Below are 57,671 nucleotides of genomic sequence, written 5' to 3' on the forward strand. Positions count from 1 at the left end.
GAGCACGCCCATCGCAATCGTCGAGAGCGGCCCGACCATGCCAGTCTGTGCGGTGAGTGTGGCGCCGATGCGCTCGATGGCCATCATGACCATCAGCACCGGCACGAAGGTGCAGAACACGGCGTTGATGACCGACAGGCCAATGACCTCGGGCGCGACGAGCGCCGCCGACATCGGCCGCAGCAGCACGAACTGCAGCAGGCACAGCAGGCAGGCCACGCTGGTCGCCAACCCGGTGAGGCGCAGCGAACCGAGCCGTTGCACCACCTGGCCGCTGTACGACAGGTAGACCGCGTAGCTCACCGCGCTGGCGAACACCAGCCCGGCGCCCAGCGCGGTGTGGGCACCGGCCAGCGTGACCTCGTGGCCGAACACCAGCAGCACGCCGCCGTAGCTCACCGCCAGGGCGATGAGCTGCGCACGCGTGACCTTCTTCTTGAAGAGCAGCACGCCGAGCGCCAGCACGAGGGTCGGGTTGAGGTACAGGATCAGCCGTTCGAGCCCGGCGCTCACGTACTGCAAGCCCGCAAAGTCGAGAAAGCTCGACAGGTAATAGCCGCTGAAGCCCAGACCCAGCACGGCCAGCCAGTCGCCGCGCGTCAGCGCCGGCCGGCCCCGCCCCGCCCACCACGACAAGAGCGCAAACATCGGCAGCGCGAACAGCATGCGGTACATGATCAGCGTGACCGCATCGACGCCGTAGCGGTAGGCCAGCTTCACGATGATGGCCTTGCCCGAGAAGGCGATGGCCCCGAGCATCGCCAAGGCCAGCCCGCGCCCATAGGCCGGTGATGCAACCGAAGCCCCGGCCACGACGGCCCCCATCAGAAGCCCCCCGCCTGCCCGTCGCGGCGCGGGTCGCTGGCGGCCACGTAGCCTTCGGCCGAGGGGTCGCCGAGCCGCCAGATGAACTGGCCGGCGCCGAAGTCCTGGTAGCTGTCGTTGATGACTTCCATGCGGTGGCCGCGTTCGGCCAGGCCCTGCACGGCGACCGGGTCCATGCTCGACTCGACGTTGATCTCAAGGCCCGCGTTGAAGCGCCAGCGCGGCGCGTCGCACGCGGCCTGCGGGTGCTGGTGAAAGTCGAGCATGCGCACGAGGGTCTGCAAGTGGCCTTGGGGCTGCATGTTCGCGCCCATCACGCCGAAGCTCATCTGCGCTTGCCCGTCTTTGGTGAGAAACGCCGGGATGATCGTGTGGAAGGGCCGCTTGCCCGGCGCCACGCAGTTGGCGCTGCTGGGGTCGAAGTTGAAGCCGTGGCCGCGGTTCTGCATCGACAGACCATAGCCCGGCACGACCACGCCCGAGCCAAAGCCCATGTAGTTGCTCTGGATGAAGCTGACCATCATGCCGCGCTCGTCGGCCACGGTGAGGTAGATGGTGCCGCCCTTCACCGGGTTGCCGGCACCGAAGTCTTGCGCGCGCTTCAGGTCGATCAGCTTCGCGCGCGAGGCGAGGTAGGCCGGGTCGAGCAACTGCTCGGCCGTGACCTCCATGCTGGCCGGCTCGGCCACGTAGCGGTACACGTCGGCGAAGGCGAGCTTCATCGCCTCGATCTGCACGTGCATGGCCTCGGCGCTGTCGGGCTTCATCGAGGCCAGGTCGAAGTGCGACACGATGCCCAGCGCAATGAGCGCGGCGATGCCCTGGCCGTTGGGCGGGATCTCATGCAGCACGTGGCCGCGGTAGGCCTGGCCGATGGGCGCGACCCACTCGGGCCGGTAGGCCGCGAAGTCGCTCGCGGTGATGACGGCGCCGTGCTCACGCGCATGGCGTGCGGCGGCCTCGGCGATCTCTCCGCCGTAGTAGGCCGCGCCGTGGCTCTCGGCAATCAGCCGCAGCGAACGCGCCGCCGCTTCGAAGCGAAACAGCTCGCCCACCTCGGGCGCACGGCCGCGCGGCATGAAGGTGTCGGCAAAGCCCGGCTGCTGGTGCAGCACCGGCACCGCCGCAGCCCACTTCTGCTGCACGACGAAGGGCACGGCGTAGCCACGTTCGGCAATCTCGATGGCCGGTTGCAGCAGGTCGGCAAACGGCAGTTGGCCGAAGCGTTCGCTCAGGGCCACCCAGCCGGCCACGGCGCCCGGCACGGTGACGCTGTCCCAGCCGCGCACGGGCGGCGCGTTGCGCTCGGTGCCGTACTTGGCCTTGAAGTACGCGGGCGACCAGCCCTGGGGCGCACGGCCCGAGGCATTGAGGCCATGCAGTTGCTGCCCGTCCCAGACGATGCAGAAGGCGTCGGACCCGAGGCCGTTGCTCACGGGTTCGACCAGCGTCATCACGGCAGCCGCCGCCACCGCCGCATCGACCGCATTGCCGCCCTGCCACAGCATGCGCAGGCCGGCTTGCACGGCCAGTGGGTGCGAGGTGGCGACCACGTTGCGTGCGAACACCGGCAGGCGCTGGCTGGCATAGCCGGCGGTCCAATCGAAGGTGGATGAAGGCGAGTTCATGGCGGCACCGCAAGCAGGGATGGCGACGATTATGGGCAAGCCCCCAGCGTGCCGCAGGCCATCGCACACGGCCTGCGAGTGAAAGGCACGCCCGCGTGGACTCGTGCCGCATGCGGCCTTGTCGCCCAATGGCGGGCACGCGGTTTTCCCCTCGTCCTACAGGCCTGATCTGCCTGTACCGACAAGGGTCTTGCGCCCGTTTGGGTAACTTTGCACCGTGCTCGCAGAGGGCACCGTCAAGGCCTTCAGGCTTGCGGTGTCGTGTGCGTGCGGCCGGTTTTCGCATGGGGTCGTGACCGGTCGTGGGCTTGCTGCCCAGCCCGCTTCACCCCTGGACTTGTGCATGGACACCTCGCAACTTCACGCGACCGACAGCCCCCCGGCGGGCCCGCGCGCCTCTACCGGCATCCAGGGACTCGACCACGTGCTCGGCGGCGGCCTGACGCCCTCGCGCATGTACCTCGTCGAGGGCACGCCAGGCACGGGCAAGACGACCTTCGCGTTGAAGTTCCTGCTGGCGGGCGCCGAACGCGGCGAGCCGGGCCTCTACATCACCCTGTCCGAGACAGCGGGCGAGCTGCGTGCCGTGGTCGCGGCGCACGGCTGGTCGCTCGATGGCGTCGAGGTGTTCGAGCTGCTCAACGAGTGGGGGCTGCGGCCCGAGGTCGAGCAGTCGATCCTGCACCCGTCGGAGGTCGAGCTGGGCGAAACCATCCAGGCCGTCACCGAACAGATCGAACGGCTCAACCCGACGCGCGTGGTGTTCGACAGCCTGTCCGAAATGCGCCTGCTGGCGCAAGACCCGCTGCGCTACCGCCGGCAGATCCTTGCGCTGAAGCACTTCTTCGCCAGCCGCCAGTGCACGGTGCTGATGCTCGACGACAAGACGGCCGACCCGACCGACCTGCAACTGCACAGCATCGCCCACGGCGTGATCAGCCTGGAGCAGAACGTGCAGCCCTTCGGCGTCGAGCGGCGGCGCCTGCGCGTGGCCAAGATGCGCGGCATCCGCTTCCAGAGCGGGTACCACGACTTCCTGCTCGACACGGGGCGGCTGGAGGTCTTTCCGCGCCTGGTGGCTGCGCAGCACCACCGGGAGTTCCTGCCCACGCCGTCCACCACCGGTGCGCCGGGCCTGGACGAGCTGCTCGGTGGCGGCCTCGTGCCGGGCACCAACACGCTGCTGCTCGGGCCGGCCGGGGTCGGCAAGACGACCACCGCGGTGTGCTGCATGCATTCGGCCCTGAAGCGCGGACAGCGCGCGAGCTACTACTTGTTCGACGAAGGCCGCCCGACGCTGCTCAGCCGCAGCCGCTCGCTGGGCATGGCGCTCGACGGCTTCATCGAAGACGGCCAGCTCACCATGCAGCAGATCGACCCGGCCGAGCTGTCGCCGGGTGAATTCGCCCACCGGGTGATGAACAGCGTGCAGCACGACGGCGCCTCGTTCGTCGTCATCGACAGCCTCAACTCGTACCTGCAGGCCATGCCCGGCCAGTCGTTCCTGATGCTGCACATGCACGAGCTGCTGACCTTCCTCAACCAGCAGGGCGTGACCACGCTGCTGGTGGTCGGGCAGCACGGGCTGGTGGGCGAGATGCGATCAGAGATCGATCTCAGCTACCTGAGCGACGCCATCCTGCTTTACCGCTACTTCGAGGCGGCGAGCGAGATGCGAACCGCCATTGCTGCGGTGAAGAGCCGCACGTCCGAGAACCAGCGCTCGATCCGCGAGTTTCGCGTCAGCGAACGGCATGGCCTGCAGGTGGGCGATGCACTGCATGACTTCGAAGGCGTGATGAGCGGCCTGCCCACCTACCGCGGCTCCACCCCGCTGCTCGGCAGCCGATGACGCCAGCCCCCGACCTTCACCCCGACCGCCACGTGCTCGTGCTCGCCCCGCGTGGGCGCGACGCCGCGGTGCTGCGGCAGGTGCTCGCTGCCGCAGGCTTCGCCGTGCGGGTGTGCGCCTCGCTCGACGCGCTGGCCGACACGCTCGCTCAGGGCGCGGGCCTGGCGCTGATCACCGAAGAAGAGCTGGCCTCACCAGCACTCGACACCCTCGCCTGCTGGCTGGGCAGCCAACCGCCGTGGTCGGACCTGCCGGTGGTCGTGCTCGCGACCAAGCAGGCCGGCCGCCGCTCAGACCAGGCGTTGTCGATGCTGCACCGCCTGGGCAACGTCGTGCTGCTCGAACGCCCCCTCAACGCCGAGACGCTGGTCAGCGCCGCGCGCTCGGCCCTGCGCTCGCGCGAGCGGCAGTACCAGGCGCGCTGGCAGCTCGAACTGCAGGCACGCATCGGCCACGAGAACGAACGCCTCTACCGCGCCGAACGCGACGCGCTGCGCGAGGCCGCGCGCGTGCGCGACGCGATGGAGCTGGCGCTCGAAGGCGAACGCGCCGCGCGCCTGCAGGCCGAGCAGGCCAGCCGCGTGAAAGACGAGTTTCTCGCCACGCTGTCGCACGAGCTGCGCACGCCGCTGAGCGCCATCCTCGGCTGGGCCCACCTGCTGAAGATTCGCGCGGCCGACTCGCCCGAGCTGCTGCGCGGCGTCGAGACCATCGAGCGCAACGCCCGCGCGCAAACGCGCCTGGTCGATGACCTGCTCGACATGAGCCGCATCAACGCCGGCAACCTCGAACTCGAACTGCAACCCCTGATGCCCGCCGCCCTGCTCGACGCGGTGCTCGACTCGCTGGAGCCCGCAGCCGAGGCCAAGCACCTGCGCATCGAACGCGACATCGACGCGAGCGTGGGCCCGGTCTCGGTGGACGGCCAGCGCTTCCCGCAGATCCTCTGGAACCTGGTGGTCAACGCGATCAAGTTCACGCCCGCGCACGGGCACATCCGCGTATCGCTCGAAGGCGTCGGCAAAGAAGTGGTGCTCCGGGTGAGCGACAGCGGCGAAGGCATCGCACCCGACTTTCTGCCCTTCATCTTCGACCGCTTCCGCCAAGCCGATGGTTCAACCACGCGCCGCCACGGCGGGCTGGGCCTGGGCCTGGCCATCGTGCGCCACCTGGTCGAACTGCACGGCGGCCGTGTCGAGGCCGCGAGCGAGGGCCTGGGCCAGGGGGCCACCTTCAGCGTCACGCTGCCGCTCGATGCGCGCACGCTGCGCCTGGCCGGGCTGATGCTGCCGCCGCGCATGAGCGCTGCCCCCGCGCTGGCGGCGCAGGACAGCCCGCTGGCCGGCATGCACATCGTGCTGGTGGACGACGAGCCGGACGGGCTGGAGATGATGGGCAAGCTGCTCGCCAACCACGGCGCGAAGGTGCGGCCCGCGCGTTCGGCGCGCGAAGCGCTCACCCTGCTTCAAGAGACACAGGCGGACTTGTTGATCAGCGACATCGGCATGCCGCAGATGGACGGCTACCAGCTTTTGCAGTCGGTGCGGCAGCACGGCCTGGCGCTGCCCGCCATCGCCCTGACCGCCTTCGCGCGCAGCGAAGACCGGAGCCGGGTGCTGTCGGCCGGCTTTCTGGCCCACCTGGGCAAGCCGGTCGAGCCGACCGAGTTGCTCGGCACGGTCTCACGCGTGATGGGCCTGCCAAGCGCGCACAACGGCGCGGCCAGAGGCTGAAGCCGGGGCTGGGGCACGCTCGCACAGTCAGCGGCGCGCTTTTTCGGGCCGCTGGCCGAGCTTGAACTTCAGCGTCGGGCACGCCAGCGTCAAAGGCGACCGCTCGGCATCGGGCGGCGCGCCATCCACCTGCACGTCGTGCAGCACGAACTGAGGGCGCAGCTCATAGCTGCCCGCGACCTTCAGCCCGAAGGGCAAGGCCAGGTCGAGGTCGGCCTCGCGGCTGCCGCCCGCCGGGATCAACACGTACTCGTCGGCCCCGGGCGTCGCACGCTTGGCGCTGGGGCCGCGATACGGCAGCTCACGGCCCTGATGCCACACCTGCACCGAAGGGCCCCACCACGACCCCTCGAACGGCGTGTTCCAGGTCAGCACCCGCAGCGCTTGCGGGCCGGGGTTGCTGAGGGTCATCTGCAGCATGAGCGGTGAGCCCACGGGGGCCGTGGCGGGCAGTTGCAGGCGACAAAGAAGCGCAGGCGTCGCCGCGCTGCGCTTCGTGGCGGGGCTGGCAGGCTGGGCCATGGCTGTGGGGCCGCCGCTCAGTACACCGGCGACCAGTGCCGCGGCCAGCAGCAAGGCGGGTCGTCTACGGCCCGCCCCAGGGCCCGCGTCATTGAAGGGCCGGGGTGTTTTCGGCGAAGTACTCATGGCTGTCGGCGTTGTCGATCGCGCGCGCGGGGTTCGAGTTCGCCAGCGACTTTGCCGCACTTTGCCCATAGGCCCAATCGTCGGTGCCTCCCAGGATGGTGAAGTGGCTCAACTCGTGGATCAGCGTGCCCGCCTTCGAGTCGGTGCCGGTTGCCGGGGCCGAGAAGAAGCCGGGGCAGAGGTACACCTTGTAGTGCTGGTTGGCGTAGACGTAGGCGTAGTAGTTCTGGCGGCAGCTGCAGTCCAACGTCAGCGGCTTGGTCTTGAGCGCGTCGGTGATCTTGGTGAAGTGGCTCTTGACGGTGTTCCAGTTCGTCGTGGTGGCGCTGCCGAACCAGGTTCTGTAGCGCGCGGTCGATGAGGGCGTGCGGCCCAAGTAGGTCAGCGCGTTCTGCGAGTAGGTCGTGGCGGCGGCCACGGCATTGGCCAAGGCGGTGCGCTGCGACGAGCTGCAGTTGCCGGTGTAGGTGATCGTCGCGGCGGCGGCCGTGGCGAGCGGCTGTACGCTGCCCTGGGTCGAGAACGTCGGCGCGGTGGGCTCGGCCTTGGGCTCGCTGCGGCCTTGCAGCCAGAGGTACAGCGGTGCCGTGGCCACCTCGGCGGCCGGGGTGGCTGCAGCCGTGGCCTGGGTGGTGGCCTGGGCTGGGGGGGACGCAGTCGCCGCCTGGCCGTGCTGGCGCTGCAGGCCGGTGTACTGGATGGCGTACTGGCCGTTGCGGCTCAGGTCGTAGAAGCTCGTCAGCTCGACCTCGTAGCGCAGCGACTCGCCGGCGCCCAGGCGCACGTAATCGGCGTCGCGGGGTGCCCCGCGCTTGACCAGCGGCCCGGTGTAGGCCACGGGCGCACCGTCACGCGTGATGCGGAACAGCGCCATGTCGAGCCCGTCGGCGGGCAGCTGCGCTTTGGCGATGCGTTGCGGGTAGCGCTGGGTGTTGGTCACCGTCACGGTGACCGACACATCAACGTCGCCCGACAGCACGGGGCTGGGCACCGACACACGCACGTCCAGGCCATTGGCCAGGGCCGGGGCGGCCACGAAGGCGGCGCTCCAAAGCGCCGCGGCCGAAGCCCACTTGCTGAAACTGTGGTTCATGGGAATGTCTCCTTGTTTTATGAAGTACCGCTCGGGGCGGCTCGCCATTGTTGGAATCCGCCTCGGACCCGACACCCCCTAACACCCCCGGACGCGGGTTTGTCTGGGTGCGACTTCAACAATTGAAACGTTCCCACGCGGGACCGCGTGCGATCGGGCGGCGGCCAATGAAAAGGCCGCCTCGCGGGCGGCCTTTCGGTGGGTGCAGGGGCGGCGTCAGTCGGCGTCCTGGAACGCCTCTTCGCGCTTGTTGCGTATGGATGGCAGCAGCACGATCACGATCAGCAGCGCGGCGGCCAACAGCAGGCTGGCCGACAGCGGGTGGGCGCTGAAGTTGACGAAGCTGAACCAGTCGCCACGCGAGATCTGCAAGGCGCGCCGCAGGTACTCTTCCATCAGCGGCCCGAGGATGAAGCCCAGCAGCAGCGGTGCCGGCTCGCACGAGAGCTTGTAGAACAGGTAGCCCAGCAGGGCGAACAACACCGAGATGTAGATGTCGAAGTTGTTGTTGTTCAGCGTGTAAAGGCCGATGCAGCAGAACGACATGATGGCCGGGAAGAGAAAGCGGTACGGCACCGTCAGCAGCTTGATCCAGATGCCGATCAGCGGCAGGTTCAGGATCACCAGCAGCGCATTGCCGACCCACATCGACGCGATCAGGCCCCAGAACAGCTCGGGTGTCTTGGTCATCACCTCGGGGCCGGGCTGGATGCCTTTGATCGTCATCGCGCCGACCATCAGCGCCATCACCGGGTTGGGCGGAATGCCCAGCGTGAGCATCGGGATGAACGAGGTCTGCGCGCCCGCGTTGTTGGCCGACTCGGGGCCGGCCACGCCGCGAATGTCACCCTTGCCGAAGCGGCTCGGGTCTTTGGCGACCTTCTTCTCGAGCGTGTAGGCCGCGAAGCTCGACAGCAGCGCGCCGCCGCCGGGCAGCACGCCCAGCACCGAGCCGAGCGCCGTGCCGCGAATGACCGCCGGCCACGCGTCCTGGAAGTCTTGTTTGGTGGGCCACAAGCCTTTCACGTCTTTGGTGAAGACCTCGCGGTGCTCGGCCGGCCGCCCGAGGTTGGCGATGATTTCGCCGAAGCCGAACACGCCGACGGCGATCACGACGAAGCCGATGCCGTCGCCCAGCTCGGGGATGCCGAAGCTGAAGCGCGGGATACCGGAGTTCACATCGCTGTTGATCTGCCCGAGCAAGATGCCGAGCACGATCATCGCGATGGCCTTGATGAGCGAGCCAGACGCCAGCACCACCGCACCGACCAGGCCCAGCACCATCAGCGAGAAGTATTCCCAGGGGCCGAACTTGAAGGCCAACTCGGTGAGCTTGGGTGCGAAGGCCGCGATGACGAGCGTGCCCACGCAGCCCGCGAAGAACGAGCCCAGGCCCGCCGCCGCGAGGGCCGGGCCGGCACGGCCCTGGCGCGCCATGGCGTAGCCGTCGAGCGCGGTCACCACCGAGCTGGACTCACCCGGCACGTTGATGAGGATGGCCGTGGTGGAGCCGCCGTACTGCGCGCCGTAATAGATGCCGGCCAACATGATGAGCGCCGGCGTCGCGTCGAGCCCGTACACCGTGGGCAAGAGCATCGCGATGGTGGTGATGGGGCCCAGCCCCGGCAGCACGCCGATCAGCGTGCCGAGCAGCGCGCCCATCAGCGCGTACAGCAGGTTCTGTACGGTGAAGGCGACCGAGAAGCCGAGGGCGAGGTTGTCGAGCAGGTCCATGGTCGCTCCTTCTCAACCGAAGATCGTGGGCCACAGGGGGATGACGAGCCCCAGGCCCCAGATGAAGATCACCCAGCTCGCCACCGTGAGCACCGCGGCCGAGATCAGCGCCTCGACGAGCTTGAACTCGTCACCTGCGGTGGCCGAGATCAGCACCAGCACCGGCAGGCTGACGGCCAGGCCCAGGCGCGGCAGCATGAAGCCGAACAGCGCCACCGCGATGAGGATGATCACCAGCGGCTTGAAGGCGATCTTGCCGACCGGGTCGCCGCCTTCGGTCTCGATGGTGAGCGAGGTGAACAGCACGATGGCGCCCAGCAGCGCCAGCAAGATGCCGAGGCCGAACGGAAAGTAGGCCGGCCCCGGGTTGGCGGTGGTGCCGAAGCGGTACTCGGTGGCGCCCCAGGCGAAGGCGATGCCAATCGCGACGAACATCACGCCGGACCAGAAGTCCTTGTGGCTCTTGATCTTCACGTGCGCCCTCCTCGTTGATGCCGCTCATTGAACCGCGGGCGATTCTAGGGAGCAGCCTGGGGCCACCCGATGTGGTTTACACCGAGAGTGCCTGTGACCAACGCGACATGTCAACGTCAGGGTGACGTCAGGGTGAGGGGTGCAACATCGCACCCGCCGATCACTGCTCCCACATGGGCGTGGCACGCAGCACTTCGTCGATGGTGGTCAGGCCTTCGGCGACCTTCATCGCACCGGCAAGCCGCAGCGGCCGCAGGCCATCGGTGATGGCCTGTTGCCTGAGCTTCGAGATGTCGGGCGTGGGGTGAATCGCTGCGCGTGCCCCATCGGTGATCGAGAGCAGTTCGTACAGCCCCGCACGGCCGCGGTAGCCGGTCATGCGGCATTCGAGGCAGCCCACCGGCTTGTACGGCCGTACCTTGCCGTTGATGCGCCAGGGTTTGATCATGTCGTGCAGCGTGTCGCTGCTGGTGTGCTCATCGGGCTGCTTGCAGGCGCTGCACAGCGTGCGCACGAGCCGCTGCGCGAGCACGCCGATGACGGTGGCACCGATCATGTACGCCGGCACACCCAGGTCTGACAAGCGCGTGATGGCCGAGGCCGCATCGTTGGTGTGCAGCGTGCTGAACACGAGGTGGCCCGTCAAGGCGGCTTGAATCGCCATCTCGGCGGTTTCGAGGTCGCGGATTTCGCCGACCATGATGATGTCCGGGTCCTGCCGCATCAGTGCGCGCAGGCCTTCGGCGAAGCCGAGGTCGATGCCCTGCTGCACCTGCGTCTGGTTGAAGGCCGGCTGGATCATTTCGATCGGGTCTTCGATCGTGCAGACATTGACCTCGTCGGTCGCCAGGCGCCTGAGCGTCGAGTACAGCGTCGTCGTCTTGCCCGAACCCGTGGGGCCGGTCACGAGGATGATGCCGTGCGGGCGCGCGGTCAGTGCCTCCCAGCGCTGCGCGTCGTGGCTGCCGAAGCCCAGCTGGTCGAGCTGCTTGATGGCGGTGTCGGGGTCGAAGATCCGCATCACCATCTTTTCGCCGAAGGCGGTGGGGATGGTGGACAGCCGCATTTCGACTTCGTCGCCCGAGGGGTTGCGCGTCTTGATGCGGCCGTCGAGCGGGCGGCGCTTCTCGACCACGTCCATGCGGCCGAGCAGCTTCACGCGCGCGATCATCGCGTTCATCACGCCGGGCGGCAGTTGGTACACGGTGTGCATCACGCCGTCGATGCGGAAGCGGATGACGCTCAGGTCGCGGCGCGGTTCGAGGTGGATGTCGCTCGCGCGCTGGTCGAAGGCGTATTGCCACAGCCAATCGACCACCTGCACCACGCCCTGGTCGTTGGCGTCGAGCTGCTTGTTGCTGCGGCCCAGCTCGACCAGTTGCTCGAAGCTCGCCGCGGCGGCGTTTTCGCCGGTCTTGGTGGCGTTGCGAACCGATTTCGACAGCGTGTAGAACTCGGTCGTGAACTTCGCCAGCTCGACCGGGTTGGTGATCACCATGCGCAGCGACTTGCGCGTGTGCGCTTCGATCTCGGGCACCCAGGCCAGGTCGAAGGGCTCGCAGGTGGCGACCGTGATCTCGTGCTGCCCCACCGTGATGGGCAGCGACTTGCGCCGCTCGGCGTAGTTGATCGACATGACCTCGGCCACGCGGCCGACATCGACCTTCAGCGGGTCGATGCGCAGGTAGGGCAGGCCCACGCGATGGGCCAGCCACTCGGTGAGAAATTCGGTGTCGATCGCCTTGCCGTTGCTGACCTGCGAGAGGCCCGCCGCGCCCAGGCGCACCAGCGGGTGCTGGACGCTGTCGCCCGCGGCGAAGCGCTTCTCGGTGCGGTCGTGGTCGTCGCGCGAAATGACGCCATCGTCGAACAACCACTTCAGCAAGCGGCGCCACTCGAGGCGACCGGCCGGGTGGCTGGAGGCCGACGTGGGATGCGCGGATCGGGCCGATTTGGCCGGCGTGGTCTTGGGCAGTGCGGCGTTCATGCAGTGGGGTCGGCGGGCTCACCCGGCAGCTGGCGAATCATGCGCAGCCACTTCTTTGCCGGCAAGCCGAAGCGAGTTTCAATGTTTTCGGCGCGAGCGGCAAGCGTGGAACGGTCAGGAAATGCAAGCCCGTCAGACCCCTCGCGCTTGACCGCCAGCACCACGGTGTTGCCCTCTTTCGTGGGCTGGATGCTGCGCACGTTGGCCGCCCCGAAAGCACCGGCGATCAGCCCGGCGCTGCGCGCGAAACTTGCGTCACGCCCGAAGAGGTTCACCGTCATCACCCCACCGTCGGCCAGCACGCGGTGGCAGTTGGCATAGAACACCTCGTCGTCGAGCACCGGGCTCGCGGCCTCGTGGTCGTACAGATCGACGTTGAGCACGTCGGCCGTTTCGGCGTGGGCCGAGTCGGCGACGAAGCGGCCGGCGTCCATGTTGAGCACGGCCAGGCGCGCGTCGTCGTCGGGCAGGTGGAACCACAGCTTGCACACGCCGATGACCGTGGGGTTCAGCTCGACCACCGTCGTCTTCATCTTCAGATTGCGGTGGCAAAAGCGCGTGATCGAGCCGGCGCCCAGGCCCAGCTGCACCGCGTGGCCCTTGCCCAGTTGCGCGGGTTCGCGCATCAGCATCCACACCATCATGCGCTGGATGTATTCGAGCTCAAGCGTGTGCGGCTTGCGGATGCGCATCGCGCCCTGCACCCAGGGCGTGCCCAGGTGCAGGTAGCGCACGCCATCGGCTTCAGACACGGTGGCGGGGGCGAGGTCGTCGTTCAACTTGTAGCGGGCCATGCGGTGGGTCGGTGGGTTCAACAGGTCATGCGATGCCGTGCGCTTCGAACACCTCGCGCCAGGCCGCGAGCTTGCGCTCGAAGCTCCACGAGGCGTTGGCCGGGCTGGTGGACGGCAGCCGATGCACGGCCACGCCCAGCGTGCGGGTGAAGCGCATCGCGCGGGCCGACTCGCCGCCGTTGTGGGCGATGGCTTCGAGCTTCGGCGCCTGCCGCATCAACGCGGCGAAGTCATTGAACTCGGCGTCGTGGATGGCGCTGTCGAGGCTGCCTTCACGGCGGCAGGCGGCGTAGACGTCCCAGATGCCGAGACCGCGTTCGCGCACCACGTCGAGCCGCTGGTCGTAAGGCATGGCACGCAGGTCCACGCCCCACAGCGCCGACAGCACGGGCCAGAAGTGGTTGCGCGGGTGCGCGTAGTACTGCGCGGCCCCGAGCGACGCCACGCCCGGAAAGCTGCCCAGCACGAGCAGCCGCGTGGCGGGGGCGATGACCGGGGCCAGGCCCTGGAGCGGCGGTGACGCGAGCGGATTCAAGCGGGCGAGTCTGCCACGCCCAGCAGCGCATGCAGGCGCGGCAAGGCCGCGAGCGCGTTCGCCTCGCACTGCTGCGCGGTGCGTTCGAGCGACCAGCCGCGCAACTCGGCCAGCATGGCACCGATGCGCGGCAACTCGGCCGGCTCGTTGCGCGCCTGCGGACCGCCCTGTCGCTCGTCGGCCGTGCGGTACAGCCAGTGCGGCGGAATGTCGGGCGCGTCGGTTTCGAGCACCAGTGCGTCGTCGGGCACGCTTTGCGCGAGGCGGCGGATCTGCAAGGCGCGGTCGAAGGTCAGCGTGCCGCCGAAGCCGAGCTTGAAACCCAGGTCGATGAAGGCCTGCGCCTGCTGCGCGCTGCCGTTGAAGGCATGCGCAATGCCCTTCACCGGCACACGCCGCAGGTGCTTGAGCAGCTGGTCGGCCGACTTGCGCACGTGCACGATCACCGGCAGTTCGAAGTCACGCGCGAGCTTGAGCTGCTCGACGAAGAAGCGCTCGGCGCGCACCGGGTCTTGCCCAGGAACGAAGCCATCGAGCCCGATCTCGCCGACGGCGACCAGATGCGGGTCGTCGCGCTGCGCATCCAGCGCGCGGCGCAGCGTGAGCAAGTCCTCGTCGCGCGACGACCCGACGGCGAGCGGGTGAATGCCCAGCCCGTAGACGAATCCGTGCCGGTGGGCCAGGCGCCGCACCGTGTCGAAGTTGCCCGCCTCCACCGCCGGCAGCACCCACATGCGCACACCGGCTTCGATGCCGCGGCGCACCACCGCATCGCGGTCGGCGTCGAACTCGCGGGCGTCGAGGTGGCAGTGGGTGTCGATCCAGCGGGGCATGGGCAGAAAGCGCGGTGTTGGGTGGGCGGTTCGCACCGCGCCCTCGGGCGGCGCGCGCGGCAGGGCCCGCGGCGCCGCGGCAGATCATGCAACAGCCGGCTTGCCACTGGGCCCGCCATGGAACTCTCGCCTGCAGCCATGGCCCGCCGCGGTGTCCGTTTCGCCGGTCGCCGGGGGCATGCCCGCTTTCGTGACAGATCATTCCGGATTTGGCGTGCAGATCGCGCCGCCCCGTGCTACGGTGGAAACGTCCTCCTGTCTCGCCGCCGGCCGGCTGGCATCGCAAATGCAGGGGATCCGTACCGGCACTCCCCGCCGCGAAGGAGGTAGGCATGAAGAAGGCTCCGCTCTACAGCCGATCGCCGAGAGCCCCGGCGAGTGCGCCGCGCGCGGCTGGGGACGAGGCGCCCGCACCCGTGCGCATGCGCTCCTCGGCGTCCATACCGAGCAACACGTCGGGCGCTGAAACAGCACCCGATCAGGCCTTGACCTCACCGGCTGCGACCAGGCGGCGCGCGTCGCCCCGCGTCACGCGCTCGCTCTGGGCACTGGTGGCCGCCTTGATGCTCGTCGGCGCCGCCCTGGCGGGTCGCGCCTGGCAACCCGGGCGTGCACCGCTCACGCAAAAGCAGATCGACACGGCCGTGCTGCGCACCCTTGAAAAACAAGTGCTGCCCTCGGCCTACGCCCGTGCCCACGACGCCATCCGCCCGTCGGTCGTGCGCGTGCAGGGCAGCGCCGGCGACGAGTTCGACGACGGTGGGCCGCCCGAAGCCCCGCGCGATGGCCTCACCAAGAAAAAGAGCCGCCGCGATGAGTCGCCCGGAGCTGAATCCAACCGCGAGGCACGCCGCCAGCAGTCCACCGGCAGCGGCGTGGTGATCGTGGACAACGGCACCATCCTCACCAACCTGCACGTGGTGATGGGCGCAAAGAAGCTGCGCGTGACCTTCTGGAACGGCCAAGAGTCCGACGCGCTGCTGGTCGGCGCCGAACCCGAACACGACCTCGCGGTGCTGAAGGCGGTGAGCATTCCCGACGACCTGCAGGCCGCGACCATGCGCTCCACCAGCGACCTCGCGCCCGGCGACCAGGTGATCGCGGTGGGCTTTCCCTTCGGCATCGGGCCCTCGGTGTCGGGCGGCGTGGTCTCGGGGCTCAAGCGCGAGTTCCGCGCGCCTGGCGGCGGCAAGGGGGGCGAGCGCACGCTGAGCAACCTGATCCAGTTCGACGCGGCCGCCAACCCGGGCAACTCGGGCGGCCCGCTGGTCACGATGGACGGCTCGGTGGTCGGCATCGTCACGGCCATCCTCAACCCGTCAGAGCAACGCACCTTCATCGGCATCGGCTTCGCGGTGCCCATCGAGAGCGCGGCCGGTGCGGCCGGCATGCCGCCGTTCTGAACGGCTTCTTCTTTTGACCCACCACGTCACCCATGAGCACACCCAACGTCACCGAGACCGCCACGCTGATGGAACGCATCCTCTACGAGGTCAAGCGGGTGGTGGTCGGGCAAGACCGATTTCTCGAACGCGTGATGGTGGCGCTGCTGGCGCAAGGCCACCTGCTGGTCGAAGGCGTGCCGGGGTTGGCCAAGACCATCACGGTGAAGACGCTCGCCACCACGCTGCGCGGCAGCTTCAAGCGCATCCAGTTCACGCCTGACCTGGTTCCGGCCGACCTGATCGGCACGCGCATCTACAACCAGAAGACGGGTGAATTCAGCACCTCGCTGGGCCCGGTGTTCGCCAACCTGCTGCTGGCCGATGAGATCAACCGTGCGCCAGCCAAGGTGCAAAGCGCCCTGCTCGAAGTGATGCAGGAGCGGCAGGTCACCATCGCCGGCGAAACCTACAAGGTGCCTTCGCCCTTTCTCGTGATGGCGACACAAAACCCGATCGAGACCGAAGGGACGTACCCGCTGCCCGAGGCGCAGGTCGATCGTTTCATGATGAAGGTGCTGGTGCACTACCCCAGCGAAGAAGAAGAGTTCGTGATCGCACAGCGCGCCACGGCCGAGCCGGTCGCGGTGACCCCCGTCGCCAGCGTGTCGCAACTCGCCGAGTTGCAGCGCGCCTGCCGCCACGTGTACGCCGACCCGGCGCTGATGCAGTACGCCGTCAAGGTGGTGGGGGCCACGCGTGACCCGGCCAAGCACGGCCTGCCCGAGCTGGCGAAGTACCTGCAGTTCGGTGCGAGCCCGCGCGCGACCATTGGCCTCATCGAAGGCGCCAAGGCCCTGGCCCTGATGCGTGGCCGCGGCTACGTGCTGCCCGACGACGTGAACGACCTCGTGCCCGACGTGCTGCGTCACCGCTTGGTGCTCAGCTACGAGGCGCTCGCCGACGGCTTGACGGCCGACGCACTGATCGCACGCCTCATGCAGAAGCTGCCGAGCCCCGACAAGCAGATGGGGTACCGCCCGGAAGACCATGCCACCCGTTGACGACACCCCGGCGCCACCGCGCGCCGCCGACGCGCTGTTGACTCGGCTGGAGTGGACCGTCATCCGCCGGCTCGACGGCCTGCTGCACGGCGACTACCGCACGCTGTTTCGTGGCCAGGGCATGGACCTGGCAGACCTGCGCGAGTACCAGGTGCACGACGACGTGCGCCACATCGACTGGAACGTCACCGCACGCCTGCAGCAGCCGCACGTGCGCCAGTTCACCGAAGACCGCGAGCTGACCGCGTGGTTTCTGCTCGACCTGTCAGGCAGCGTCGACTTCGGCAGCACGCTGCGCAGCAAGCGCACCGTGTCCACCGAGTTCGTGAGCGTGCTCGCGCGCCTGCTCACACGCCACGGCAACCGCGTCGGCGCGGTCTTCTTCGGCGCCCAGCTCGACGCCGTGCTGCCCCCGCGCAGCGGCCGCCAGCACGTGCTGCACCTCATGCAGCGCATGCACGCGCACCGCGTGCCGCCGCGGGCGACGTCCACCCGCCTGCAAGGGCTGATCGACGCCGCCATGCCCGTGCTTCATCGGCGCTCTCTAGTGTTCGTGGTGTCCGACTTCATCAGCGAACCCGGCTGGGGTGCTGCGCTCGGCCGGCTGGCCGCGCGCCATGAGGTGACCGCCGTGCGCCTGTACGACCCGCTGGAGATGGCCTTGCCCGACCTCGGCCTCGTCACGATGGAAGACGCCGAGACCGGCGAACAACTGCGCGTGGACACGGCCGACCCGGGCTTTCGCCGGCGCTTCGCCGAGCAGGCCGAGACCCGCGAGGACGAGTTGCGCGAGCAGCTGTCGTCGGCGGGCGTGGACACGCTGGAGCTGGCCACCGACGCCGACCTGCTCGACACGCTGCTGCGCTTTTCGCAGATGCGCCAGCAGCGCCTGCGCCTGTCGTCGGGCGGCGGCGTGCTGCCCGCCCATCTGAGCGCCGCACCGGCCGCGCCCGCCCGAGACCGCACCGGACACCGATCATGATCCGCTTCATCTGGCCCCATCTGCTGTGGATGCTGCTCGCACTGCCCGTGCTGGTGGCGCTGTACCTCTGGCTGCTCGGCCGCCGCAAGAAAAGCACCGTGCGCTACGCCAGCCTCTCGCTCGTCAAGAGCGCGCTCGGCCCCGGCACCGGCTGGCGACGCCACGTGCCGCCCGCCTTGATGCTGGTGGCGCTGACAGCACTGTTCGTATCCATTGCACGGCCAGCCGCGATGCTCACCCTGCCGCTGCAGCAAGAGACGATCATTCTGGCAATGGATGTTTCGGGCAGCATGCGGGCCACCGACGTGCAACCCAACCGCTTGGTCGCCGCCCAGGAGGCCGCCAAAGCCTTCTTGAAAGACCTGCCGCGCAGCGTGCGCGTGGGCGTGGTGTCGTTCGCCGGCACCGCCGCCGTGGTGCAGCCGCCGACCGACAAGCGCGACGACATCGTCGCCGCCATCGACCGCTTTCAACTGCAGCGCGGCACCGCCATCGGCAGCGGCATCGTGCTGTCGTTGGCGACCATCTTTCCCGAAGCCGACATCGACCTCTCGCAGATCACCGGCCAGCGCTCGATGCCGCCCGACATTGGCGAAGCGCCCAAGCCCGCGTTCACCCCTGTGGAGCCCGGCTCGTTCAGCTCGGCGGCGATCATCCTGCTCACCGACGGGCAGCGCACCACCGGCCCCGACCCCATCGACGCCGCCAAGATGGCCGCCGAACGCGGTGTGAAGGTGTACTCGGTCGGCATCGGCACCAAAGAAGGCGAGACCATCGGCTTCGAGGGCTGGTCGATGCGCGTGCGCCTCGACGAAGACACGCTGAAGAACGTCTCGAACCTCACCCGCGCCGAGTACTTCTACGCCGGCTCAGCCGAAGACCTGAAGAAGGTCTACCAGTCGCTGGGTTCACGCCTCGTGATTGAAAAGAAAGAGACCGAGATCACCGGCCTCTTCGCAGCGCTGGGCGCGCTGTTGATGATGGTGTCGGTCGGGCTGTCGGTGTGGTGGTTTGGGCGCGTGGCCTGAACCAAGTTGCCCGAGGCTTCGTTCGAACTGAGGGACCGACGTCCAGCGCACGGTGCCAATGCCTTCGCCCGCGCGGATCGGCGGCCGCTTGATCAAGCGTGCGGACTCACCCCGCGCCCGCAAACACCGCCTCGACCCGTTCACGCGCCCGCGCCGGCACGCTGCCGGCGAGCGCCACCGCCACCGGGCTCGCCAGCATCCGCGCAAACACGTCGCGCACCTCGTCGGCGGTCGTCGCCTGCACCTGCGCCAACCACGCCTGCGGATCGCGCAGGTGGCCCAGCGTGAACAGATCTTGCGCGGCCCCTTCAAGCCGTTTCGCCGGCTGCTCGGCGCTGCGAAGCGAACGCACCATCACTTGGTGGCGCGCACGCTCGAGGCCGACAGCGTCGGTGGCTTCGGCATGCTGGCGCAGCAGCGTGGCCACGGCGTCGAACAACTCGCTAGCCTTGGCCGGCTCGGTGGCCGCCTCCACCACGAACTGCCCCGTGGTCGGCAAGATGTCGGCGGTGCAGGCCAGGTAGTACGCGAGGCCCCGCCGCTCGCGAATCTCGTCGAGCAGCGGCGAGCTCATGCCCTCGCCCAGCAGCGCCGCAGCGAGCACATGGGGCATCGGTTGGGCGCCGCCCAGCGCCGGTGCTTCGAAGCCGATCACGGTCTGGCACTGCGCACTGCCCGCCAAGCGCCGCAGCTTCACGCCGCCTTGCCACACAGGCGCGGGCACCGCGTTCGGCTCGCCGCCGGGCATGCCACCGAAGGCCGACTCCACCGCACGCACAAAAGGCTCGAACGCCACCGCACCGGCCACCGCCACCACCACGTTCGGCGCGGTGTATTGCCGCGCCACATAGCTGAGCAGGTCGTCGCGCGTGAAGCGCTTCAGGTTGGCGCGGTTGCCGATCACCGGCTGCCCGGCGGGGTGCTGGCCGTAGCAGGCGCGGTCGAACAGCTCGAAGGCCACGCCAGCCGGGTCCTCTTCGAACTCGGTGAACTCGTGCTGAATGACCTGCCGCTCACGCTCCAACTCGTCGGCCGGGAAGCTGCTGTTCAACACGATGTCGGCCAGCAACTCGACGAACACCGGCAGGTCGCGCGGCAAGCCTTCGATGTGAAAGGCCGTGTGGTCCTTGTCGGTGTGCGCGTTGACCTCGGCCCCCAGCCGCTCGGCGTCGAGGTTGATGCGCTGGCAATCGCGCGTGGCGGTGCCCTTGAACGCCATGTGCTCGACGACATGGCTGATGCCGTTCAGCAAGCGCGACTCGTGCAGGCTGCCCGTGCGGATGAACACGCTCAGGCTGACGGTCTGCCGCCAAGGCATGGGAATGGCGACAGCGCGCACGCCGTTGGCCAGGGTGGCGAGGTGGGGAGAGGGGATCGACGAGGTCAAGGCTTGGGCGATCAGGGCGGGCGGGGCCGACAGTGTCGCCCACCCGGAGCCCGAGATCACCGGCCTCTTCGCGGCGCTGGGCACGCTGTTGATGGGCGGGTGGCTTGAGGCGAGCTTCGACCGGCTCGGGGCCAACGACGAACAAGCGCAGCGAAGTTCAACGCGTGACCCCAACTTGGGGGCAAGGGGCCAAGCCCCATCCGCATATCAGCCCGCGCGAAGCGCCTGACCCTGGCCCCGTAGAGGCGTCGAGAAGCGCTGGGCTGGAGGGCGGCGCGCATGAGCGCGCCTCCATCTCTGACTTCGCCGACTGTTCGACTCGCAGTGACCGAAGGGAACGGAGGGAGTTGTCGGCGACTCGCCCTCAAGACCGAGCATCGCAGAGCAGTCCCGCGCAGCGGGACCGCCGGCCCCGGGGCCACTTCTTTGCCTACTTTCTTCGAAAGAAAGTAGGTGCGCTGCCGGGCGCATGTCCCGGCGCCGACTTCCATGCGGGGAAGAAAGAACTCACATGCCCCCACCCAAGCAACCCGGACCCCGCCCCCTCGGTCCGAACCACCTGGGTGGCATGCGAACAGCCGATCCCTCAGGGCGCACGCGACCGGCTGGCCGACGTGCCCACATCGATGTCCGCACTGAACCCGAACACCTTGCCCGCCCAGATGAACACCACCCACACCAGCACCCCGAACGGCAGGTAGCCGAAGTAGCCCAGCAGCGGCATCTCGGAATGCAGGTGGATCACGTTCACGTACGGCACGTTGTAGATCCAGTAGTTCGGGTTCGTGCGCGGAATGGCGTTCGGGTTGGCGCTGAGGTAGTTCCAGAACTCCCACAGCAAGCCGTTGCAGAACGACGCCAAGGCCACGATCACGAACGGCGACCAGTTGCCCTGCGCCATCGCCGTGAACGGCGACCAGACGTTCTTGCGGATCAGCTGGCCAACGATCACGATCATCGGCCCGATCCACACGACCCAGAAGAAGGGCAGCGGCCAGAACACCATCACCCCCACCAGCGCCAGCCCGGCAACGATGAGCAACCCGCCGGGCAGCGACAGCTTTGGCCCCTGCGAGTAGCGCGCCACCAGCCGCGGGAAGGTCTGCAAAAGGTTGTACCACTCGAAAATCACCGGCCACACCGTGCTGTACGCGATGAGGAACAGCACCACGATGGTCGCATGCGTGAGGTTGGGCATGTCGTGCCCGTTCGGGTAGTACCAGTTGCTCAGCACGAAGTAGTCGTAGTACTCGAAGTACAGCCAACCGAACACCGACACGATGGCGCTGATCCAGAAGGTGGTCGGCTTGGTGGCCAGCAGCGACTCGCCGCCCGTGCGCCGGTAGACGATGCCGTCGAGCACGAGGATGAAGCCCCACCACATCGGCGAGAAGGCGTAGTAGACGAGGTCACCGAAGATGGTCGTGCGGGCCCACATCAGCCACAGGAAGAACAGCCAGAACACGCCGCCCACCCAGAACCAGATCGGCAGTTTGCCCGGCGGTGTGGGCGTGGGCGGCACCACCACCTTCTGAAAGCCGAACAGCGTGGGGAACAGCAAGAACACGGTGATCAGCACACAGACCGCGGCCATGGCCGCGAAGTACGGCCACCAGAACTTGGGGTTCTCTTGCACCAGCTCGGGAGGAAAGACACCGAAGCCCGGTGGCAGGTGCGTCTCGGGGTACGCGAACCAGGCCGCGATGAGCGGCACCACCACGGTGGCCAGCACGGGCCAGATCAGGCTCCATCGACTCGCTTTGCTCATCAAACGCTCCTCTCGTTGAAAAAGCAGAACGGGGTCGCCCCTCGCCTTGTCACGCCGGCGGTGCGGTCGGCCCCGGTCAGGGTCTTCTGTTCCCCCGGGTTATCGAGTCAAAGCGCCCAGGGTTGAGCACTTTCGTTGCGTGCGCGACGCCGGGCCGCGGTGCAATACCCGTTCAAGGCTCAGGCAGCCCCACCGGCGTGCAGCGGTTGTTCTTGGTCGCGCAGGCGGCGACGACGCTTGTTTTCATACATGCGCGTGTCGGCCAGGTGCTTGAGCTGCTCGCGGGTGGAGCACTCGTGGGCATGCACGGACCCGCAGCTGGCACCGCTCAGCTCGTAGCCGTTGCGGCGCAAGACATCCATCGTGTCGTCGATCAGCCGCTCGATGCGCTGGATGGCTCCGTCGGGTGCTGTCACGGCGAACTCGTCACCACCGAGTCGGTGCAGGGTCGCCTCGTCGCCGAGCAACTCGGACAGCACGCGCGCGAAGTCGCGAAGCAGCCGGTCGCCTCGCTCGTGCCCGAAGCGGTCGTTGTAGTACTTGAGCCCGTCGAGGTCGATGAAGGTGAGGCCGCCACCCGGGGGCAATCCGGCCAGGGCAATTTCGAGCGCGTAGCGGTTGGGCAAGTCGGTCAGCACATCGGTGCAGGCCAGGCGCAGGTGCTCTTCGGCGGTGGCCAGCGCACGTGCCCGCTCGTCTTGCAGCACACCGAACTGGTACGACAGCACCAGCGCCAGCAGCATCACCTCGATGGCCACCGCCACCAGGCCCAGGTGCTCGATGTAGATCGCGTACACCCCTTGCAGATGCACGAGCGAGATGGCCGCCGCGCCGGTGGCGAAGAACCCCGCATTGGCCAGCAGGTACCAGCGCGCGAGCGGGTTGCCGCGCACGGTGTGCACGACGCCAGCGACCAGCCCGTAGACGAGGAAGAGCCCCACGCCGATGCGGTCGAGTTCGAGCGACCAGTTCGGCCGGAAGGCGGCCGCGACGAGGAACATCACCATCACGCCGATGACGATGCGCCCCAGCCAGGTGAGCCCGGGCGAGTTCTGCGGGCGGATGTCGAGCAGGGCCTTCACGAACACCATGTAGGCGATGTTCGAGAACAGGATGGGGATGCTGATCAGGTAGAACCAGCGCACGCCCAGCAGGTCGTTGAACACCAGCAGGGCCGAGCCGTTGTAGAGCAGGTTGCCCAGGATGAAGGCCGCGTACATCGCATGCGCGGTGCGGCGGCGCACGACGGCCAGCACGGCGTAGTACAGGCCCAGGCCGATGAACAGGCCGAGCGACAGCAGCACCAGCGCATTGCCCGGCTTGATGGCCTGGCGGTAGGCGTCCAGTTCGTCCAGATAAGGCACCGGCTGCGCCAGGTAGAACGGCGAATCGACCTCGGTGACGAGCGTGTGACGGCCGGGGGTGAGGTTCAACTCACGCCCGTGGCGCAGGAAGAAGGGGTTGGCGACCTCGCTCTGGATGCCGCCTTCGCGCACCGCTTCGTCACCTTGCGGGCCCCGCACGCGATGCGTGAAACGGCCGATGACCGACGAGTTCTTGAAGTCGATGACGTAGACGCCGGCCCGCGAGATGTCGAACTCGGCCTCGAAACGGTAGCGCCCGCCGGTCGGCGCCAGCGTGTCCACGGCCGTCCCCGGGCCATCGATCGCCGACGGCTCACCGCCGCGCGGCAACTCGGTCCAGCGGCCGGTCAGATCCATGGGGGCGGCAAAGGCCCCGTGGCCTGCCCACAGCAGCACGCATAAGCAAAGCCTTGCCGCGCCCATGACCAGGGCGGCAAGGACACTGGGCCCCTGTGGTTTCTTCATTGTTTGGATTGTTTTTGTGCTCACGTGCCGCAGAAGCCAGCCCCGTGCCATCCCGAGGCGCAGCCCAACCCTGGCGGCGTCGCGCGGCGTGAGTACACCACAGCCACCCTTGTCGCTCAATTCTCGCTACCCCCAGCGCACGGCACACCCTGGCGCCGCGCGTGACTTTGTGCGCGCCACCCCGACGCAGCGCGTCAATTCGTCACATGACGAGGCTGCCACGGGCGCAGGCCGCACAGGGCTTGTGCCTCAGCCGAGGCTCATGCGTTTGCCGAGAGCGCGGCCACGACCTCGGGCGGGGCTTGCACCAGTTCGATCAACACCCCTTCGCCGGCAATGGGAAATTCGTCGTTGCTCTTGGGGTGCAGAAAGCAGATGTCGAAACCCGCCGCCCCCTTGCGGATGCCGCCCGGCGCAAAGCGCACGCCTTGCGCCGTCAGCCACTCGACGGCCGCTGGCAGGTTGTCGATCCACAGGCCCACGTGGTTGAGCGGCGTGGTGTGCACAGCCGGCTTCTTGGCTTCGTCGAGCGGCTGCATCAGATCGACCTCGACCTTGTGCGGGCCGCTGCCGATGGCGCAGATGTCTTCATCGACGTTCTCGCGCTCGCTGCTGAATTGCCCGGTGACTTGCAGGCCGAGCATGTCCACCCACAGGGTGCGCAGCTTGGCCTTGCTGGTGCCGCCAATGGCGATCTGCTGAATGCCGAGCACTTGGAAGGGGCGGGCTTGCGTGCTTGAAATGGTCATGGCGATTTCACGATGGGTCAAATCATCCGTTTGCCCTGAGGTCTCGAACGGGGTGGGGAGTCGTGCAGGAATGGACAGGACAGCAGCAAGACCGCCTGAGCAAACCCGCTCACTGGAACTCGATGATGACCTGATCGACCGACAGGCTCTCGCCCTTGGCGGCCAGCACCTTCGACACGACCCCATCGTTCGCCGCGAGCAAGGTGTTTTCCATCTTCATTGCCTCGATGACAGCCAGCTTCTCGCCGGCCCGCACCGCCTGGCCGGGGATGACGCACACGTCCGCCAGCAGGCCCGGCATCGGCGACAGCAAGAACCGCGACAGGTCGGGCGGTGCCTTGAAGGGCATCAGCGCATACAGCTCGGCGGCCCGAGGCGTGAACACGCGCGCGTCGATCTGCGCGCCGTTGTGCGACACGCGGAAGACCAGTCCCTGGCGTTCGATCTGTGCGCAGAAGGGCTGGCCGTTGCACTCGCCGCGCACGACCGTGTCGCGCAGGTGGTGCTGCAGCGTGAGCGCGTAGGTCTTGCCCGCCACCTGCACGGCGAAGGTGCCCTCGCCTTGCATTCGCACCACCGTCGGCGTGCTCTCGCGCTGCTCGCCGCGAAGCGACACCACAACGAAGTCGTCGCCGATCTGCAAGCCGTGGCCGGGCAACTGGCCGCTGATGCCGGCAGCGCGTTCGAGCTGCAGGCGGTTGGCCACCGCCGCCAGCACCCGCAGGAAGTCGGGGTCGTCGTGCGCCACCGCCGCTGCGCTGAAGCCCTGCGGGTAGTGCTCGGCAATGAAGCCCGTGTTGAAGTCACCGCTCTGAAACTTCGGGTGGGCCAGCAGCGCGGCCTGAAATGGGATGTTCGAGCCGATGCCGCGGATCGCAAAGCCGTTGAGCGCCTGGCGCATGCGCGCAATCGCATCGGCCCGGTCGCGGCCATGCACGATGAGCTTGGCGATCATCGAGTCGTAATACACCGGGATCTCGCCGCCCTCGTACACGCCCGTGTCCACGCGCACCCCATCGCCCTCGGGCGGGGGCGCGTACTTCACCAGCCGGCCGGTGGACGGCAGGAAGCCCCGGTACGGGTCTTCGGCGTTGATGCGGCATTCCATCGCCCAGCCGTCGCGCTTGATCTCGGCCTGCGTGAAGGGCAGCTTCTCGCCGGCCGCCACGCGGATCATCAGCTCGACCAGGTCGAGCCCGGTGATGCACTCGGTGACCGGGTGCTCGACCTGCAGCCGCGTGTTCATCTCCAGAAAGTAGAAGCTCTTGTCCTTGCCGACGACGAACTCGACCGTGCCCGCTGACTGGTAGCCCACGGCCTGGGCCAGCTGCACGGCCTGCTCGCCCATCGCGCGGCGCGTGGCCTCGTCGAGAAAGGGGCTGGGCGCTTCTTCGATCACCTTCTGGTGGCGGCGCTGGATGGAGCATTCGCGCTCCCACAGGTACACGGTGTTGCCGTGCGCGTCGCCCAGCACCTGAATCTCGATGTGGCGGGGCTCTTCGACGAACTTCTCGATGAACACGCGGTCGTCGCCGAAGCTGTTGCGCGCCTCGTTGCGGCACGAACTGAAGCCTTCGAAGGCCTCTTTGTCGTTGAAGGCCACGCGCAGGCCCTTGCCACCGCCACCCGCGCTCGCCTTGATCATCACCGGGTAGCCGATGCCCTTCGCGATCTCGACCGCCTGCTCGGGCGTGTCGATGGCCGCGTTGTGGCCGGGAATGGTGTTGACCTTCGCCTCACCCGCCAACTTCTTCGACGCGATCTTGTCGCCCATGGCCGCGATGGCCGCGTGCTTGGGGCCGATGAAGACGATGCCCTCTTCTTCGACGCGGCGCGCGAACTCTTCGTTCTCGCTCAGGAAGCCATAGCCCGGGTGCACCGCCTGCGCCCCGGTCTGCTTGCAGGCCGCGATGATCTTGTCCATCACGAGGTAGGACTCGCGCGAAGGCGGCGCGCCGATGTGCACGGCCTCGTCGGCCAGCTCGACATGCCGTGCATCGCGGTCGGCGTCTGAGTAGACGGCAACGGTGGCAATGCCCATCTTGCGTGCGGTCTTGATGACCCGGCAGGCGATTTCGCCACGGTTGGCGATGAGGATCTTGGTGAACATGGTGGTTCAGCGCCTTGAGAGAGGACAGTTCACAGCGACAGTCTTTTCACCGCAAAGACGCCAAGAACGCAAAGGTCGCAAAGGATTTCTTTTCGTCTTTGCGTTCTTGGCGCTCTTTGCGTCTTGGCGGTAAAGAAACGAGCGAAGTACGCCAACCCGGAAGAATCAGAGTGGAATGTTCCCGTGCTTGCGCCACGGGTTCTCGACCTTCTTGTTCTTCAGCATCACGAGCGAGCGGCAGATGCGCTTGCGTGTTTCGTGCGGCTGGATCACGTCGTCGATGAAGCCGCGTGCGCCCGCGATGAAGGGGTTGGCGAAGGTGGCCTTGTATTCGGCCTCGCGCTGCGCGAGCTTGACCGGGTCGTTCTTTTCTTCGCGGAAGATGATCTCGACCGCACCCTTGGCCCCCATCACCGCGATCTCGGCGTTGGGCCAGGCGAAGTTCACGTCGCCGCGCAGGTGCTTCGAGGCCATCACGTCGTAGGCGCCGCCGTAGGCCTTGCGGGTGATGACGGTGATCTTGGGCACCGTGCACTCGGCGTAGGCGTACAAGAGCTTGGCGCCGTGCTTGATGATGCCGCCGTACTCTTGGCTCGTGCCGGGCATGAAGCCGGGCACATCGACGAAGGTCACGACGGGGATGCCGAACGCATCGCAAAAGCGCACGAAGCGCGCCGCCTTGATGCTGCTCTTGATGTCGAGGCAACCGGCCAGCACCAGCGGCTGGTTGGCGATGACGCCGACCGTTTCGCCTTCCATGCGGACGAAGCCGATGACGATGTTCTTCGCGTAGTCGGGTTGCAGCTCGAAGAACTCGCCGTCGTCGGCGACCTTCACGATCAGCTCCTTGATGTCGTAGGGCTGGTTCGGGTTGTCGGGCACCAGGGTGTCGAGCGACAGGTCGATGCGGCTGGCCGGGTCGTTGCTCGGGCGCGTGGGCGGCTTCTCGCGGTTGTTGAGCGGCAGGTAATTGAAGAAGCGCCGCAGCATCAAGAGCGCATCGACGTCGTTGTCGAAGGCCAGGTCGGCCACACCGCTCTTGGTGGTGTGCGTGGTGGCGCCCCCTAAGTCTTCGGCACTCACCTCTTCGTGCGTCACGGTCTTCACGACTTCGGGGCCAGTGACGAACATGTACGAGCTGTCGCGCACCATGAAGATGAAGTCGGTCATGGCCGGGCTGTACACCGCGCCGCCGGCGCTCGGGCCCATGATGAGGCTGATCTGCGGCACCACGCCCGAGGCCATCGCGTTGCGCTGAAAGACCTCGGCATAACCACCGAGCGAGGCCACGCCTTCTTGAATGCGCGCGCCGCCCGAGTCGTTGAGGCCGATGATGGGCGCGCCGACCTTCATGGCCTGGTCCATCAGCTTGCAGATCTTCTCGGCGTGCGCTTCGCTCAGCGCGCCGCCGAAGACGGTGAAATCTTGGCTGAACACGAACACGAGGCGACCGTTGATCATCCCGTAGCCGGTGACCACGCCATCGCCGGGGATCTTGTTGTCGGCCATGCCGAAATCGTGGCAACGGTGTTCGACGAACATGTCCCACTCTTCGAAGGTGCCTTCGTCGATGAGCAACTCGATGCGCTCGCGCGCGGTGAGCTTGCCCTTGGCGTGTTGCGCGGCGATGCGTTTCTCGCCGCCCCCGAGCCGCGCCAAGGCGCGCTTGGATTCGAGCTGTTCGATGATGTCGTGCATGGAGTCGGGCTCCTTCGTGGCGTGAGTCAGGTGCGGTGGTAAAGGTCGAGCAGCGCACGCGCCGCGGCCGAGGGGGCGACGCGTGCGCCGAGCACGTCTTGCAAGGTGGTGGGCAGCGCGGCCTTGACCGCAGTGTGCTCGCGGAAGTCCGCCTGCAGGCGGGCCTGGATCAAGTCCCACATCCAGTCTTTGGCCTGTTCTTGGCGCCGCGCGGCGAACTCGCCGCTGGCTTCGCGCAGGCGCCTGAACTCGGTGACCTGCTGCCAGAACTCATCGATGCCCTGCGCCTTGAGGGCGCTGAGCTGCATCACCTTCGCCTGCCAGCGGTCGGGGCCGTGGTGGGGGTCGCCGTGCTGCGAATAGACGCGCAGCGCGCCGGATACCTGCGCCCGCGCGCGCGTGGCGGCGTCGGGGTCGAGGTCGGCCTTGTTGATGACGACGAGGTCGGCCAGCTCCATCACGCCCCGCTTGATGGCCTGCAGCTCGTCACCGGCATTGGGCAGTTGCAGCAGCACGAACATGTCGGTCATGCGCGCGACGGCGGTCTCGCTCTGGCCGACGCCGACGGTCTCGACGATCACCACATCGTGGCCGGCGGCTTCGCACACGAGCATCGTCTCGCGCGTTTTTTCGGCCACGCCGCCCAGCGTGCCCGACGAGGGGCTGGGCCGAATGAACGCGTGCTCGTTGACCGACAAGTGCTCCATGCGCGTCTTGTCGCCGAGGATGGAGCCGCCCGAGATCGACGACGACGGGTCGATGGCGAGCACAGCGACCTTGTGCCCATGTTGGATGAGCGCGAGGCCCAGCGCTTCGATGAAGGTCGATTTGCCCACACCCGGCACGCCCGAGATGCCGATGCGGACGGCCTGGCCCGTGTGCGGCAGGATCGCGTTGAGCAAGGCATCGGCCTGCTGGCGGTGGTCGGGCCTGGTCGATTCGAGCAGGGTGATGGCTTTGGCGAGCGCCCGGCGCTGGTTCGACAGCACGCCATCCACCAGGGCCTGACGGGCACCGTCCGTGGGCTCAGGCCGAACAGGGGAGGCTGCCATGTTCACAGGCCCGGCCCGTCAACCCAAGGCCTTGCGAATCTGCTCCAGCACATCCTTCGCGCTTGCGGGGATGGGCGTGCCCGGCCCGTAGATGCCTTTCACGCCGGCCTCGTAAAGAAAGTCGTAGTCCTGGCGCGGAATGACCCCGCCGACGAACACGATGATGTCGTCGGCGCCCTGGTCTTTGAGCGCCTGGATGATCGCTGGCACCAGCGTCTTGTGGCCGGCCGCGAGCGTGCTCACGCCCACCGCGTGCACGTCGTTTTCGATCGCCTGTCGCGCGCACTCTTCGGCGGTCTGGAAGAGCGGGCCCATGTCCACGTCGAAGCCCAGGTCGGCGAAGGCCGTGGCCACGACCTTGGCACCGCGGTCGTGGCCGTCTTGCCCGAGCTTGGCGATCATCACGCGCGGCCGGCGACCTTGCTGTTCGGCGAACTCGGCGATCTCTTGCTGGAGCTTGGCCCAGCCTTCGGCACTGTCGTATGCGGCTGCGTACACCCCGGTCACCTTTTGTGTGTCGGCGCGGTGGCGCCCCCAGACTTTTTCGAGCGCATCGCTCACCTCGCCCACCGTGGCGCGCAGGCGCACGGCGTGCACGGTCAGCTCGAGCAGGTTGCCGGTGCCCGACTCGGCGGCCTGCGTCAGCGAGGCCAGTGCCGTTTGCACCGCCGCCGTGTCGCGGCTCGCGCGAATCTGCTGCAGGCGCTGCACCTGGTTTTCGCGCACCGCGTGGTTGTCGATGTCGCGAATCTCGATCTCGTCGTGCTGCGTCAGCTTGTATTTGTTGACACCAACGATCACGTCGCGGCCCGAGTCGATGCGTGCCTGCTTCTCGGCCGCGCTGGCTTCGATCTTCAGCTTGGCCCAGCCGCTGTCCACGGCTTTCGTCATGCCTCCCAGTGCATCGACCTCTTCGATGATCTTCCACGCGGCGTCGGCCATGTCCTGGGTCAGCTTTTCCATCAGGTAGCTGCCGGCCCAGGGGTCCACCACGTTCGTGATGTGCGTTTCTTCCTGGATGATGAGCTGCGTGTTGCGCGCGATGCGCGAGCTGAACTCGGTGGGCAGCGCGATGGCTTCGTCGAACGAGTTGGTGTGCAGGCTCTGCGTGCCACCGAACACCGCCGCCATCGCCTCGATGGTGGTGCGCACGATGTTGTTGTACGGGTCTTGCTCGGTGAGGCTCCAGCCCGAGGTCTGGCTGTGCGTGCGCAGCATCAGGCTCTTGGGGTTCTGCGCGCCGAAGCCGCTCATGATCTTCCACCACAGCAGGCGGGCGGCCCGCATCTTGGCTACCTCGAGGTAGAAGTTCATGCCCACGGCCCAGAAGAAGCTGAGCCGGCCGGCGAACTCGTCGACGTCGAGACCCTTGGCGAGTGCGGTCTTCACGTACTCTTTGCCATCGGCCAGCGTGAAGGCGAGTTCGAGTGCCTGGTTCGCGCCGGCCTCTTGCATGTGGTAGCCGCTGATGCTGATCGAGTTGAACTTCGGCATCTTCTTGGCCGTGTACTCGATGATGTCGCCCACCACCCGCATACTCGGCTCGGGCGGGTAGATGTAGGTGTTGCGGACCATGAACTCCTTGAGGATGTCGTTCTGGATGGTCCCGCTCAACTGGTCTTGCGACACGCCCTGCTCTTCGGCCGCGACGATGTAGCCGGCCAGCACGGGCAGCACGGCGCCGTTCATCGTCATGCTCACGCTCACCTTGTCGAGCGGAATTCCGTCGAAGAGGATCTTCATGTCCTCGACCGAATCGATCGCCACGCCGGCCTTGCCCACGTCGCCGGTGACCCGCGGGTGGTCGCTGTCGTAACCGCGGTGGGTGGCGAGGTCGAAGGCCACGCTCACGCCCTGGCCGCCGGCGGCGAGCGCCTGGCGGTAGAAGGCGTTCGAGGCCTCTGCGGTCGAGAAGCCGGCGTACTGGCGGATCGTCCACGGCCGCACCGCGTACATGGTGGCTTGCGGGCCGCGCACGAAGGGCGCGAAGCCGGGCAAGGTGTCGGTGTGGGGCAGGCCCTGCAGGTCGGCCGCCGTGTAAAGCGGCTTGACGCGGATGCCTTCGGGCGTCACCCAGTCGAGCGCATCGACCTGGCCGCCGGGCGCCGATTTGGCGGCGGCCTTTTGCCACTGCGCGAGGTGTTCTGAGTTCAGCACGGGCTTGTCGTCGGCGTTGGACATGGCTCTTTCGATTCGTTCTGCGCGCACCGGGGAGAAGGCTTCTCGATGCATTATCTGGCGCGCCGCCGCTGCGACAATCGCCCGAATGACACCCTCTGCCCCACGCCCCACGCTCGTTTTGGTTGCCGCCGTGGCCCGCGACGGCGCCATCGGCCGAGGCAACGACCTGCTCTGGCGCCATCGCACCGACCAGCAACGCTTTCGTCAACTCACGATGGGTCACCCCGTCGTGATGGGCCGCAAGACCTGGGACTCGCTGCCCGAGCGCTTTCGCCCCCTGCCCGGCCGCCGCAACATCGTGGTCACCCGCAATGCGCAGTGGCAGGCCGAAGGCGCTGAACGCGCCGACTCGCTCGAAGCCGCGCTCGCCCTGACGCACGGCGCCGAACGCGTGTGCATCATCGGCGGAGCCCAAGTCTATGCAGCGGCCTTGCCCCAAGCTGACGAACTGGCGCTGACCGAGATCGACAGCGACTTTCCGGACGCCGACACGCACTTTCCCGACTGGCCCCGCGAGGCCTTTACCGCTGGCGAGCGCGAGCGGCATGCGGACGACGCCGGGCGCGCGTTCGAGTTCGTCACGTACCGCCGCAAGGCCTGAACCTCACCCCAAGCCCATGAAGATCGCCACCTGGAACGTCAACTCGCTGGCCGTGCGCCTGCCGCAGCTGCTCGAATGGCTGGCCCAGACGCAGCCCGATGCGGTGTGCCTGCAAGAAACCAAGCTCACCGACGACAAGTTTCCGCACGCCGAGATCGAGGCGGCGGGCTACCACGCCGAGTGGTTCGGCCAGAAAACGTACAACGGCGTCGCGCTTTTGAGCAAGACCGTGGCGAGCGACGTGGTGAAGAACATCCCCGGCCTCGACGACGAGCAGGCGCGCGTGATCACCGGCACCGTCAACGGCGTGCGCCTGATCGGCGCCTACGTCGTCAACGGCCAGGCCGTGGGCAGCGACAAGTTCGCCTACAAGATGCGCTGGCTCGACGCGCTGCAAGGCTTTGTGGCAAGCGAGCTGAAGTTGCACGAGCATCTGGTTCTGGTGGGCGACTTCAACATCGCGCCCGACGACCGCGACGTGCACGACCCCGCCGCATGGGAAGGCCAGGTGCTGTGCTCACCCGAAGAACGCGCGCACTTCACGCGCCTGTGCGGCCTGGGCCTGCACGACGCCTTCCGCCTGTTCGAGCAGCCGCCCAAGACCTTCAGCTGGTGGGACTACCGCATGCTCGGCTTCCAGAAGAACAAGGGCCTGCGCATCGACCACATCCTCGTGAGCGACGCGCTGAAGGCCGGCGTCAAGAACTGCGTGATCGACCGCGCGGTGCGCAAGAAAGACAAACCCAGCGACCACGCACCGGTGATCGCCGAACTGACGCCTTGACGCGGGCCGGCGGCTCGACCGCCAAGACACCAAGAACGCCAAGGGCGCCAAGAAACGAAAGGATGTCCTTTGGGTTCTTCGCGCCCTTGGCGTCTTGGCGGTGAGGAGGCCTGGGCCCTGTCACCGAACTCGTCTTCAGCGGCCGTCCGTCAGTCGTCCAGCCCCAGCTCCTGGATCTTGCGCGTGATCGTGTTGCGCCCGATGCCGAGCTTTTGCGCGGCCTCGATGCGCCGGCCGCGTGTGATCTCGAGCGCAGTGTGAATCAGCTGCGCCTCGAACTTGCGGGTCAGCGTGTCCCACACCTCGGGCAGGCCCGCTTGCAGCATGCTGCGCGACTCGCGCTCCAGATCGACCAGCCAGCTCGTGGGCAGCGGCGTGGCCAGCACCTCGTGGCTCGGCATGGCGATCGGCTGTGACGTGACCGCCGCCGGCAGCGGCCATGACGACACCGCAGGTGCCGGCGCCGTGTGGGCGCCGTGACCGTGGTCATGGCTTTCGGCGACGGTCGGCGTGGCCATCGGGCGCGTGACCGGCGCCGGAATCGTCGCATCGCCCAGCAACTCGGGCGGCAGGTCCTTGGCCTCGATCACCTGCGCCGGAGCCATCACGGTCAGCCAGTGGCAGATGTTTTCGAGCTGCCGCACGTTGCCGGGAAAGTCGAACTGCATCAAGCGATTGATCGCCGCGTCGGTGATGCGCTTGGCATCGACGCCGAGTTCCTTCGCGCTTTTTTGCAGGAAGAACTTCGCCAGCGAGGGCACGTCTTCGCGCCGCTCGCGCAACGGCGGCAGGCGCAGGCGAATGACGTTCAAGCGGTGGAACAAGTCTTCGCGGAAGACGCCCTGCTTGACGCGCTCTTCGAGGTTTTGATGGGTGGCCGCGATCACGCGCACATTGCTGCGCAACGGGTTGTGTCCGCCCACGCGGTAGAACTGCCCGTCGCTCAGCACGCGCAACAGGCGCGTCTGCAGGTCGAAGGGCATGTCGCCGATTTCGTCGAGGAAGAGCGTGCCGCCGTCGGCCTGCTCGAAGCGCCCGCGCCGGGTGGTCTGCGCACCGGTGAAGGCGCCGCGCTCGTGGCCGAAGAGTTCGCTCTCGAGCAGGTCTTTCGGGATCGCCGCCGTGTTGATCGCAACGAAGGGCCCCGAGGCCCGCATGCTGTGCTTGTGCAGCGCATGGGCGACCAGCTCTTTGCCCGAGCCCGACTCGCCGGTGATCAGCACCGTGACGTTGCTCTGGCTCAGCCGGCCGATGGCCCGAAACACGTCTTGCATGGCCGGCGCCTGGCCCAGCATCTCGGGCACTTGCGCCTGGCCGGTGTCGCGCACTTCTTCGCGCATGCTTTCTTCGACGGCGCGGCGGATGAGTTCCACCGCCTTGGGCACGTCGAAGGGCTTGGGCAGGTACTCGAAGGCCCCGCCCTGGAAGGCGCTGACCGCGCTGTCGAGGTCGGAGTACGCCGTCATGATGATGACGGGCAGCCCTGGGTGACGCTCTTTCACCTTCGAGAGCAACTCGATGCCCGAGCCCCCGGGCATGCGGATGTCTGACACCAGCACCTGCGGTGCCTCGTCGTCGAGTGCACTCAGCACGTCGCGCGGGTTGGTGAAGCTGCGCACCGCCAGCTCTTCGCGCGCCAGCGCTTTTTCCAACACAAATCGGATGGATTGGTCGTCGTCAACGATCCAGATGGGTTTCATGCCCTGCCCGTGGTTCTGAGCCCGCTGACTGACGAATAGCGCTTCAGGGCAGCGGGATCACGATCTTGAAAATGGTCTTGCCCGGCACGCTCTCGCATTCGATCATGCCCTGGTGTTGCTGCACGAAGGTTTGAGCGAGCGTGAGTCCCAGACCCGACCCGCCATCGCGTCCCGACACCAGCGGGTAGAAGATGCGATCACGTATCGACTCGGGGACCCCCGGGCCGTTGTCTTCAATATGCAAGTCCAGTGCCAGTCGATAGCGCTGCTTGCCCAAGGTGACCTGCCGCGAGATGCGCGTGCGCAAGACGATGCGAGCGTCGCCCTGCGCAATGCGCTCGGCCAGGGCCTGCGCCGCGTTGTGCGCGATGTTGAGCACCGCCTGGATCAGCTGCTCGCGGTCGCCACGGAAGTCGGGGATCGAGATGTCGTAGTCGCGCTCGACGCGCAGCCCCTTAGGAAACTCGGCCAGGATCAACGAGCGCACGCGCTCGCAGACCTCGTGGATGTTCACGTCGCTCACCACGTGCGGCTTGCGGTGCGGGGCGAGCAGCCGGTCCACCAGCGCCTGCAACCGGTCGGCCTCGTTGATGATGACCTGCGTGTACTCGGTCAGCGCACGCGACTCGACCTCCATTTCGAGCAACTGCGCCGCGCCGCGGATGCCGCCCAGCGGGTTCTTGATCTCGTGGGCCAGGTTGCGGATCAACTCCTTGTTGGCCTGCGCCTGGCCCAGCGCCCGCTCTTCGCGGTCTTGGCGTGTCTGCTGCTCGATCTCGACCAGCTCGACCAGCACCTGGTCGTCACGGTCCATCTGGTTGACGATCACGTGCACCGGCAGCGCGTCGCTGGCGACCAGCGGGCGGCGTAGCTGCGCTTCGAAGCGGCTGGTGGCGAAGTCGTTGCGGGCCACCGCCGTGACGGTGTCGCGCACCGCGTTCGCGTCGACGAACCAGTCGAACAGAGAGCCGCGCAGCACGCTGCGGCGCGACAGGCCGAGCACGTGCTCGAACGAGGCGTTGGCGAACAGGCAGCGGCCGTCTTCGCAACGCACCACCGCCACCATCGTGGCCAGATGGTCGAACGCCTCGTAAGGCGAGGCGTTCGTCGAGGGGGCGGCGGAAACCGGGCCCAAGGCGCTCACCGGAGCTTGCCGATCTCCCGCCGAAGGGCGGCGACATCGGCCTCTTTGCGCGCCACGGCGGCCCGCATCTCGGCGACGCGGTCCATGTACTTCTGGTAGTTGCGCTCTTCGCCGCGGCGCTCGGGCTCGCCGTTGTTGAACTCTTTCTTCAACTGGGCGAGCTGCTCCTCGGCTTTGGCAAGTTCTTCTTCGAGGATGCGGCGGGCGTCTTTGTCGCGCGCCTTCTGGTCATCGGGGTTGATGCGCGAGTCGGGCCGGCTGGCCGACGGGGCACTGGTCGCCGCCGGGGCGCGGGCCGCTTCACGCGGCCGCGACGGGCCCTGGATCACCGTGATCGGCGAGCCTTCGAGCGTGCGGCAACCCTTGGCAATGGCTTCCTTCGCGGTCAGGGCGTCGGTGTAGAGCACCGGGGTGCCGGGGCAACGGTAGACAGGCTTGCTGCCCTCCTGGGCCAGGGCGGCGGGGCTGGCCGTCACGGCCGCCAATGCCCCCCACAGGGTCGCCACAGAAGAAGTCCAACGCGCTGAAATCATTCATTCACCCTTTTGCCGAGCCGGCGCCCGCGAGAGTCGGGCGGCGCAGCCAAACGACCGCGCCATTGTGGCCCAAGGCCCATGCGACCCCAAACGGGGCATCTCGTTCCGCCGCCGACCGCAACAAGCCGTACCAACGAAAAAAAAGGGGCGGTGAAAACCGCCCCTTTCTCACGGCTGCACGGCAAGCGCCGGCAGCATGGACCCCATTACAGGGTGTAGTACATGTCGAACTCGACCGGGTGGGTCGCCATGCGCATGCGCGTGACTTCCTGCATCTTCAGTTCGATGTAAGCGTCGATGTACGCGTCGGTGAACACGCCACCCTTGGTCAGGAAGGCACGGTCGTTGTCCAGGCACTCAAGTGCTTGGTCAAGGCTGTGGCAGACGGTCGGGATCTTCGCGTCTTCTTCCGGCGGCAGGTGGTACAGGTCCTTCGTGGCGGCTTCGCCCGGGTGGATCTTGTTCTCGACGCCGTCGAGGCCGGCCATCAGCAGCGCGGCGAAACCCAGGTACGGGTTCATCAGGGGATCGGGGAAGCGCGCTTCGACGCGACGGCCCTTCGGGTTCGCCACATGCGGGATGCGGATCGACGCCGAGCGGTTCTTGCTCGAGTAGGCCAGCTTCACCGGGGCTTCGAAGCCCGGCACCAGGCGCTTGTAGCTGTTGGTGCCCGGGTTCGTGATGGCGTTCAGCGCGCGAGCGTGCTTGATGATGCCGCCGATGTAGTACAGCGCGTAGTCCGACAGACCGGCGTAGCCGTCACCGGCGAACAGGTTCTTGCCGTCTTTCCAGACCGACTGGTGCACGTGCATGCCGCTGCCGTTGTCGCCGACGATGGGCTTGGGCATGAAGGTGGCGGTCTTGCCGTAGGCGTGGGCCACGTTGTGGATCACGTACTTCTGCAGTTGCACCCAGTCGGCGCGCTGCAGCAGCGTGCTGAACTTGGTGCCGATTTCCATCTGGCCGGCGTTCGCCACTTCGTGGTGATGCACTTCGACCGGGATGCCCAGCGATTCGAGGATCAGGCACATCTCCGAGCGCAGGTCCTGGCCGCTGTCCACCGGGGGAACCGGGAAGTAGCCACCCTTGACGGCCGGGCGGAAGCCCGAGTTGCCGTGTTCGTACTCTTTGCCCGTGTTCCAGGCGGCTTCTTCGGCTTCGATCTTCGAGAAGCAGCCTGACATGTCCACACCCCAGCGGATGCTGTCGAACACGAAGAATTCGGGTTCGGGACCGAAGTAGGCGGTGTCGCCCAGGCCCGAGGCCTTCATGTAGGCCTCGGCGCGTTTGGCCAGCGAACGCGGGTCGCGCTCGTAGGGCTTGCCGTCGCTGGGCTCGACCACGTCGCAGGTCAGGATCAGCGTGGGTTCTTCGAAGAACGGGTCGATGTTGGCGGTGTTCGGGTCGGGCATGAGCTGCATGTCCGACGCTTCAATGCCCTTCCAGCCGGCGATCGAAGAGCCGTCAAAGGCGTGGCCCGACGTGAACTTGTCTTCATCGAAGTGGGACACGGGCACGGAAACGTGCTGCTCTTTGCCGCGGGTGTCGGTGAAGCGGAAGTCAACGAACTTGACCTCGTTCTCCTTCACCATCTTCATCACGTCGGCGACGGTCTTGGCCATCAGGAAACTCCTAGCGGATGCTTGTGGTTGGATTGGTTAAGCGGGCACGCCGGGCCACACAAAGAGGCCCCAAAAAATGCGCACAGGAATGTAGCAGAAACCATGCCCATCACCGGCGACGGGATGGCTTCAGTTGGCGCGCACATGCCCCCCGTTTGGGATCGATTGGGGTCGGTTCATGCGCCGGGTGAACCTCGGGAAATTTCGCACCGCAACAATGCGTCGCAATGCACATCTTTGGTGCATGCATTGGGACATCAACGCACCAGCTCGGGGCCCAAGCTCACCCCCAGTTGGTTCAAGCCGGCGAGCAGCCGCGCATAGGCCTCGACGGCGCGCTCAGGCGAGCCCTTCACGCCCAGTTCGATGTGCTTGCCCCACTGCGGGTGGTCCACGCTGGGCAGGCTGAACACCCGCACGCCCTCGAACTCGGCTTCGATGGCTTCCATCAGCGGGGTCAGCGTCGCCTCCATCTGGCCGAAGACGATCACCGAGCGTTCGGCCTGCACCTGGGTCGAGTGCAGGTGCTTGAAGTGGGTGTCGAGCACCCATTCCATCATCGGCCCGGCCATCACCGGAAAGCCCGGCATGAAGAACACGCCGCCCTCGCCGCGCCGCAGCGCGAAGCCGGGGATCTTGTTGTACGGGTTCGGGATGATCTCGGCGCCCTGCGGAAAGACGCCCATGTTGAGCCGCTGGTGCGTGTCGGGGTGGTCGGGCTCGAAGGGCACGCCGTGCTCGGCCGCGTAGTCGCGCATGCGCGACTCGATCAGCAGCTTGGCTTCGGGGTGCAGAGCTAAAGGCACGTCGAGCGCCGCGGCGGCGGCCTGGCGGGTGTGGTCGTCGGGCGTAGCGCCGATGCCGCCGCACGAGAAGACCACGTCGCCGCTGGCGAGGGCTTCGCGCAGCGTCTGCACGATGCGCTCGCGCTCGTCACCCACGAAACGCGCCCAGGTGAGCGCAAGACCGCGGGCCGAGAGCAGCTCGATCAACTTGCGCAGGTGCTTGTCTTCGCGCTTGCCCGAAAGAATCTCGTCGCCGATGACGATGAGGCCGAAGTTCATGGGGTGCCCTCGTGGGGGCCGGCCGAAGCCGGCGGCAAGGCAGGTGGCGGCGCCACTGCCGGGGTGGGGATGTCCATCGCGCCGGTGGCCATCGGGTCGCGCAGGCTCAGTTCGCGTTCACGCCGCAAGTCGTCGAGCGCGGACAGGCTGAAGTGCGCGAACCACAGGCCCGAGTACGCGAAAACCAGCGTGTAGATCCAGATCGCCACGAGCATCAGGAAGGGCGCGAAGATCAGCGTCGCCGCGCCCGACAGCCACACGAGCGACGGCGCGGTGCCGAGGTAGCCCGACAGCACGCCCATGCCGACGAGCACCATGCGGTGCCGGCGCATCAGCTCTTGCCGTTCTTCTTTGCTGGCGTGTTCGCTCAGCACGTCGTAGCTCATCAGCCGGTAGGTGAGCCAGCCCCAGATCAGTGGCGGGATCACCAGCACCAGCGGCGGCACGAACCACAGCGGAATGCTCACGACGACGGCCACCAGCGCGATCAGCGTCGTGCCCACCCCCAGCAGCACGCTGCCGGTGAACGAGCCGCCGCGGCGTCGCTCCAGCGCCGGGAAGCGCCGCTTCGACACCAGCCCGACCATCGCCGGCGTCATCAAGGTGGCCACCGCGAGCAGGCTCAGCACGACCAGCACCGGTGTGGCCAGCAGCACCACGATCAGCGGCGCCAGCACATGGCGGAAGCCGGCCGCGCCGACGCTGTCGAGCCAGCGAAACAGCGGGCTCAGCAACTCCCACGACTCGAAGGTCCGGCGCACCGCGTCGATCGCCGCCTCCCAGTAGAAGAACGACAGACCGAACGCCAGACCGCCCAGCAGCAGCAGGGGCAGGAGCGACAGCGCAATGACGCGCCAGTGCAGGCAGTAGGCCGCCGCGCGCCACCCCGAATCGAAAACCGCGCGCATGCGGCGGCTTATTCGTCGTCGCCGCCGAGCACGCTGCCCAGCAGGCCGCCGCCGGCAAAGCCACCCAGCAGCGAGCCTTCTTCACGGCCGCGCCCACCGGCCTGCGGCGCCGCCGCGAACACGCGCGAGGCCAGGCGCGAGAACGGCAGGCTCTGCAGCCACACGGTGCCGGGGCCGGTCACCTTGGCGAAGAACAGGCCCTCGCCGCCGAACAGCGCCGTCTTGATCTTGCCGACGTACTGGATCTCGAAGTTGACGCTTGGCGTGTAGGCCACGACGCAGCCGGTGTCGATGAAGAGCGTCTGTCCGGGCTGCAGCTCGCGCTTCACACAGGTGCCGCCGGCATGCACGAAGGCCAGGCCGTCGCCTTCGAGCTTTTGCATGATGAAGCCCTCGCCGCCGAAGAAGCCGACCGACAGCTTTTGCTGCAGCGCGATGCCGAGCGACACGCCCTTGGCCGCGCACAGGAACGAGTCTTTCTGGCAGATCAGCATGCCGCCGAGCTGCTTCAGGTTCATCGGCAGGATCTTGCCGGGGTACGGCGCGGCGAAGGCCACGCGCTGCTTGCCGGCGCCCTGGTTGGTGTAGACGGTGGTGAAGAGCGACTCGCCGGTGATCAGCCGCTTGCCGGCGCCCAGCAGCTTGCCGAACAGGCCGCTCTGGTTCTTCGAGCCGTCGCCGAAGACGGTGTCCATGCCGATGCCGGCGTCCATGAACATCAGGCTGCCGGCCTCGCCGACGGCCGCCTCACCGGGGTCCAGTTCGACTTCCACGAACTGCATTTCCGAACCCTTGATCTCGAAATCAACCACATCCATTGCCACGAGGAATCTCCTGAAAAAACGCGCCGGCGAATTCTGACACCGCGGTGTTGCTGCCGCTGTTCGTCCGTTCAGGTGGGCCAGTGCACGCTTAGACTCGGCTCACCTTTACCCGCCCGTTCGCCGCGCCCGTCAATGCAACACCTGCTGAACCTGCTTGCTGCCATCGCGCTGCTGGTCTGGGGCACCCACATCGTTCGCACCGGCGTGCTGCGCGTGTTCGGCGAGAACCTGCGCAAGGTGTTGTCGCGCAGCTTCGGCAACCGCCTCTCGGCCATGCTGGCCGGCCTGGGCGTGACGAGCGTCGTGCAGTCGAGCACGGCCACCTGCCTGATCGTGGCCTCGTTCGTCGGCAAGGGGCTCGTCACCACGGGTGCGGCGCTCGCGGTCATGCTGGGCGCCGACATGGGCACGAGCCTGATGGCCGTGCTGCTGTCGTTCGACCTGTCGTGGTTGTCGCCGCTGCTGATCTTCGTGGGCGTGGTGATGTTCATCTCGCGCCAGACCTCTCAGGCCGGCCGCATCGGCCGGGTGTTGATCGGGCTCGGGCTCATCACGCTGGCCCTGCAACTCATCGTCGGGGCGACCCAGCCGCTCACCGAATCGGCTGCGGTGCGCGCCCTGCTGGTGGCGTTGCCCAACGAGGTGCTGCTCGACATCCTGGTCGGCGCGGCCCTCACGGTGATGGCGTATTCGAGCCTGGCCATCGTGCTGCTCACGGCCACGCTCGCGGCCTCGGGCCTGCTGCCGGCCGGTGTGGCGCTCGGGCTCGTGCTCGGCGCCAACGTGGGCAGCGGGGTGCTCGGCGTCATCGCCACGGCCGGCGCCTCGCCCCAGGTGCGCCGCCTGCCGATGGGCAACCTGATCTTCAAGTGCGTGGGCGCGCTGCTGGCCATTCCGGCGTTGCCCTACGCGCACAGCTTCTTGCAAAACCACGTGGGCACGGTCGATCAGCAGGTGGTGCTGTTCCACCTGGGCTTCAACGTCGTGCTGGCGATGTCGTTCATCTTCACGACGCAGTGGCTCGGGCAACGGCTCGACCGCTGGATGGCTGAGCCCGAGGGCGGCCTGGCCACCGCACGGCCGCGTCACCTCGACCGCGTGGCGCTCGCGACACCCTCGCTCGCCATCACCTGCGCAGCGCGCGAGGCCTTGCACCAAGCCGATGTGGTCGAGACCATGCTGCGCGGCATCCTGCCGGTCATTCGCAACAATGACCTCGACCTGGCCGAGCAGTTGCGGCGCATGGACGACACGGTGGACGACCTCTACTCGGCCATCAAGTTCTACCTGACGCAGATCTCGCACGAGGCGCTGTCCGAGCGCGAAAGCCGGCGCTGGACCGACATCGTCTCGTTCACGATCAACATGGAGCAGATCGGCGACATCATCGAGCGCGTGCTGCAAGACGTCGAGGACAAGAAGGTGCGCAAGGGCCGCAGCTTCTCGGACGCCGGCATGTCCGAGATCACCCACCTGCACGACCGCCTGCTGTCGAACCTGCGCCTGGGCATGAGCGTCTTCCTCGAAGGCAACGTGCACGACGCGAAGAAGCTGCTCGAAGAGAAGGCACGCTTCCGCGACCTCGAACACGAGTACGCGGCCAACCACATCGCGCGGCTGCAGGGCAACTCGGCGCAGAGCATCGAGACCAGCTCGCTGCACCTCGACCTCATCAGCGACCTCAAGCGCATCAACTCGCACATCTGCTCGATCGCCTACCCGATCCTCGAATCGGCGGGCGCCTTGTCGAAGACGCGCATCCGCCACTCGCAGCTGGCCGAGATCCCCGGCGACACCTCGATGAACTGAGCGGCCCGCGCCGCGGGTCAGGATCAGTGCTCGGCGGTCACGAGCGCCGTGGCCAGCACCTTGTCCACCCGCTTGCCGTCGAGATCGACGACCTCGAAGCGCCAACCTTCCCACTCGACCGCATCGGCCGTCTTGGGCAGGCGCCCCAGCAGCAGCATCACCATGCCGGCCAGCGTGTTGTAGCGCCCACGGTCTTCTTCGGGCAGCTCTTTCAGGTCGAGCCGGTCTTTCAGCTCAGGCACCGGGATGAGCCCATCGAACAGCCAGCTGCCGTCGTCGCGCTTCACGGCCCAGGCATCGTCGGCGGTGGCCGCGCTGAACTCACCGGTGATGGCTTCCAGCACGTCGCGCACGGTGATGACGCCCTGCACCTCGCCGTACTCATCGACCACGAACACCAGTTGAGTGCTCGACGCGCGGAACTGCTCCAAAAGCTCCATGCCCGACAACGTCTCGGGCACGAACACCGGCGGCTGCAGGTTGTCGGTCAGCGACATCGGCCCGCCGCGCAGCACCTGCTGCAAGAGCGTCTGTGCCGACACCACGCCGACCACGTCGCTCACGTCGCCCCGGCACACCGGGTAGCGCGAATGCTCGTTGTCACCGATGGTCTTGAGCACCTCTTCGACCGGTGCGCTCACATCGAGCCAGGTGATTTCGGTGCGGGGAATCATCATCGAGCCGACCTGCCGGTCGTCGAGGCGAAACACGTTGCGCACCATCTGGTGCTCTTGCGCTTCGATCACGCCGGCGTCCAGGCCTTCTTCGAGCTGCGCGGCAATCTCTTCTTCGGTCACCGAGCGGCTCGGCCCGCCGCGGATGCCCAGCAGCCGCAAGGTCGCTTCGGTGCACCACGACAAGAGCTTGACGAAGGGCCGCGCGATCAGCGACAGCAGCTCCATCGGCGGCGCCACCAGCCGCGCCACCGATTCGGGGTACATCTGGCCCAGGCGCTTGGGCACCAGCTCGCCGAAGATGATGGTCACGAAGGTGATGCAGATGACCACCAGCGCGGTGGCCGTGATGCGGGCACCGTTTTCCTGCACGTGCAAGGCCTTCGTCGCCCAGGCCGCCAGCGGCTCGGCGAAGGCGGCTTCGCCGACGATGCCGTTCAGCACGCCGATGGAGGTGATGCCGATCTGCACCGTGGACAGGAACTTGGTCGGGTTGTCGTGCAGGTCGATCGCGGCCTGCGCGCCGCTTTCGCCCGTTTCCACCATCACTTGCAACCTCGCCTTGCGAGCGGCCGTGAGGGCCATCTCCGACATGGCGAACAAGCCGTTGAGCAAGATGAGGAAGACGAGTAAGGCGATGTCCATGCAAGGCACGCAGTGGGCCAGAGTCGGCCCCGGGACGCGCGGGTGATGAGGGGCTGCAAGCGTAGCAGACGGCATTCCCGCGCAAATGTCGTTCAGCGCAGGGCTGAACGCAGAATGCGTGCCATGAACTACCTCATCGGCGACCTGCAAGGCTGCTGCGACGCGCTCGAGCGGCTGCTCGCGCAGATCGGCTTTTCACCCTCACGCGACCACGCCTACTTTCTCGGCGACCTGGTCAACCGCGGCCCCGCCTCGTTGGCCACGCTGCGGCGGCTGCACGCGCTCGACGGGGCGGCGACCTGCCTGCTCGGCAACCACGACCTGCACCTGCTCGCCGTGGCCTACGGCGTGCGTCCGCAGCACCGCAACGACACCCTGGGCGAGCTGCTGCAGGCCGCCGATGGCATCGCGCTGATCGACTGGGTGCGCCACCAGCACATGGCGGTGCACGCCCAGGGCTGGCTGATGGTGCACGCCGGCGTGCCGCCGCAGTGGGACCTGGCCACCACGCTCGCGCGCGCTGGTGAGGTCGAACAACGCCTGCGCGGCCCCGAGCTGGCCGACTTTCTGCGCGTGATGTACGGCAACGAGCCCGCCCGCTGGAGCGGTGACCTGCAAGGCGACGACCGCCTGCGCTTCACGGTCAACGCGCTCACGCGCATCCGCTACTGCCACGCCGACGGCACGCTCGACTTCAAGACCAAGGAAGCCGCCGACGAAGCCCCCGACGGCCTGCACCCCTGGTTCGAGGCACCGGGCCGGCGTTCGGCCGGCACACCCATCGCCTTTGGCCATTGGTCCACCCTCGGGCTCGTGAGCCGAGACGACCTGCTGGCCATCGACACCGGCTGCGTGTGGGGTGGTCGGCTGACCGCCGTGCGCGTGGATGGCGGCGCGCGCGAGGTCATCCAGGTCGAGTGCGCGCAAGCCCAGAAGCCGGGGTGACGCACGCGCGACAAACGGCCCGATACAATTCGCGGCTTCGGTGAACACCGGGTGGGCTGCACAAGCCCAGGGCCTCGGACGCCGCCTCGAAGGGGTGGCGTCGGCGCAAGCGGCATGTCGCAAAGCGGCATGAGCGCCGGCCCCACGCCCGCCACCGAGCAAACACAGGAAGCGTGGCCGAGCGGTTTAAGGCACTGGTCTTGAAAACCAGCGATGGGGGAACCCATCCGTGAGTTCGAATCTCACCGCTTCCGCCAACGCACGCGCGGACGTCCCGCCGGCCCCCTCGTCAAGACACCCCGCTTCGCGGACCCGGCCCTGCCCTCGCGCGCGGGGCCATGACGGGCGCCGCTCAGACGTTCGCCGACAGGGTTCGACGAGCAGAGAAAGTAGACAGCAGATGCATCGCATCGTGATCGTGGGTGGCGGCGCTGGAGGGCTCGCGCTGGCCACACAGTTGGGCAAGCGCCTCGGGCGCAAGGGCTTGGCCGACGTCACCCTCGTGGACGCCGCACGCACGCACGTCTGGAAGCCGCTGCTGCACCAACTGGCCGCCGGCAGCTTCGACACCCACGCCGAAGAGATCGAGTACCTGGCCCAGGCGCGCTGGAACCATTTCAAGTTCCGCCTCGGGGCGCTGACCGGCATCGACCGCCAGGCCAAGACCATCGAACTCGCCGCCAGCTACGACGCCTCGGGCCATGAGATCACGCCCGCGCAGCGCGTCGGATACGACACGCTCATCATCGCCGTGGGCAGCCAGACCAACGACTTCGGCACGCCGGGCGCGGCCGAACACACGATCAAGCTCGACAGCCCCGCGGCGGCGGCGCTCTTCAACAACCGCCTCATCAACGAATGCATCCGAGCGCAGGCCGTGCCGCGCACGGCCGGCAGCGGCCGACTCACGGTGGCCATCGTCGGCGGTGGCGCCACGGGCGTCGAACTCGCGGCCGAGCTGCACTCGTCGGCGCGCGTGCTGGCGAACTTCGGCTTCGACCACATCCACCCCGAAAAAGACCTGCAAATCGTGCTGGTCGAGGCCGCACCGCGCCTGCTGTCGCAACTGCCCGAGCGGCTGGCCGACTCGGCCGTGCGCGAGCTGCGCAAGCTGTGCATCGAGGTGCACACCAACGAGAAGGTGGTCGAGGTCACGCGCGACGGCCTGAAGATGGCCAGCGGCCGGGTCGTGCAATCGACGATCGCCGTGTGGGCGGCGGGCGTGAAGGCCGCCGACTTCCTGAAGACCCTCGGTGGCGCCGACCCTCTGGAGACCAACAAGCTCAACCAGCTGGTGGTGGACGGCAACATGCGCAGCACGCGCGACGCAAGCATCTTCGCCTTCGGCGATTGCGCGGCCTGCCCGCAGCCAGGCGGTGGCTGGGTGCCGCCGCGCGCGCAGTCGGCCTACCAGCAGGCGATGTACCTCGTGCGCAACATGCAGAAGCTGATCGCCGGCGAGGCGGTCAAGCCCTTCCTCTTCAAGGACCAGGGCTCGCTGGTGTCGCTGGCCGAGTACTCGTCGGTCGGCAGCCTGATGGGCAGCCTGACGCGCGGCAGCCTGTTCATCGAAGGCCAGTTCGCCAAGCTGATGTACTGGGGGCTGCACAAGCAGCACCAGATGGCGCTGGGCGGCTTCCGCAAGATGGCGCTGATCACGCTGACCGAAATCTTGAGCCGGGCCTACCGGCCGCGCATCAAGCTGCACTGAGCGCGCCCTCTCTGCGAGAGAGGGTTCAAGCGCCGCTCAGCCGATGCACGTGCGGTTCTTGCCCGTGCGCTTGGCCTCGTACAAGGCCTCGTCGGCGCGCTCGAGGGCTTCTTCGATGCGCTCGCCGAGCCGGTACGACGTCACCCCCGCCGAGAAGGTGACGAACACCTGCTTCTGCTCGTGCATGAAGAGCCCGCCGGTCAATGAGCGCTGCAGGCGCGTGAGGATCTGCTCGCCTTCGGGCAAGGGCGTCTCGGGCAGCAGCACCACGAACTCTTCGCCGCCGTAACGCGCCACCAAGTCGGTGGGCCGCAGCGCCTTGCTGACGGTGGCCGCGAGCGACTTCAAGGCCTCGTCGCCGGCCGCGTGGCCGAGCTCGTCGTTCAGGCGCTTGAAGTTGTCAATGTCGAGCAGGCCCACGCACAGCTCGCCACCGTTGCGTTCGAGCTTGGCGCGCTCGGTGTCGAAAGCCTGCAGCAGCCCACGCCGGTTGGCGATCTGCGTGAGCTGGTCGGTCGAGACTTCTTCGGACAGGCGGCGCAACTCGCTTTCAAGCTCGACCACGCGGTCGGACAGGCTGGTCGCGCGCTCGTGTTCGGTTTGCAGGCGGTTCTGGGCCTGGCTGACCAGGGCCTGCACGGTGCGGCTTTCTTCGACCATCTCGCGCACCACGCCGGCCAGGCTTTCGAGCGAGTCGGCCTCTTCGATCACGCCGGCATAGCGGTCGATGCTTTCGTGGAAGCGCCCGGTCGTCTCGCCCAGTTCGCCCAGTTCGCTGATCATCCGCGTGATCATCACCTTCAGCGCGTCGCGCGCCTGGGCGCGCTCTTCGCGCAGGCGCGCCTGGCGCTCGCGCGTGTCGTGCAGCAATTCAGACACCGAACGCACCGCGCGCGAGGTCAGCCCGTCTTCGATGCGCAGGCGCATCGCGTCGCACTGGCCCTGCGCCCAGCTGTCGTCTTCGGACAGTTCGGTGAGGCTTTCGGTCAGCTCGCGGCACAGGCCGCCCAGTTGGTCGATCAGGTGGTGGCGGTGCTGCAGCACGCGGCCGGCGCGCTGGCACAGCGCGGCGATGCGCGCGGCGTCTTCTTCGCTCGGGCCTTCAGGGGCGATGCGGGCGGTGATGGCCGCCAGCTCGACCCCCAGGTCGGCGCCGGGTGACGGCGGTGGCGGCATCGCGGTCTGCACCGCCCCGCCCAGGTTGTGCACGACCGCGGCCCACACGGCCGCAGGCTGGCCGGTCGCCACGACGGCCGCAGCCTGCGGACCGACCGGCACCCCATCGCTGGGCACGGCCTCGGGCACATCGGCCGTGGCCGCATCGCGCGCCTCTTCGACGCTCTCGTCGAGGGTGTCGCTTTCCCAGCTCGACACCAGTTGCCCCAGCCGTTGCTGCAGCCGGCCCGAGTCGCTGCGGGTGCTGCTGAGCACGCGTTGCAGGCTTTCTTTCTTGCGGCCGCTCGTCCACTGCCGGCCGCCGCGCTCGACGCCCCGCACGATGCGTTCGATCAGCCCGGCGAGCGCCGCCGCCTGCGCGGCCACGTCGGGCACCGGTTGGCGTTCGATCAGTTGCTCGGCCTGCACCCATTGGCCTTGCGTCAGCGCCTCTTGCACCTCGCGCTGCAAGGCCGGGCCGGCGCCGCCGAGCGCGCGCACGACCAGGCGCTCAACCACGTGGGCCGAGGCCGCCGGCAAAGCCGCAGGCACCGCGCCGCCAGCTTCTTGCTGGTAGGCGCGGGCGTAGTTTTCGGGCGTGGGCTCCAGCTTGTCGAGCACCAGACGGCGCAGCGCCGCCTTGGCCAGTTGTGCGGGCGGCAGGGCCGAGCCGCCGGCCGCTCGCGCGGCAGGATCGCGTGGGGTGTCCATGGGTGGTGCGGTGAAGCTGGGCGTCAACCCAGCGGATTCAGACGCGGCGTGCGCGCCTCGATGGCCGCGCGCAAGGTGTCGGACGCATCGGCCTCATCGGCGTTGACGATCCACGGCGCCTTGCGGGGCAACACGGTTTGCTGCAGCCACTGCTCCAGCAGTTCGGCCGGTTGGGCGCGACTGAACAGAAAGCCTTGCATCACACCGCAACCCAGGCGGTGCAGCACTTCCATCTGCCGCATGTTCTCGACGCCCTCGGCGATGACGCGCAGGCCGAGCGAGCGGGCCAGCGCGATGATGGCCGTGACCACGGCCGAGCTTTGCGGCGTCATGCCCAGGTCGCGCACGAACGAGCGGTCGATCTTCAATTCGCTGATCGGCAGCGTGGTCAGGTAGGCCAGCGACGAATACCCGGTGCCGAAGTCGTCGATGGAAATTTCGACGCCGATCTCGTTCAGGCGGTGCAGCGTCGGGATGACGTTCTGCAGCTCCTTCATCAGCCCGGTCTCGGTGATTTCGAGCTCGATGGCGTGGTGCGGCACGCCGTAGGTCGTGACCGCCTGGTGGATGTTTTCGACCAGGTCGGTGCGCTCGAACAGGCGGTTCGGCAGGTTGACGGCGATGGAGTCGGAGAAGCCGAAGCTGTCTTGCCACAGGCGTGCCTGGCGCGCGGCTTCGCGGATCGCCCAATCGCTCAGCGGGATGATCAGGCCGGTTTCTTCGGCCATCGGAATGAAGTCGGCCGGCGGCACCAGCGTGCCGCCGCGCTGCCAGCGCATCAGGGCCTCGACGCCGACCATCTTGGCCGCGCGCACGTCGATCTTGGGCTGGTAGTGCAGCACCATCTCGTTGCGCTCGATGGCCTTGTGCAGCGCGGACTCAAGCTCGAGCTTCTCGCGGCCCTTGCCGGCGAGCGCGGGCTTGTACAGCACCGCCGCATTGCGGCCCTGCGCCTTCACCGAGTACATCGCCACGTCGGAGTTGCGCATCAGGTCGGCGACCGTGCTGCCGTCGCGCGGGTACATCGCGATGCCCACGCTGGCGGTCACGAAACACTCTTGCCCGCCGACGAAGATGGGGTCGCGCATCACGTCGAGGATGCGCCCCGCCACGCGCTCGGCGTCGCTGTCGTCGGCCACCTCGGGCAGCAGCGCCACGAACTCGTCGCCACCCAGCCGGCCCACGGCTTCGAGCGTGCGGTGCGAACGCGCGCTCATCGACTCGACCGAGGTTTCCATCACCTGGTCGGAGTGGCGCACGCACGAGCGCAGGCGGCGTGAAACCTCCATCAGCAACTCGTCGCCCGCGCCGTGGCCGAGCGTGTCGTTGACGATCTTGAAGCGGTCGAGGTCGATCAGCAGCAGCGCCGCGCGGTGGTTGAGCCGGCGCGCGTGTTCGAGCGCCCGCTCGGCGCGCCAGATGAGCTGGCGGCGGTTGGGCAGGCCGGTGAGCGCGTCGAAGTTCGCCAGGTGGCGGATCTTGTCTTCCGCCATGCGGCGGTCGGTCACGTCCTGCACGATGCCGGTGTAGCCGGACATGTTGCCGTGCTCGTTGAACTCGGGCTCGGCTTCGACGTGGATGATGCGTTGCTGCCGGCCGTCGAGCAGCACGACCGGGATGTCGGTCGCCAGCACCGAGCTGTGGCGGAACACCTCGCGGAGCATGGCCAGGAAGCCCACGCGGTCGTCGCCCGGCACCATGCGCAAGAGCGTGCGCATTGATGGGAAGTCGCCCGCGCCCATGCCGAACACGCGCAGCCCTTCGGGAGAGAACACCGGCCCGCCCTGCCCCAGCCGCCAGTCGAAGCTGCCCATGCGCGCCAGGTCTTGCGCGCGCGCCAGCTTGGCCTTGCTGCGTTCGAGTTCGAGCCGCGTGCGCGACGAGCGCAGCAGGTAGCGCAGGCGGCCCGCGAGCAGGCTCCAATGGGTGGACTTGACGAAGAAGTCGGTGGCGCCGGCCTCGTAGGCGCGCGTAATGGAGGCGTCGTCGTCGAGGCCGGTCAGCATCAGCACCGGCAGCGACTCGAAGCCGGGCAGGTGGCGCAGTTCTTTGCAGGTCTCGAAGCCGTCGAGGCCGGGCATCAGCGCGTCGAGCACCACCACGTCGGGCGACCAGGTGGTGAGCAGCTGGATGGCTTTTTCGCCGCTGGTGGCTTCGGTGATCGAGAAGCCGCGCTCGCGCAGGGCGATGGCGGTCAGCAGCAGGTTGACTTCGTCGTCATCGACGAGCAGCACCCTCGGCTGTTCCAGCACGTCATCGTCGCTCAGCGCGGCACTGGATGTCATGTGTCAGGTGCTCAGGATCTTCTTCAGGGCCACGTGAACCACCTCGACTTCGGCTTGCAGCGCTTCGACACGCTCGTCCACGCCGTCGAGCTGTTCGGCCCGGGCCATGGCTTCGAGTTCGGCGCACATGCGAGAGAGCTTCATCGCGCCGATGCTCGCTGAAGACGATTTTAGGGTGTGGGCCACGTGCCGAATCCCAGAGATTTCCTGGGTACGCTGCGCCTCGACCAATTGCGGGATCAAGCGTCCGATCGAGCTTTCGAAGGCGTTGACCACGCGCTCCATCAGGCGGTTCTCACCCGTCGGGTCCAGCTCGCGCAGGCGGTCCAGCGCGCCGGCGTCGAGCACATCGGTGCCGGCGGCAGCATCGGCGGGGGGCAGCCCCGGGCCACCCGCCGAAGGCCGGGGTTCCATGGGTGCCGAAGGTCGAAGGTGTTTGGACAGCATGGAGAGCAGTTGGCTTTGGCGGAACGGTTTGGAAAGATAGCCATTAAAGCCCAAACCCAGGAACCGCTGTTCATCCCCTCCGAGCGCATTGGCGGTCACGGCGATCACCGGGGTGTCGGACGGCGTGAGGAAGCTGAAGCGCCCGGTCGTGTCGCGGCGGAACCACCCCAGGGCCTCGACACCGTCCATGCCCGGCATCTGGATGTCCATCATCACCAGGTCGAAGCGCTTTTCGCACAGCGCCCGCAACCCGGCCAGCCCGCCTGCGGCGACGCGCACCCGACACCCGAGCGTGCGAAGCATCTGGCTGATGACCTCTTGGTTGACGACGTTGTCCTCGACGACAAGGATGTGGGCGTCGAGCCGGGGCGTCAACCGGGCGGTGTCTGAAAGGTTGGACGAAACCCCAAGAATGGCCTGTCTGAGCTCGGCCTTGCGCACGGGCTTGGGCACGAAACGGTCAAAACCGGCATGGTGCGCTGCACGAACGTCGTCGGGTGACGAGACGGACGAGAGCAGGATCATCTTCATGTCGGGGTGGATGCGGCTGGCCTGCAGGGCCTGGGCAAGCCCCATGCCGTCGAGGCGGGGCATGTTCATGTCCACCAGCGCCAGGTCGAAGCGCGGGTCCACCGGGGTGCTGCCTTGCAGGATGTCGAGCGCGCGGCGGCCGTCCTCGGCCAGCACCACGTCCATGCCCCAGGCATGCAGCATGTTCTCCAGCACGATGCGGTTGGTTTCGTGGTCTTCGACCACCAGCACGCGCAGGCGCGGCATGTCGGCCAGGTCGAGCCCGAGCGTGGCCGACTGCAGCGGCGACGCCGCCAGCGGAATCTGGAAGCTGAAGCGCGAGCCCTGCCCCGGGGCGCTGGTGACCGCGATTTGCCCGCCCATCAGTTCGACGAGCTGTTTCGATATCGCCAAGCCCAGCCCGGTGCCGCCAAACCGCCGCGACATGCCGGCGCTGGCCTGGGTGAAAGCGCTGAACAGGCGCGGCAGGACCTCCGGCTCGATGCCGATCCCGGTGTCGGTGACGGCAAATTCGTAGCCGTGCCCGCCTTCGGCCGAAGCCTGCGGGCTGCCTTGCGGCGGCCGAGCGGCGCCGGCCAGCTGCCGCAGGTGCACGGTCACCTCGCCCTGCTCGGTGAACTTGATCGCATTGGCCACGAGATTGGTCAAGACCTGGCGCAGTCGCAGCGGGTCGCCGTGGACCACCGTCGGCAGGCCGGCGCCCTCGTGGAAGCTGAGTTCGATGCCTTTTTCGTGGGCGCGCGGGGCCAGCAGCTCCAGCGTGTCTTCGACCACGGTGCGAAGCACGAAATCGACCTCGGCCAGTTCGAGCTTGCCGGCCTCGATCTTCGAGAAGTCGAGGATGTCGTTGATGATCTCCAGCAGCGCCTCTCCCGAACGGTAGACCGCCTGCACGAAGCGGCGCTGCTTGTCGTTGAGCGCGGTGCCCAGCAGCAGCTCGGTCATGCCGAGGATGCCGTTCATCGGCGTGCGGATCTCATGGCTCATGTTGGCCATGAACTGGCTCTTGGCGCGGCTGGCCGACTCGGCCGTGTCGCGCGCTCGCTGCAGTTCGGCGTGACGCTCGACCTCTTCGGTGATGTCCGCCACCAGCCCGTAGACGCGCGCCGCGCCGGTCGGCAGCAGCCGCGTGCGGGTGCGCGATCGCAGCCAGCGCAGCCCCTTGTGCGGGTGGTGCACGCGGAAGGTGATGTCCGCCGGCTCGCCCAGCCGCTCGCGCACGCGGCGGTCGGCCAGCAGTTGCCGGTCGTCTTCGTGCACCCGAGAGAAAAAGAGCCCCGGGCTGGCTTCCCACTCTTCGCGCGTCACGCCCCAGACCTCGAGGTTGCTCTGGGTCATGAAATAGAAGCGGTCGCGCTCGGGGTTGGTGACGAAGAGCGCGTCTTCCAGCGTGTCGGCAAATTCGCGCAGGCTCGACTTGGCCTCGGCGAGGCGGCGTTGCATGGCCTCGCGTTCGGCGGCATCGTCACGCTGGCGCTGGCGCTCGGCTTCACGCTCGGCCACGGCGGCCAGTTGCAGCTGGATGGTGTCGAGAAGGGGCGCCAGCCCCACGCGGGCGGCCTCGCAGCGCGGCCCGTGCAGTTCGAGCGCGGCCACGGGCCGTTCGCCCAGCAGCACCGGCAGCACGAGCAGGCAGTCGGGCGCCGCACCACGCGACACCGGCAGTTGGGTGAACACCGGTTGGTGCGTCAGCACCGCGCGGCCGGTGGGGCTCAGGTGCCGGTGCACCGACACGCGGCCCTGCGTCTCGGGGCAGCCTTCGGACAGCAGGTCGAGCTCGGCGCTGTCTTCATGGACAGCGACCACCCGAAGGGCCGACCACTCGCGCGCGTCGAACGCGCGGGCCAGCAGCGCGCCAACCGCGTGCAAAGCGTCGGGCAGGGTCTGCGCCTGGGCACTGCAACGCGCCGTGGCTTGCAGCAAGGTGAGCCAGGGCAGGTCAGCGGCGCCGGGGCCGGCCGGCGGCAAGGCCGTTCCGCCAAGGGCAGCATCGCCTGTGTTGCCCCCCTCGGACGGCTCGGCCGGCACGCGGCGCATGGCCTGGGCCCGGCCCTCGAACAGCCGGAAGCTCAGCGCCAGGGCGGCGGCGATGGCGGCTGCAGCAGCCATCCACCCCGCCGAACCCGCCGGAACGATCCATGCCAGCACGGCCAGCAAACCGGCCGAGGCGAGCAAGGGGCGAACGGGGCGAGCGGCCATGGGGGCGTGGAGGAATCACTACGGAGACAGCACAGAGCCACCCGACAGCACGGCGAACGCAGCCATTGCGAGGGGAATCCAGACCGGGTTCTCGGCACAACGGCACAAAACTTAAGCGCGATGTGGCGTGCAAGTGAGCGGCTGCGCACAAGGCGCTCCCTACAATCTTTTACATGACCTGCCCGACCTCGCCCGGCGTTCGACGGCCTCGGCTCCGCACCTCGGCCTCGGCACTCGGCGCGGTGAGCTGCGCCTGGGCGCTGCCGGCCTGGGCCCAACCCGTGGGCGCGGGCAGCGCCGCCGGCGGTTGGGCCGTGGCACTGGGCCTGAGCTTGGCCGCGCTGGCCTGTGCTGGCGTCGGCCTGATGCACCTGAACCGCCAGCGCCGCCAGTTGCGCGCCGACCTGCACGCGGCCGAAGGCCTGCGCGAGGTGCTCGATCTGTGGCAATGGCGCAGCGACCCCGGGCACCACCTGACCGACCTGCGGCCGCCGCAGGGCGCCCCGCGCGAGCGCTGGGGCCAGGCCGCGAGCCGGCCGCTGCTGTGGCAGCACTTCGAGATCGACCCCGGCGCCCTGCCCGGCCTGCGCGCGCAGCTGGACGCCCATGCGCCCTTCGCCGCCGTGCCCGCCTTGCACGGCGACTGCCGCTTTTTGCTCAGCGGCACGCCCCGCTTCGACACCGACGGCCGCTTTGCGCACTACGTGGGCACGGCCCGCGAACTGGCCACGGCGCCGGACCAATTGACCGCGCCACTGCTGCAGGCGTTGCCCTCACCCGCCGTGCAGGTCTCGGGCGACGGCGAGCCCGCGTCCTGGCGGGTGCAAGGCGGCAACCCTTTGGCCGCCCAGTGGCTGGGCGTGGCCGAAGCACGCCTGCCAGGCTTGCGCTTCGATGAACTCAGCGCGCGCCTGCCCGCGGCGCTGCGCACTGCGGTGGTCCGGTTGGCCCAGCTGGACGAAGCCCGCCTCATGCCCCTGGCCGACGGCTGGGAGTTGCGCGTGCTGCCCCTGCCCCGCACGCCGTGCCAGACCTCGGCCGCCGCCTGGTTGGTGTTTCAGCGCCCGGCGCGGCCGAGCGACGACGACTCGGTGCGCGCGCAAGACCTCGAAGCCTTCGGCTACACCGTCTCGCACGACCTGCGTGCGCCGGTGCGCGTGGTCGAGGGCTTCGCGCGCATCCTGAAAGAAGACTACGGCCGCCTGCTCGACCGCATCGGCAACGACCACCTCGATCGCGTGATGGGCGCGGCCTCGCGCATGAACAGCATGATCGACTCGCTGCTGGCGCTGTCGCAGCTGTCCTCGCAGCCGCTGGCGCGCCAGCCGATCAACCTGTCGCAGCTCGCCGGCTACATCGTCGATGACCTGCGCCGCCAGTCGCCCGAGCGCCAGGTGCGCGTCGAGATCGAACCCGGCCTGCTCACCGTGGGCGACGCCACGCTGATGCGCGTGGCGCTCGAAAACCTGCTCGGCAACGCGTGGAAGTACACCGCCAAGCGCGCCGACGCGTGCATCTGGTTCGAGGCAAGCGAGCACGAGGGCCGCCCGGCCTTCACGGTGCGCGACAACGGGGCCGGCTTCGACATGCGCTTCGCGGATCGCCTGTTCGGCGTGTTCCAGCGCCTGCACAGCGCGAGCGACTTCAACGGCACCGGCGTGGGCCTGGCCTCGGTGCGGCGGATCATCCGCCGGCACGGCGGCGACATCTGGGCCGAGGGCGAGGTGGACCGCGGCGCGCGCTTCCAGTTCTGGCTGCCAGGCGGCGACGCCGAGCGCCGGCATTGAATCCCACTGCCGCCGGTCAGCTCGCCGGCAGCGTGTAGTTGTCCGCGTGCATCAGGTCGATGCCGCACTCCAGCGTCTGCACCCAGGCAATGAACTCACCGACGGCCGCGCCGGTCAGCGGCGCGCCGTGCTGCGGCACGATCATCTCGATCGGCAGCGGTTTCACCATTTGCGCCCACAGCTTGAGGATCTTGCTGCTGCCCATGTAGCGCCGGTGGAAAGGCTCCATGTGCGGCAGGTGTTCGCGCAGCGACGTGATGGGCTTGCGCGGGTCGCCGCCCAGCGTCACCGCCAGGTCGCCCGAGAAGAGGATGCGGCTCACCGGGTCCCAGAACTGGAAGTTGCCTTCCGCGTGCAAGAAGTGCGCAGGCAACGCCCAGATTTCGTGGCGGCCCACCGTGACACGCATGCCCGGGTCCGGAATGCCCACGATGCGGCCCGAGGTTTTGCCGGGCTTGCAAAAGTGCGGCGCAAAACGCGCCCACAAGCTGCTGATGTAGACGTTCGCCGAGGTGGAGGTCATCCACCGGTCGAGCGAGGCGATGATGTCCGGGTCCGCGTGCGAGGCGAGGATGGACGTGAGCCGCTGCGGCGGAAAGTGCTGCGACATGCCCAGGTACAGCTCCGAGTAGGCCAGGTTGCCGCCCGGGTCGATGACCGCGCCGGTCTCGTCATCGACGATCAGAAACTGGTTGGCTTGCACCGCCTCGCCGCTTTCGCCGCTGAGGTCGGTGAACATCAGGCACTTGTGGCCCCGGTGGTTGTAAAGCTCGACGGGCATGACAGGCTCCCTGGATGGGCCTGCCGTTCCCGCAGCATGGCCCGTGAGGGCGCGACTCTACGGGCGGGGATCGGGCCGGTCGTTGATGCGCATCAACGCCGCGCTTGCCCGATGTTCACGTGCGCGGCAGCGACAGCGCCTCGACGGCGGCCAGCAGTTGCTCGGCCTGCTGGGCCAGCGAGCGCGAGTTCGATGCCGCCAGCCGCTGCAACTGGCCGAAGGCCTCGGCGCGGCTCAGCGAATGGCGGTGCATCAGCACGCCCAGCGCCATCGCGATGGGCTGCGACAGCGCCTCGTGCGCGGGCGGCACGGCGGCCACGGCCGGCTGCGCGACCGGTGCGCTCATGGAGCGCTCGCCGATGTGCACGAAGGCCGCTTCGACGGCCGGCACGATCTGGCGGATGTCGAGCGGCTTGATCAGGTAGGCCACCGCCCCCAGGGCCTTCACCTGCGCCAGCGTGTCGTCGTCGGCGAAGGCCGAGAGGAACATGAACGGCGTCTGCAGGTATTCGCGCAGGTAGGCGGCCACGTCGAAGCCCGTCTTGCCTTCCATGCGGATGTCGAGCAGCGCGAGGTCGGGCTTGTGCTCACGCGCGAGCAGGATGGCATCGTCGCCATTGTCGGCATCGATGATCTCGTAACCCGCCTGCGCGAGGCCGTGGGTCAGCGTCGCCAGCACCAGCCGGTCGTCGTCCACCACGAGAATCTTGCCTTTGTGCGTTGTCAATTCGACCCCTTCTCCCCCGTGACGATTGTCGCGGAAGCCACCTCAGCCCGGGGGCAAGAGTGACACCCCAGGCGGGATCAATCGCACGCTTGCCATCACTTCGTGGCCCTCTTGCGCCATCGACAGGCTGGCACTGCGCCGGGGCAGCAGGGCCCGCACGAGGCCCAAGCCCGACACGCCACCCGGAAAGCGCGCCAGACTGAAGCCTGCGGGCAGCTCGCCGCGGTTGCGGATCTCGATCACCACCGCGTCGGGTGACGACACCATGCGGCAGGTCACCGGGCTGCCCGCGTGCTGGGCGCTGTGCTTGATGGCGTTGGTCAGCAGCTCGTTGATGGTCAGCGCAATCGGGATCGACTCCGCCTCGGGCAGCGACCACCGCTCGATGTGCTCGCCCTCGGCCGTCATGGTGATCGTGCGGCCGAAGGTGCGCTGCACCGAGCCGGTGATGGCGTCGAGCACGCTCTTCACCCGCAGCGGCCCGTGCACGCCAACCTGCAGGCCGTAGACCTGCGCGATGGCCTGCACCTGCCCCACCACCTCGGACATCACCGCCGCCATCTCGGGCTTGCGCGCGCCGATCTGCTGCAGCAGCCCGGCCACGCCCTGCAGGTTGTTCTTGATGCGGTGGTGCACCTCTTTCACCAGCATCTCGCGCTGCGCGATCGCGGCCTCGAAGCGCGCTTCTTGCGCGGCGCGCTGCTCGGTGACATCG

44 protein-coding genes and 1 tRNA gene (2 of these 45 running past the window's edge) are annotated in these 57,671 nt (G+C 67.8%); 13 read left to right on the top strand and 32 right to left on the bottom strand.

Features of this window, described 5'->3' with window-relative positions; all coding sequences use genetic code 11:
- A protein-coding gene (locus tag AC1KAT_RS09190) for a DMT family transporter (protein WP_480325037.1) crosses the window boundary here: on the bottom strand, positions 1–825 show its 5' portion. Its footprint begins 87 nt before the window's first position; only the first 825 of its 912 coding nucleotides appear in the window; the start codon lies at positions 823–825; its stop codon lies beyond the left edge, outside the window.
- A complete protein-coding gene (locus tag AC1KAT_RS09195; protein WP_480326525.1) occupies positions 825–2,474 on the bottom strand; it encodes a gamma-glutamyltransferase family protein in 1,650 nt (549 codons plus the stop codon). The genes AC1KAT_RS09190 and AC1KAT_RS09195 overlap by 1 nt, the downstream gene beginning before the upstream one ends.
- Before the next feature lie 322 nt (positions 2,475–2,796).
- Between AC1KAT_RS09195 and AC1KAT_RS09200 the strand changes: the two genes are divergently transcribed.
- Both AC1KAT_RS09200 and AC1KAT_RS09205 read left to right on the top strand, forming a co-directional pair.
- On the top strand, positions 2,797–4,305 hold the full coding sequence (locus tag AC1KAT_RS09200) for an ATPase domain-containing protein (RefSeq protein ID WP_480325039.1): 1,509 nt from the start codon (positions 2,797–2,799) through the stop codon (positions 4,303–4,305).
- Positions 4,302–6,038 carry an ATP-binding protein gene (locus AC1KAT_RS09205; RefSeq protein ID WP_480325041.1) on the top strand — a complete coding sequence of 579 codons (1,737 nt, stop codon included), beginning with the start codon at positions 4,302–4,304 and terminating at the stop codon, positions 6,036–6,038. Before AC1KAT_RS09200 ends, AC1KAT_RS09205 begins: the two co-directional genes overlap by 4 nt.
- A 27-nt stretch (positions 6,039–6,065) precedes the next feature.
- Here the strand turns inward: AC1KAT_RS09205 and AC1KAT_RS09210 are convergent, their stop codons facing one another.
- The 8 genes from AC1KAT_RS09210 to AC1KAT_RS09245 form a co-directional block, all read right to left on the bottom strand.
- The gene (locus AC1KAT_RS09210; protein ID WP_480325043.1) at positions 6,066–6,560 is read right to left on the bottom strand and encodes a hypothetical protein; all 495 of its coding nucleotides are present in this window, start codon (positions 6,558–6,560) and stop codon (positions 6,066–6,068) included.
- Positions 6,561–6,648: 88 nt separating this feature from the next.
- Positions 6,649–7,779 (bottom strand): M35 family metalloendopeptidase, encoded by a 1,131-nt coding sequence (locus tag AC1KAT_RS09215; RefSeq protein ID WP_480325045.1) that lies wholly within the window; start codon positions 7,777–7,779, stop codon positions 6,649–6,651.
- Between the two features lie 216 nt (positions 7,780–7,995).
- Positions 7,996–9,513, bottom strand: a complete 1,518-nt coding sequence (locus tag AC1KAT_RS09220) for a tripartite tricarboxylate transporter permease (RefSeq protein WP_480325047.1) — start codon at positions 9,511–9,513, stop codon at positions 7,996–7,998.
- Positions 9,514–9,525: 12 nt separating this feature from the next.
- Positions 9,526–9,987, bottom strand: a complete 462-nt coding sequence (locus tag AC1KAT_RS09225) for a tripartite tricarboxylate transporter TctB family protein (protein WP_480325049.1) — start codon at positions 9,985–9,987, stop codon at positions 9,526–9,528.
- A gap of 160 nt (positions 9,988–10,147) precedes the next feature.
- Positions 10,148–11,974, bottom strand: a complete 1,827-nt coding sequence (gene tfpB, locus AC1KAT_RS09230) for a type IV pilus assembly ATPase TfpB (protein WP_480325051.1) — start codon at positions 11,972–11,974, stop codon at positions 10,148–10,150.
- Positions 11,971–12,768: a spermine/spermidine synthase domain-containing protein gene (locus AC1KAT_RS09235; protein ID WP_480325053.1), complete on the bottom strand. Its 798-nt coding sequence runs from the start codon at positions 12,766–12,768 to the stop codon at positions 11,971–11,973. The genes tfpB and AC1KAT_RS09235 overlap by 4 nt, the downstream gene beginning before the upstream one ends.
- Before the next feature lie 25 nt (positions 12,769–12,793).
- Positions 12,794–13,303, bottom strand: coding sequence for a DNA-deoxyinosine glycosylase (locus AC1KAT_RS09240; RefSeq protein ID WP_480325055.1), 510 nt, complete (start codon positions 13,301–13,303; stop codon positions 12,794–12,796).
- Positions 13,300–14,136 carry a TatD family hydrolase gene (locus AC1KAT_RS09245; protein ID WP_480325057.1) on the bottom strand — a complete coding sequence of 279 codons (837 nt, stop codon included), beginning with the start codon at positions 14,134–14,136 and terminating at the stop codon, positions 13,300–13,302. The genes AC1KAT_RS09240 and AC1KAT_RS09245 overlap by 4 nt, the downstream gene beginning before the upstream one ends.
- A gap of 485 nt (positions 14,137–14,621) precedes the next feature.
- Here AC1KAT_RS09245 and AC1KAT_RS09250 point away from each other — a divergent pair, with 485 nt between their 5' ends.
- The 4 genes from AC1KAT_RS09250 to AC1KAT_RS09265 are packed head-to-tail and all read left to right on the top strand — an operon-like array spanning position 14,622 to position 18,592.
- Positions 14,622–15,539 (top strand): S1C family serine protease, encoded by a 918-nt coding sequence (locus AC1KAT_RS09250; RefSeq protein WP_480325059.1) that lies wholly within the window; start codon positions 14,622–14,624, stop codon positions 15,537–15,539.
- Between the two features lie 32 nt (positions 15,540–15,571).
- Positions 15,572–16,582 (top strand): AAA family ATPase, encoded by a 1,011-nt coding sequence (locus AC1KAT_RS09255; RefSeq protein WP_480325061.1) that lies wholly within the window; start codon positions 15,572–15,574, stop codon positions 16,580–16,582.
- The gene (locus AC1KAT_RS09260; protein ID WP_480325063.1) at positions 16,569–17,564 is read left to right on the top strand and encodes a DUF58 domain-containing protein; all 996 of its coding nucleotides are present in this window, start codon (positions 16,569–16,571) and stop codon (positions 17,562–17,564) included. The genes AC1KAT_RS09255 and AC1KAT_RS09260 overlap by 14 nt, the downstream gene beginning before the upstream one ends.
- A complete protein-coding gene (locus tag AC1KAT_RS09265) occupies positions 17,564–18,592 on the top strand; it encodes a VWA domain-containing protein (RefSeq protein ID WP_480326527.1) in 1,029 nt (342 codons plus the stop codon). Before AC1KAT_RS09260 ends, AC1KAT_RS09265 begins: the two co-directional genes overlap by 1 nt.
- 106 nt (positions 18,593–18,698) lie before the next feature.
- On the opposite strand, the gene AC1KAT_RS09270 is transcribed toward AC1KAT_RS09265, so the two are convergent.
- The 8 genes from AC1KAT_RS09270 to scpA form a co-directional block, all read right to left on the bottom strand.
- Positions 18,699–19,979, bottom strand: coding sequence for a M16 family metallopeptidase (locus AC1KAT_RS09270; protein WP_480325065.1), 1,281 nt, complete (start codon positions 19,977–19,979; stop codon positions 18,699–18,701).
- A 586-nt stretch (positions 19,980–20,565) separates the two neighbouring features.
- Positions 20,566–21,747, bottom strand: a complete 1,182-nt coding sequence (locus AC1KAT_RS09275) for a hypothetical protein (RefSeq protein ID WP_480325067.1) — start codon at positions 21,745–21,747, stop codon at positions 20,566–20,568.
- A 179-nt stretch (positions 21,748–21,926) separates the two neighbouring features.
- A complete protein-coding gene (locus AC1KAT_RS09280) occupies positions 21,927–23,468 on the bottom strand; it encodes a GGDEF domain-containing protein (protein ID WP_480325069.1) in 1,542 nt (513 codons plus the stop codon).
- A gap of 368 nt (positions 23,469–23,836) precedes the next feature.
- Complete coding sequence (locus AC1KAT_RS09285) at positions 23,837–24,325, bottom strand: VOC family protein (protein ID WP_480325071.1); 489 nt, start codon at positions 24,323–24,325, stop codon at positions 23,837–23,839.
- Between the two features lie 109 nt (positions 24,326–24,434).
- Entirely contained in the window at positions 24,435–26,435 is a 2,001-nt protein-coding gene (accC, locus tag AC1KAT_RS09290) for an acetyl-CoA carboxylase biotin carboxylase subunit (protein ID WP_480325073.1), read from the bottom strand.
- Between the two features lie 165 nt (positions 26,436–26,600).
- Positions 26,601–28,133 (bottom strand): acyl-CoA carboxylase subunit beta, encoded by a 1,533-nt coding sequence (locus AC1KAT_RS09295; protein ID WP_480325075.1) that lies wholly within the window; start codon positions 28,131–28,133, stop codon positions 26,601–26,603.
- 26 nt (positions 28,134–28,159) lie between these two features.
- Positions 28,160–29,185 (bottom strand): methylmalonyl Co-A mutase-associated GTPase MeaB, encoded by a 1,026-nt coding sequence (gene meaB, locus AC1KAT_RS09300; protein ID WP_480325077.1) that lies wholly within the window; start codon positions 29,183–29,185, stop codon positions 28,160–28,162.
- An 18-nt stretch (positions 29,186–29,203) separates the two neighbouring features.
- Positions 29,204–31,366, bottom strand: a complete 2,163-nt coding sequence (scpA, locus tag AC1KAT_RS09305; protein ID WP_480325079.1) for a methylmalonyl-CoA mutase — start codon at positions 31,364–31,366, stop codon at positions 29,204–29,206.
- An 85-nt stretch (positions 31,367–31,451) separates the two neighbouring features.
- On the opposite strand from scpA, the gene AC1KAT_RS09310 reads away from it, so the two are divergent.
- Together AC1KAT_RS09310 and xth are read left to right on the top strand one after the other, a co-directional pair.
- The gene (locus AC1KAT_RS09310) at positions 31,452–31,967 is read left to right on the top strand and encodes a dihydrofolate reductase (protein WP_480325081.1); all 516 of its coding nucleotides are present in this window, start codon (positions 31,452–31,454) and stop codon (positions 31,965–31,967) included.
- Between the two features lie 16 nt (positions 31,968–31,983).
- Complete coding sequence (gene xth / locus AC1KAT_RS09315; RefSeq protein WP_480325083.1) at positions 31,984–32,751, top strand: exodeoxyribonuclease III; 768 nt, start codon at positions 31,984–31,986, stop codon at positions 32,749–32,751.
- A gap of 149 nt (positions 32,752–32,900) precedes the next feature.
- Here xth and ntrC read toward each other — a convergent pair whose 3' ends face one another.
- The 7 genes from ntrC to AC1KAT_RS09350 all read right to left on the bottom strand — a co-directional run bounded on the left by ntrC (position 32,901) and on the right by AC1KAT_RS09350 (position 40,549).
- On the bottom strand, positions 32,901–34,451 hold the full coding sequence (gene ntrC, locus AC1KAT_RS09320) for a nitrogen regulation protein NR(I) (protein ID WP_480325085.1): 1,551 nt from the start codon (positions 34,449–34,451) through the stop codon (positions 32,901–32,903).
- 43 nt (positions 34,452–34,494) lie between these two features.
- Positions 34,495–35,517: a nitrogen regulation protein NR(II) gene (gene glnL, locus AC1KAT_RS09325; RefSeq protein WP_480326529.1), complete on the bottom strand. Its 1,023-nt coding sequence runs from the start codon at positions 35,515–35,517 to the stop codon at positions 34,495–34,497.
- Between the two features lie 74 nt (positions 35,518–35,591).
- Positions 35,592–36,101 (bottom strand): hypothetical protein, encoded by a 510-nt coding sequence (locus AC1KAT_RS09330; RefSeq protein ID WP_480325087.1) that lies wholly within the window; start codon positions 36,099–36,101, stop codon positions 35,592–35,594.
- 236 nt (positions 36,102–36,337) lie between these two features.
- Positions 36,338–37,753 carry a type I glutamate--ammonia ligase gene (gene glnA / locus AC1KAT_RS09335; protein WP_480325089.1) on the bottom strand — a complete coding sequence of 472 codons (1,416 nt, stop codon included), beginning with the start codon at positions 37,751–37,753 and terminating at the stop codon, positions 36,338–36,340.
- A gap of 257 nt (positions 37,754–38,010) precedes the next feature.
- Positions 38,011–38,817, bottom strand: a complete 807-nt coding sequence (locus AC1KAT_RS09340; RefSeq protein WP_480325091.1) for a competence/damage-inducible protein A — start codon at positions 38,815–38,817, stop codon at positions 38,011–38,013.
- Complete coding sequence (locus AC1KAT_RS09345) at positions 38,814–39,725, bottom strand: EI24 domain-containing protein (RefSeq protein WP_480325093.1); 912 nt, start codon at positions 39,723–39,725, stop codon at positions 38,814–38,816. The genes AC1KAT_RS09340 and AC1KAT_RS09345 overlap by 4 nt, the downstream gene beginning before the upstream one ends.
- 8 nt (positions 39,726–39,733) lie before the next feature.
- A complete protein-coding gene (locus tag AC1KAT_RS09350) occupies positions 39,734–40,549 on the bottom strand; it encodes a TIGR00266 family protein (RefSeq protein ID WP_480325095.1) in 816 nt (271 codons plus the stop codon).
- A gap of 132 nt (positions 40,550–40,681) precedes the next feature.
- Here AC1KAT_RS09350 and AC1KAT_RS09355 point away from each other — a divergent pair, with 132 nt between their 5' ends.
- Positions 40,682–42,358, top strand: coding sequence for a Na/Pi cotransporter family protein (locus AC1KAT_RS09355; protein WP_480325097.1), 1,677 nt, complete (start codon positions 40,682–40,684; stop codon positions 42,356–42,358).
- Between the two features lie 23 nt (positions 42,359–42,381).
- On the opposite strand, the gene AC1KAT_RS09360 is transcribed toward AC1KAT_RS09355, so the two are convergent.
- Positions 42,382–43,677: a hemolysin family protein gene (locus AC1KAT_RS09360; protein ID WP_480325099.1), complete on the bottom strand. Its 1,296-nt coding sequence runs from the start codon at positions 43,675–43,677 to the stop codon at positions 42,382–42,384.
- Positions 43,678–43,800: 123 nt separating this feature from the next.
- Here AC1KAT_RS09360 and AC1KAT_RS09365 point away from each other — a divergent pair, with 123 nt between their 5' ends.
- The 3 genes from AC1KAT_RS09365 to AC1KAT_RS09375 all read left to right on the top strand — a co-directional run bounded on the left by AC1KAT_RS09365 (position 43,801) and on the right by AC1KAT_RS09375 (position 46,333).
- The gene (locus tag AC1KAT_RS09365) at positions 43,801–44,622 is read left to right on the top strand and encodes a symmetrical bis(5'-nucleosyl)-tetraphosphatase (RefSeq protein ID WP_480325101.1); all 822 of its coding nucleotides are present in this window, start codon (positions 43,801–43,803) and stop codon (positions 44,620–44,622) included.
- Between the two features lie 167 nt (positions 44,623–44,789).
- Positions 44,790–44,879: transfer RNA gene (locus AC1KAT_RS09370), tRNA-Ser, on the top strand.
- 143 nt (positions 44,880–45,022) lie between these two features.
- Positions 45,023–46,333, top strand: coding sequence for an NAD(P)/FAD-dependent oxidoreductase (locus tag AC1KAT_RS09375; protein ID WP_480325103.1), 1,311 nt, complete (start codon positions 45,023–45,025; stop codon positions 46,331–46,333).
- Positions 46,334–46,369: 36 nt separating this feature from the next.
- Here AC1KAT_RS09375 and AC1KAT_RS09380 read toward each other — a convergent pair whose 3' ends face one another.
- The 3 genes from AC1KAT_RS09380 to AC1KAT_RS09390 are packed head-to-tail and all read right to left on the bottom strand — an operon-like array spanning position 46,370 to position 53,661.
- Complete coding sequence (locus AC1KAT_RS09380) at positions 46,370–48,199, bottom strand: sensor domain-containing diguanylate cyclase (protein ID WP_480325105.1); 1,830 nt, start codon at positions 48,197–48,199, stop codon at positions 46,370–46,372.
- Between the two features lie 23 nt (positions 48,200–48,222).
- The gene (locus AC1KAT_RS09385; RefSeq protein WP_480325108.1) at positions 48,223–50,484 is read right to left on the bottom strand and encodes a putative bifunctional diguanylate cyclase/phosphodiesterase; all 2,262 of its coding nucleotides are present in this window, start codon (positions 50,482–50,484) and stop codon (positions 48,223–48,225) included.
- 3 nt (positions 50,485–50,487) lie between these two features.
- Complete coding sequence (locus AC1KAT_RS09390; RefSeq protein ID WP_480325110.1) at positions 50,488–53,661, bottom strand: hybrid sensor histidine kinase/response regulator; 3,174 nt, start codon at positions 53,659–53,661, stop codon at positions 50,488–50,490.
- Positions 53,662–53,834: 173 nt separating this feature from the next.
- On the opposite strand from AC1KAT_RS09390, the gene AC1KAT_RS09395 reads away from it, so the two are divergent.
- On the top strand, positions 53,835–55,448 hold the full coding sequence (locus tag AC1KAT_RS09395; protein WP_480325112.1) for a sensor histidine kinase: 1,614 nt from the start codon (positions 53,835–53,837) through the stop codon (positions 55,446–55,448).
- A 16-nt stretch (positions 55,449–55,464) separates the two neighbouring features.
- Here AC1KAT_RS09395 and AC1KAT_RS09400 read toward each other — a convergent pair whose 3' ends face one another.
- The 3 genes from AC1KAT_RS09400 to AC1KAT_RS09410 form a co-directional block, all read right to left on the bottom strand.
- Complete coding sequence (locus AC1KAT_RS09400) at positions 55,465–56,229, bottom strand: oxygen-binding di-iron domain-containing protein (RefSeq protein WP_480325114.1); 765 nt, start codon at positions 56,227–56,229, stop codon at positions 55,465–55,467.
- Positions 56,230–56,344: 115 nt separating this feature from the next.
- Positions 56,345–56,956: a response regulator gene (locus AC1KAT_RS09405; protein ID WP_480325116.1), complete on the bottom strand. Its 612-nt coding sequence runs from the start codon at positions 56,954–56,956 to the stop codon at positions 56,345–56,347.
- Positions 56,957–56,998: 42 nt separating this feature from the next.
- Positions 56,999–57,671, bottom strand: the end of a protein-coding gene (locus AC1KAT_RS09410; RefSeq protein WP_480325118.1) for a PAS domain S-box protein. 2,939 nt of this gene lie beyond the right edge of the window; only the last 673 of its 3,612 coding nucleotides appear in the window; its start codon lies off the right edge, out of view; the stop codon is at positions 56,999–57,001.

This window comes from Piscinibacter sp. PDB5-1 (assembly GCF_056676035.1).

What these genes read in the sequence shown, in the direction of transcription:
- AC1KAT_RS09295 (WP_480325075.1), bottom strand. Translation starts at nt 28,133, where the DNA reads ATGCACGACATCATCGAACAGCTCGAATCCAAGCGCGCCTTGGCGCGG.
- AC1KAT_RS09215 (WP_480325045.1), bottom strand. Translation starts at nt 7,779, where the DNA reads ATGAACCACAGTTTCAGCAAGTGGGCTTCGGCCGCGGCGCTTTGGAGC.
- AC1KAT_RS09375 (WP_480325103.1), top strand. Translation starts at nt 45,023, where the DNA reads ATGCATCGCATCGTGATCGTGGGTGGCGGCGCTGGAGGGCTCGCGCTG.
- tfpB (WP_480325051.1), bottom strand. Translation starts at nt 11,974, where the DNA reads ATGAACGCCGCACTGCCCAAGACCACGCCGGCCAAATCGGCCCGATCC.
- AC1KAT_RS09220 (WP_480325047.1), bottom strand. Translation starts at nt 9,513, where the DNA reads ATGGACCTGCTCGACAACCTCGCCCTCGGCTTCTCGGTCGCCTTCACC.
- accC (WP_480325073.1), bottom strand. Translation starts at nt 26,435, where the DNA reads ATGTTCACCAAGATCCTCATCGCCAACCGTGGCGAAATCGCCTGCCGG.
- AC1KAT_RS09260 (WP_480325063.1), top strand. Translation starts at nt 16,569, where the DNA reads ATGCCACCCGTTGACGACACCCCGGCGCCACCGCGCGCCGCCGACGCG.
- meaB (WP_480325077.1), bottom strand. Translation starts at nt 29,185, where the DNA reads ATGGCAGCCTCCCCTGTTCGGCCTGAGCCCACGGACGGTGCCCGTCAG.
- AC1KAT_RS09340 (WP_480325091.1), bottom strand. Translation starts at nt 38,817, where the DNA reads ATGAACTTCGGCCTCATCGTCATCGGCGACGAGATTCTTTCGGGCAAG.
- AC1KAT_RS09380 (WP_480325105.1), bottom strand. Translation starts at nt 48,199, where the DNA reads ATGGACACCCCACGCGATCCTGCCGCGCGAGCGGCCGGCGGCTCGGCC.
- AC1KAT_RS09200 (WP_480325039.1), top strand. Translation starts at nt 2,797, where the DNA reads ATGGACACCTCGCAACTTCACGCGACCGACAGCCCCCCGGCGGGCCCG.
- ntrC (WP_480325085.1), bottom strand. Translation starts at nt 34,451, where the DNA reads ATGAAACCCATCTGGATCGTTGACGACGACCAATCCATCCGATTTGTG.
- AC1KAT_RS09390 (WP_480325110.1), bottom strand. Translation starts at nt 53,661, where the DNA reads ATGGCCGCTCGCCCCGTTCGCCCCTTGCTCGCCTCGGCCGGTTTGCTG.
- AC1KAT_RS09355 (WP_480325097.1), top strand. Translation starts at nt 40,682, where the DNA reads ATGCAACACCTGCTGAACCTGCTTGCTGCCATCGCGCTGCTGGTCTGG.
- AC1KAT_RS09255 (WP_480325061.1), top strand. Translation starts at nt 15,572, where the DNA reads ATGAGCACACCCAACGTCACCGAGACCGCCACGCTGATGGAACGCATC.
- AC1KAT_RS09395 (WP_480325112.1), top strand. Translation starts at nt 53,835, where the DNA reads ATGACCTGCCCGACCTCGCCCGGCGTTCGACGGCCTCGGCTCCGCACC.
- scpA (WP_480325079.1), bottom strand. Translation starts at nt 31,366, where the DNA reads ATGTCCAACGCCGACGACAAGCCCGTGCTGAACTCAGAACACCTCGCG.
- AC1KAT_RS09245 (WP_480325057.1), bottom strand. Translation starts at nt 14,136, where the DNA reads ATGCCCCGCTGGATCGACACCCACTGCCACCTCGACGCCCGCGAGTTC.
- AC1KAT_RS09235 (WP_480325053.1), bottom strand. Translation starts at nt 12,768, where the DNA reads ATGGCCCGCTACAAGTTGAACGACGACCTCGCCCCCGCCACCGTGTCT.
- AC1KAT_RS09400 (WP_480325114.1), bottom strand. Translation starts at nt 56,229, where the DNA reads ATGCCCGTCGAGCTTTACAACCACCGGGGCCACAAGTGCCTGATGTTC.
- AC1KAT_RS09285 (WP_480325071.1), bottom strand. Translation starts at nt 24,325, where the DNA reads ATGACCATTTCAAGCACGCAAGCCCGCCCCTTCCAAGTGCTCGGCATT.
- AC1KAT_RS09205 (WP_480325041.1), top strand. Translation starts at nt 4,302, where the DNA reads ATGACGCCAGCCCCCGACCTTCACCCCGACCGCCACGTGCTCGTGCTC.
- AC1KAT_RS09275 (WP_480325067.1), bottom strand. Translation starts at nt 21,747, where the DNA reads ATGAGCAAAGCGAGTCGATGGAGCCTGATCTGGCCCGTGCTGGCCACC.
- AC1KAT_RS09210 (WP_480325043.1), bottom strand. Translation starts at nt 6,560, where the DNA reads ATGGCCCAGCCTGCCAGCCCCGCCACGAAGCGCAGCGCGGCGACGCCT.
- glnA (WP_480325089.1), bottom strand. Translation starts at nt 37,753, where the DNA reads ATGGCCAAGACCGTCGCCGACGTGATGAAGATGGTGAAGGAGAACGAG.
- xth (WP_480325083.1), top strand. Translation starts at nt 31,984, where the DNA reads ATGAAGATCGCCACCTGGAACGTCAACTCGCTGGCCGTGCGCCTGCCG.
- AC1KAT_RS09360 (WP_480325099.1), bottom strand. Translation starts at nt 43,677, where the DNA reads ATGGACATCGCCTTACTCGTCTTCCTCATCTTGCTCAACGGCTTGTTC.
- AC1KAT_RS09280 (WP_480325069.1), bottom strand. Translation starts at nt 23,468, where the DNA reads ATGGATCTGACCGGCCGCTGGACCGAGTTGCCGCGCGGCGGTGAGCCG.
- AC1KAT_RS09345 (WP_480325093.1), bottom strand. Translation starts at nt 39,725, where the DNA reads ATGCGCGCGGTTTTCGATTCGGGGTGGCGCGCGGCGGCCTACTGCCTG.
- glnL (WP_480326529.1), bottom strand. Translation starts at nt 35,517, where the DNA reads ATGGTGGCGGTGGTGCGTTGCGAAGACGGCCGCTGCCTGTTCGCCAAC.
- AC1KAT_RS09385 (WP_480325108.1), bottom strand. Translation starts at nt 50,484, where the DNA reads ATGACATCCAGTGCCGCGCTGAGCGACGATGACGTGCTGGAACAGCCG.
- AC1KAT_RS09365 (WP_480325101.1), top strand. Translation starts at nt 43,801, where the DNA reads ATGAACTACCTCATCGGCGACCTGCAAGGCTGCTGCGACGCGCTCGAG.
- AC1KAT_RS09310 (WP_480325081.1), top strand. Translation starts at nt 31,452, where the DNA reads ATGACACCCTCTGCCCCACGCCCCACGCTCGTTTTGGTTGCCGCCGTG.